Origin of the sequence: Paractinoplanes tereljensis (assembly GCF_016862435.1) — a bacterium.
In the GTDB taxonomy this organism is placed as follows: domain Bacteria; phylum Actinomycetota; class Actinomycetes; order Mycobacteriales; family Micromonosporaceae; genus Actinoplanes; species Actinoplanes tereljensis.
Genome location: NZ_BOMY01000060.1, coordinates 1 through 55385, shown reverse-complemented (window position 1 = coordinate 55385; position 55385 = coordinate 1). Strand labels below are relative to the sequence as shown.

At 69.7% G+C, this 55385-nt stretch carries 54 protein-coding genes, 2 tRNA genes and 1 pseudogene (1 of these 57 running past the window's edge); 29 read left to right on the top strand and 28 right to left on the bottom strand.

What is annotated here, in order from left to right:
• The 6 genes in view from urtC to Ate02nite_RS44880 are tightly spaced (at most 6 nt apart) and all read left to right on the top strand, a layout consistent with a single transcriptional unit that may run on beyond the window.
• On the top strand, nucleotides 1-236 hold the end of the coding sequence (urtC, locus tag Ate02nite_RS44905; protein WP_203814104.1) for an urea ABC transporter permease subunit UrtC. It extends 877 nt beyond the left edge of the window; 236 of the gene's 1113 nt are visible here — the last part of the coding sequence; its start codon lies off the left edge, out of view; its stop codon occupies nucleotides 234-236.
• Nucleotides 233-1036 (top strand): urea ABC transporter ATP-binding protein UrtD, encoded by an 804-nt coding sequence (gene urtD, locus Ate02nite_RS44900; protein WP_203814103.1) that lies wholly within the window; start codon nucleotides 233-235, stop codon nucleotides 1034-1036. Before urtC ends, urtD begins: the two co-directional genes overlap by 4 nt.
• Nucleotides 1037-1038: 2 nt before the next feature.
• Nucleotides 1039-1722, top strand: a complete 684-nt coding sequence (locus tag Ate02nite_RS44895) for an ATP-binding cassette domain-containing protein (protein ID WP_203814102.1) — start codon at nucleotides 1039-1041, stop codon at nucleotides 1720-1722.
• A gap of 6 nt (nucleotides 1723-1728) precedes the next feature.
• Complete coding sequence (locus Ate02nite_RS44890; protein WP_239148169.1) at nucleotides 1729-3483, top strand: purine-cytosine permease family protein; 1755 nt, start codon at nucleotides 1729-1731, stop codon at nucleotides 3481-3483.
• Complete coding sequence (locus Ate02nite_RS44885; protein ID WP_239148199.1) at nucleotides 3483-4049, top strand: TetR/AcrR family transcriptional regulator; 567 nt, start codon at nucleotides 3483-3485, stop codon at nucleotides 4047-4049. The genes Ate02nite_RS44890 and Ate02nite_RS44885 overlap by 1 nt, the downstream gene beginning before the upstream one ends.
• Nucleotides 4046-4621 carry a TetR/AcrR family transcriptional regulator gene (locus Ate02nite_RS44880; protein WP_203814100.1) on the top strand — a complete coding sequence of 192 codons (576 nt, stop codon included), beginning with the start codon at nucleotides 4046-4048 and terminating at the stop codon, nucleotides 4619-4621. Before Ate02nite_RS44885 ends, Ate02nite_RS44880 begins: the two co-directional genes overlap by 4 nt.
• Before the next feature lie 196 nt (nucleotides 4622-4817).
• On the opposite strand, the gene Ate02nite_RS44875 is transcribed toward Ate02nite_RS44880, so the two are convergent.
• Entirely contained in the window at nucleotides 4818-6086 is a 1269-nt protein-coding gene (locus Ate02nite_RS44875) for an ATP-binding protein (protein ID WP_203814099.1), read from the bottom strand.
• A gap of 302 nt (nucleotides 6087-6388) precedes the next feature.
• Between Ate02nite_RS44875 and Ate02nite_RS44870 the strand changes: the two genes are divergently transcribed.
• Entirely contained in the window at nucleotides 6389-7249 is an 861-nt protein-coding gene (locus Ate02nite_RS44870; protein WP_203814098.1) for a hypothetical protein, read from the top strand.
• Between the two features lie 1020 nt (nucleotides 7250-8269).
• Here Ate02nite_RS44870 and Ate02nite_RS44865 read toward each other — a convergent pair.
• The 3 genes and pseudogenes from Ate02nite_RS44865 to Ate02nite_RS50085 form a co-directional block, all read right to left on the bottom strand.
• Complete coding sequence (locus tag Ate02nite_RS44865; RefSeq protein ID WP_239148168.1) at nucleotides 8270-8749, bottom strand: hypothetical protein; 480 nt, start codon at nucleotides 8747-8749, stop codon at nucleotides 8270-8272.
• 268 nt (nucleotides 8750-9017) lie between these two features.
• A complete protein-coding gene (locus Ate02nite_RS44860; RefSeq protein ID WP_203814097.1) occupies nucleotides 9018-9227 on the bottom strand; it encodes a hypothetical protein in 210 nt (69 codons plus the stop codon).
• Nucleotides 9228-9253: 26 nt separating this feature from the next.
• Nucleotides 9254-9751: pseudogene (locus Ate02nite_RS50085) on the bottom strand (hypothetical protein); the annotation flags it as partial.
• Nucleotides 9752-9816: 65 nt separating this feature from the next.
• Between Ate02nite_RS50085 and Ate02nite_RS44855 the strand changes: the two are divergent.
• The 3 genes from Ate02nite_RS44855 (at nucleotide 9817) to Ate02nite_RS44845 (ending at nucleotide 13026) form a co-directional block, all read left to right on the top strand.
• Complete coding sequence (locus tag Ate02nite_RS44855) at nucleotides 9817-10260, top strand: hypothetical protein (protein WP_203814096.1); 444 nt, start codon at nucleotides 9817-9819, stop codon at nucleotides 10258-10260.
• Entirely contained in the window at nucleotides 10257-10559 is a 303-nt protein-coding gene (locus tag Ate02nite_RS44850; protein ID WP_203814095.1) for a putative type II toxin-antitoxin system PemK/MazF family toxin, read from the top strand. Before Ate02nite_RS44855 ends, Ate02nite_RS44850 begins: the two co-directional genes overlap by 4 nt.
• A gap of 1285 nt (nucleotides 10560-11844) precedes the next feature.
• Nucleotides 11845-13026: a hypothetical protein gene (locus Ate02nite_RS44845; RefSeq protein WP_203814094.1), complete on the top strand. Its 1182-nt coding sequence runs from the start codon at nucleotides 11845-11847 to the stop codon at nucleotides 13024-13026.
• Nucleotides 13027-13050: 24 nt separating this feature from the next.
• Here Ate02nite_RS44845 and Ate02nite_RS49295 read toward each other — a convergent pair whose 3' ends face one another.
• The 4 genes from Ate02nite_RS49295 to Ate02nite_RS44825 form a co-directional block, all read right to left on the bottom strand.
• Nucleotides 13051-13431 (bottom strand): helix-turn-helix domain-containing protein, encoded by a 381-nt coding sequence (locus Ate02nite_RS49295; protein ID WP_239148198.1) that lies wholly within the window; start codon nucleotides 13429-13431, stop codon nucleotides 13051-13053.
• A 136-nt stretch (nucleotides 13432-13567) separates the two neighbouring features.
• Nucleotides 13568-13641, bottom strand: a tRNA-Ile gene (locus Ate02nite_RS44835).
• Nucleotides 13642-13688: 47 nt separating this feature from the next.
• Nucleotides 13689-14951, bottom strand: coding sequence for an NAD(P)/FAD-dependent oxidoreductase (locus tag Ate02nite_RS44830; RefSeq protein ID WP_203814093.1), 1263 nt, complete (start codon nucleotides 14949-14951; stop codon nucleotides 13689-13691).
• 436 nt (nucleotides 14952-15387) lie between these two features.
• A tRNA-Asn gene (locus Ate02nite_RS44825) sits at nucleotides 15388-15460 on the bottom strand.
• A 182-nt stretch (nucleotides 15461-15642) separates the two neighbouring features.
• Here Ate02nite_RS44825 and Ate02nite_RS44820 point away from each other — a divergent pair.
• Nucleotides 15643-15930: a hypothetical protein gene (locus tag Ate02nite_RS44820; protein ID WP_203814092.1), complete on the top strand. Its 288-nt coding sequence runs from the start codon at nucleotides 15643-15645 to the stop codon at nucleotides 15928-15930.
• A gap of 48 nt (nucleotides 15931-15978) precedes the next feature.
• On the opposite strand, the gene Ate02nite_RS44815 is transcribed toward Ate02nite_RS44820, so the two are convergent.
• The 3 genes from Ate02nite_RS44815 to Ate02nite_RS44805 all read right to left on the bottom strand — a co-directional run bounded on the left by Ate02nite_RS44815 (nucleotide 15979) and on the right by Ate02nite_RS44805 (nucleotide 20347).
• Nucleotides 15979-17316 carry an Lsr2 family DNA-binding protein gene (locus Ate02nite_RS44815; RefSeq protein ID WP_203814091.1) on the bottom strand — a complete coding sequence of 446 codons (1338 nt, stop codon included), beginning with the start codon at nucleotides 17314-17316 and terminating at the stop codon, nucleotides 15979-15981.
• Nucleotides 17317-17452: 136 nt separating this feature from the next.
• Nucleotides 17453-17932, bottom strand: a complete 480-nt coding sequence (locus Ate02nite_RS44810) for a hypothetical protein (RefSeq protein WP_203814090.1) — start codon at nucleotides 17930-17932, stop codon at nucleotides 17453-17455.
• Between the two features lie 90 nt (nucleotides 17933-18022).
• Nucleotides 18023-20347, bottom strand: coding sequence for an NPCBM/NEW2 domain-containing protein (locus Ate02nite_RS44805; protein WP_203814089.1), 2325 nt, complete (start codon nucleotides 20345-20347; stop codon nucleotides 18023-18025).
• 113 nt (nucleotides 20348-20460) lie between these two features.
• Here Ate02nite_RS44805 and Ate02nite_RS44800 point away from each other — a divergent pair, with 113 nt between their 5' ends.
• The 3 genes from Ate02nite_RS44800 (at nucleotide 20461) to Ate02nite_RS44790 (ending at nucleotide 23743) form a co-directional block, all read left to right on the top strand.
• On the top strand, nucleotides 20461-21471 hold the full coding sequence (locus Ate02nite_RS44800) for a LacI family DNA-binding transcriptional regulator (protein WP_203814088.1): 1011 nt from the start codon (nucleotides 20461-20463) through the stop codon (nucleotides 21469-21471).
• Between the two features lie 137 nt (nucleotides 21472-21608).
• Nucleotides 21609-22988 carry a cellulase family glycosylhydrolase gene (locus Ate02nite_RS44795; protein WP_203814087.1) on the top strand — a complete coding sequence of 460 codons (1380 nt, stop codon included), beginning with the start codon at nucleotides 21609-21611 and terminating at the stop codon, nucleotides 22986-22988.
• Nucleotides 22989-23089: 101 nt separating this feature from the next.
• A complete protein-coding gene (locus Ate02nite_RS44790) occupies nucleotides 23090-23743 on the top strand; it encodes a hypothetical protein (RefSeq protein ID WP_203814086.1) in 654 nt (217 codons plus the stop codon).
• On the opposite strand, the gene Ate02nite_RS44785 is transcribed toward Ate02nite_RS44790, so the two are convergent.
• Nucleotides 23734-25041, bottom strand: a complete 1308-nt coding sequence (locus tag Ate02nite_RS44785) for a serine/threonine-protein kinase (protein ID WP_203814085.1) — start codon at nucleotides 25039-25041, stop codon at nucleotides 23734-23736. The genes Ate02nite_RS44790 and Ate02nite_RS44785 overlap by 10 nt on opposite strands.
• 53 nt (nucleotides 25042-25094) lie before the next feature.
• Here Ate02nite_RS44785 and Ate02nite_RS44780 point away from each other — a divergent pair, with 53 nt between their 5' ends.
• Nucleotides 25095-25643, top strand: coding sequence for an RNA polymerase sigma factor (locus Ate02nite_RS44780; protein WP_203814084.1), 549 nt, complete (start codon nucleotides 25095-25097; stop codon nucleotides 25641-25643).
• On the opposite strand, the gene Ate02nite_RS44775 is transcribed toward Ate02nite_RS44780, so the two are convergent.
• Nucleotides 25636-26766: a DUF1996 domain-containing protein gene (locus Ate02nite_RS44775; RefSeq protein WP_203814083.1), complete on the bottom strand. Its 1131-nt coding sequence runs from the start codon at nucleotides 26764-26766 to the stop codon at nucleotides 25636-25638. The two genes, Ate02nite_RS44780 and Ate02nite_RS44775, sit on opposite strands and share 8 nt — an antisense overlap.
• A 116-nt stretch (nucleotides 26767-26882) precedes the next feature.
• Here Ate02nite_RS44775 and Ate02nite_RS44770 point away from each other — a divergent pair, with 116 nt between their 5' ends.
• On the top strand, nucleotides 26883-28880 hold the full coding sequence (locus tag Ate02nite_RS44770; RefSeq protein WP_203814082.1) for a prolyl oligopeptidase family serine peptidase: 1998 nt from the start codon (nucleotides 26883-26885) through the stop codon (nucleotides 28878-28880).
• A 46-nt stretch (nucleotides 28881-28926) separates the two neighbouring features.
• Here Ate02nite_RS44770 and Ate02nite_RS44765 read toward each other — a convergent pair whose 3' ends face one another.
• A complete protein-coding gene (locus Ate02nite_RS44765) occupies nucleotides 28927-29772 on the bottom strand; it encodes a Tat pathway signal sequence domain protein (protein ID WP_203814081.1) in 846 nt (281 codons plus the stop codon).
• A 246-nt stretch (nucleotides 29773-30018) separates the two neighbouring features.
• Between Ate02nite_RS44765 and Ate02nite_RS44760 the strand changes: the two genes are divergently transcribed.
• A complete protein-coding gene (locus Ate02nite_RS44760) occupies nucleotides 30019-30300 on the top strand; it encodes a DUF1905 domain-containing protein (protein ID WP_203814080.1) in 282 nt (93 codons plus the stop codon).
• Nucleotides 30301-30358: 58 nt separating this feature from the next.
• Here Ate02nite_RS44760 and Ate02nite_RS44755 read toward each other — a convergent pair whose 3' ends face one another.
• Complete coding sequence (locus tag Ate02nite_RS44755) at nucleotides 30359-30751, bottom strand: hypothetical protein (RefSeq protein WP_203814079.1); 393 nt, start codon at nucleotides 30749-30751, stop codon at nucleotides 30359-30361.
• 133 nt (nucleotides 30752-30884) lie between these two features.
• Between Ate02nite_RS44755 and Ate02nite_RS44750 the strand changes: the two genes are divergently transcribed.
• Nucleotides 30885-31310 carry a hypothetical protein gene (locus Ate02nite_RS44750; RefSeq protein ID WP_203814078.1) on the top strand — a complete coding sequence of 142 codons (426 nt, stop codon included), beginning with the start codon at nucleotides 30885-30887 and terminating at the stop codon, nucleotides 31308-31310.
• Between the two features lie 34 nt (nucleotides 31311-31344).
• On the opposite strand, the gene Ate02nite_RS44745 is transcribed toward Ate02nite_RS44750, so the two are convergent.
• Complete coding sequence (locus Ate02nite_RS44745; protein ID WP_203814077.1) at nucleotides 31345-32280, bottom strand: alpha/beta hydrolase family protein; 936 nt, start codon at nucleotides 32278-32280, stop codon at nucleotides 31345-31347.
• A gap of 153 nt (nucleotides 32281-32433) precedes the next feature.
• Here Ate02nite_RS44745 and Ate02nite_RS44740 point away from each other — a divergent pair, with 153 nt between their 5' ends.
• Genes Ate02nite_RS44740 through Ate02nite_RS44725 form a run of 4 tightly spaced genes read left to right on the top strand, consistent with a single transcriptional unit; the run spans nucleotide 32434 to nucleotide 36910 of the window.
• A complete protein-coding gene (locus Ate02nite_RS44740) occupies nucleotides 32434-32847 on the top strand; it encodes a MarR family winged helix-turn-helix transcriptional regulator (RefSeq protein ID WP_203814076.1) in 414 nt (137 codons plus the stop codon).
• Nucleotides 32848-32882: 35 nt separating this feature from the next.
• Nucleotides 32883-33455: a flavoprotein gene (locus tag Ate02nite_RS44735; RefSeq protein ID WP_203814075.1), complete on the top strand. Its 573-nt coding sequence runs from the start codon at nucleotides 32883-32885 to the stop codon at nucleotides 33453-33455.
• A gap of 37 nt (nucleotides 33456-33492) precedes the next feature.
• A complete protein-coding gene (locus Ate02nite_RS44730) occupies nucleotides 33493-36096 on the top strand; it encodes an ATP-binding protein (RefSeq protein WP_203814074.1) in 2604 nt (867 codons plus the stop codon).
• 10 nt (nucleotides 36097-36106) lie between these two features.
• A complete protein-coding gene (locus tag Ate02nite_RS44725; protein WP_203814073.1) occupies nucleotides 36107-36910 on the top strand; it encodes a class I SAM-dependent methyltransferase in 804 nt (267 codons plus the stop codon).
• A 2-nt stretch (nucleotides 36911-36912) separates the two neighbouring features.
• Here Ate02nite_RS44725 and Ate02nite_RS44720 read toward each other — a convergent pair whose 3' ends face one another.
• Together Ate02nite_RS44720 and Ate02nite_RS44715 are read right to left on the bottom strand one after the other, a co-directional pair.
• A complete protein-coding gene (locus tag Ate02nite_RS44720; RefSeq protein ID WP_203814072.1) occupies nucleotides 36913-37413 on the bottom strand; it encodes an SRPBCC family protein in 501 nt (166 codons plus the stop codon).
• Nucleotides 37414-37463: 50 nt separating this feature from the next.
• A complete protein-coding gene (locus Ate02nite_RS44715) occupies nucleotides 37464-37910 on the bottom strand; it encodes a protein-tyrosine phosphatase family protein (RefSeq protein ID WP_203814071.1) in 447 nt (148 codons plus the stop codon).
• A gap of 149 nt (nucleotides 37911-38059) precedes the next feature.
• Here Ate02nite_RS44715 and argS point away from each other — a divergent pair, with 149 nt between their 5' ends.
• The gene (argS, locus tag Ate02nite_RS44710) at nucleotides 38060-39679 is read left to right on the top strand and encodes an arginine--tRNA ligase (protein WP_203814070.1); all 1620 of its coding nucleotides are present in this window, start codon (nucleotides 38060-38062) and stop codon (nucleotides 39677-39679) included.
• Nucleotides 39680-39799: 120 nt separating this feature from the next.
• Nucleotides 39800-41608 (top strand): bifunctional metallophosphatase/5'-nucleotidase, encoded by a 1809-nt coding sequence (locus Ate02nite_RS44705; RefSeq protein WP_203814069.1) that lies wholly within the window; start codon nucleotides 39800-39802, stop codon nucleotides 41606-41608.
• A 42-nt stretch (nucleotides 41609-41650) separates the two neighbouring features.
• Here the strand turns inward: Ate02nite_RS44705 and Ate02nite_RS44700 are convergent, their stop codons facing one another.
• The 4 genes from Ate02nite_RS44700 to Ate02nite_RS44685 all read right to left on the bottom strand — a co-directional run bounded on the left by Ate02nite_RS44700 (nucleotide 41651) and on the right by Ate02nite_RS44685 (nucleotide 44983).
• The gene (locus Ate02nite_RS44700; protein WP_203814068.1) at nucleotides 41651-42493 is read right to left on the bottom strand and encodes a MerR family transcriptional regulator; all 843 of its coding nucleotides are present in this window, start codon (nucleotides 42491-42493) and stop codon (nucleotides 41651-41653) included.
• A gap of 40 nt (nucleotides 42494-42533) precedes the next feature.
• The gene (locus Ate02nite_RS44695; RefSeq protein ID WP_203814067.1) at nucleotides 42534-43913 is read right to left on the bottom strand and encodes a serine/threonine-protein kinase; all 1380 of its coding nucleotides are present in this window, start codon (nucleotides 43911-43913) and stop codon (nucleotides 42534-42536) included.
• Between the two features lie 73 nt (nucleotides 43914-43986).
• Nucleotides 43987-44559 (bottom strand): YdeI/OmpD-associated family protein, encoded by a 573-nt coding sequence (locus tag Ate02nite_RS44690; protein ID WP_239148167.1) that lies wholly within the window; start codon nucleotides 44557-44559, stop codon nucleotides 43987-43989.
• A gap of 64 nt (nucleotides 44560-44623) precedes the next feature.
• Entirely contained in the window at nucleotides 44624-44983 is a 360-nt protein-coding gene (locus Ate02nite_RS44685; RefSeq protein ID WP_203814065.1) for a hypothetical protein, read from the bottom strand.
• A gap of 318 nt (nucleotides 44984-45301) precedes the next feature.
• On the opposite strand from Ate02nite_RS44685, the gene Ate02nite_RS44680 reads away from it, so the two are divergent.
• On the top strand, nucleotides 45302-45661 hold the full coding sequence (locus tag Ate02nite_RS44680) for an STAS domain-containing protein (RefSeq protein WP_203814064.1): 360 nt from the start codon (nucleotides 45302-45304) through the stop codon (nucleotides 45659-45661).
• A gap of 24 nt (nucleotides 45662-45685) precedes the next feature.
• Here the strand turns inward: Ate02nite_RS44680 and surE are convergent, their stop codons facing one another.
• From surE to Ate02nite_RS44660, 4 genes are all read right to left on the bottom strand, one after another.
• Complete coding sequence (gene surE / locus Ate02nite_RS44675) at nucleotides 45686-46537, bottom strand: 5'/3'-nucleotidase SurE (RefSeq protein ID WP_203814063.1); 852 nt, start codon at nucleotides 46535-46537, stop codon at nucleotides 45686-45688.
• Nucleotides 46534-47466, bottom strand: coding sequence for a 1-phosphofructokinase family hexose kinase (locus tag Ate02nite_RS44670; protein WP_239148166.1), 933 nt, complete (start codon nucleotides 47464-47466; stop codon nucleotides 46534-46536). Before Ate02nite_RS44670 ends, surE begins: the two co-directional genes overlap by 4 nt.
• Before the next feature lie 54 nt (nucleotides 47467-47520).
• On the bottom strand, nucleotides 47521-47832 hold the full coding sequence (locus Ate02nite_RS44665; protein WP_203814062.1) for a hypothetical protein: 312 nt from the start codon (nucleotides 47830-47832) through the stop codon (nucleotides 47521-47523).
• Between the two features lie 116 nt (nucleotides 47833-47948).
• Nucleotides 47949-48863, bottom strand: a complete 915-nt coding sequence (locus Ate02nite_RS44660; protein ID WP_203814061.1) for a cation diffusion facilitator family transporter — start codon at nucleotides 48861-48863, stop codon at nucleotides 47949-47951.
• Nucleotides 48864-49005: 142 nt separating this feature from the next.
• Here Ate02nite_RS44660 and Ate02nite_RS44655 point away from each other — a divergent pair, with 142 nt between their 5' ends.
• Nucleotides 49006-49914, top strand: a complete 909-nt coding sequence (locus tag Ate02nite_RS44655) for an NHL repeat-containing protein (protein ID WP_203814060.1) — start codon at nucleotides 49006-49008, stop codon at nucleotides 49912-49914.
• Here Ate02nite_RS44655 and Ate02nite_RS44650 read toward each other — a convergent pair.
• Nucleotides 49911-52052: a HelD family protein gene (locus Ate02nite_RS44650; RefSeq protein WP_203814059.1), complete on the bottom strand. Its 2142-nt coding sequence runs from the start codon at nucleotides 52050-52052 to the stop codon at nucleotides 49911-49913. The two genes, Ate02nite_RS44655 and Ate02nite_RS44650, sit on opposite strands and share 4 nt — an antisense overlap.
• A gap of 107 nt (nucleotides 52053-52159) precedes the next feature.
• On the opposite strand from Ate02nite_RS44650, the gene Ate02nite_RS44645 reads away from it, so the two are divergent.
• Nucleotides 52160-52483, top strand: a complete 324-nt coding sequence (locus Ate02nite_RS44645) for an ArsR/SmtB family transcription factor (RefSeq protein ID WP_239148165.1) — start codon at nucleotides 52160-52162, stop codon at nucleotides 52481-52483.
• Nucleotides 52480-52935 (top strand): SRPBCC family protein, encoded by a 456-nt coding sequence (locus tag Ate02nite_RS44640; protein WP_203814058.1) that lies wholly within the window; start codon nucleotides 52480-52482, stop codon nucleotides 52933-52935. The genes Ate02nite_RS44645 and Ate02nite_RS44640 overlap by 4 nt, the downstream gene beginning before the upstream one ends.
• Here the strand turns inward: Ate02nite_RS44640 and Ate02nite_RS44635 are convergent.
• Nucleotides 52932-53858 carry an alpha/beta fold hydrolase gene (locus tag Ate02nite_RS44635; RefSeq protein ID WP_203814057.1) on the bottom strand — a complete coding sequence of 309 codons (927 nt, stop codon included), beginning with the start codon at nucleotides 53856-53858 and terminating at the stop codon, nucleotides 52932-52934. The two genes, Ate02nite_RS44640 and Ate02nite_RS44635, sit on opposite strands and share 4 nt — an antisense overlap.
• A 169-nt stretch (nucleotides 53859-54027) precedes the next feature.
• On the opposite strand from Ate02nite_RS44635, the gene Ate02nite_RS44630 reads away from it, so the two are divergent.
• Nucleotides 54028-54648: a carbonic anhydrase gene (locus Ate02nite_RS44630; protein WP_203814056.1), complete on the top strand. Its 621-nt coding sequence runs from the start codon at nucleotides 54028-54030 to the stop codon at nucleotides 54646-54648.
• The last annotated feature ends 737 nt before the right edge of the window (nucleotides 54649-55385 follow it).

Genomic DNA, 55385 nt, shown 5'->3' with positions numbered 1-55385 from the left:
CACTCTTCGGCCCCGCGCTCGGCGCGATGGCGGTCGGATGGGGGCAGTCGAGCCTCGGTTCGACCTGGCCCGACGGCTGGACGTACATCCTCGGTCTGCTCTTCGTAGTTGTCATTCTCTTCCTCCCGAGCGGGTTGTCGTCGCTGCCGGCCAGGTTCGCGGCGATCCGCCGGCGCCCGGCCGAACAGCCCACCCCGCCGATCACGGCCGCAGAGCTTGAAGAGGTACGGGCATGACCGGCGCTTCGCTCGTTGTCACGGATCTCCACGTCGAGTTCTCGGGTTTCGTCGCGGTCGGCGGCGTCTCCTTCGACGCGCACCCCGGCGAGGTCCGGTTCCTGATCGGCCCGAACGGAGCCGGCAAGACCACCTGCATCGACGCCATCACGGGGCTGACCAGGGGCACCGGGTCGGCGAGGCTCGGCGAGACCGAGCTGCTCGGCAAGCAGGTGCACAAGATCGTCCGCCTCGGGGTCGGCCGCACGTTCCAGACCGCGAGCGTCTTCGACGAGCTCACCGTGCTGCAGAACCTCGACATCGCCGCCGGGCTGCACCGCTCCTCGGTCTCGCTGCTGCGGGCCCGGCGCGGCGTCGACCCGTCGATCGAGCAGGCGCTGGAGGAGACCGGCCTCGCCGGCGAGCTGGCCACGCCGGCCGGCATCCTGTCGCATGGCCAGAAGCAGTGGCTGGAGATCGCGATGCTGCTCGTGCAGGACGCGAAGGTGCTGCTGCTCGACGAGCCCGTCGCCGGCATGAGCCACGACGAGCGCACCGCCACCGGCGACCTTCTGCAACGCATCGCGGTGAAGCGGATCGTGCTCGTGGTCGAGCACGACATGGACTTCATGCGCCGCTTCGCCACCCGCGTGACAGTGCTGCACCAGGGCAAGGTGCTCTCGCAGGGCACGGTGGCCGAGGTTCAGGCCGATCCCAAGGTGCAGGAGGTCTACCTCGGCACCGCGGGCGCCGCCACCGCTGCCGCCATGGCGGTCGTGCCCGAAGCAGTGGCCGAGACGCTGAAGCTGACGGAGGACTGAACATGCTCGAGATCACCGACATCGAGGCCGGCTACGGGCGTACGCGGGTGCTGCACGGCGTGACGGTGCCGGCCGGCAAGGTGGTGGCCGTGCTCGGCCACAACGGCGCCGGCAAGACGACCCTGCTGCGCCTCGCGATCGGCCTCCTCAAGCCGACGAAGGGCCGCGTGCTGTTCGACGGCGAGGACATCTCGTCGCTCGCCCCCAACAAGCGCGTTGCCCGCGGTATGGCGTACGTACCGCAGGGTCAGCAGGCGTTCGGCCAGCTCACAACGCTGGAGAATCTGCAGCTCGTCGCCGACGGGCGCCGGCGCGGCAAGGCCCTCATCGAAGCCCAGATGGCCCGCTTCCCCGCGCTGGAGAAGTTCGCCACCCGGAAGGCGGGCCTGCTCTCGGGCGGGCAGCGCCAGCAGCTCGCGATCGCCCGCGCCCTCATCACCGAGCCGAAGCTGCTCATCCTGGACGAGCCGACCGAGGGCATCCAGCCCACGATCGTCGCCGAGATCGAGCAGACCATCATGCAGCTGGCCGGCGAGGGCATCCATGTGCTGCTCGTCGAGCAGCACATCGGCTTCGCCCTCGAGGCCGCCGAGCGTTACGTCGTGCTCGCGTCGGGCTTCGTCACACAGACCGGTGATGGTGGTTTGGCCGCAGCCTCCACCGTGCGAGCCGCCATGGCGATCTGAGGCGATGTGACCCACGTCGGCAATGCCGTCGTAACACCTGACGGTAATGCTTCCCCAACGCAAGGTGCCTTAGGGGATGCCACTGTGTCGACGTACAACGCGCGCGCGGCCGCAGAGGACAGCCTGGAGGACTACGCCTTCCGCTATGTGCCGCGGACCTTCCGGCGCTGGAGCGCGGCCTCCGTCGGCGCGACCGCCCTCGGGTCCATCGCGTTCCTCGCCGACTTCTCGATCGGCGCGAGCATCGGCATCGACCACGGCACCCCCAACGCCGTACTCGGCATCGTGTTCGCGTCGGTCATCATCCTCATCGTCGGTGTGCCCGTCGCCTACTACGCCGCCCGCTACAACCTCGACCTCGACCTCATCGCCCGCGGCTCCGGATTCGGCTACTACGGCTCCATCATCACGACTGTGGTCTTCGCGGGTTTCACCTGCATCTTCTTCGCCCTGGAGGGCGCCATCATGGCGCAGGGGCTGCAACTGGCGACGGGGATGCCGCTGTGGATCGGCTATCTCATCTCGACCGTCGTCGTGATCCCGATCGTCATCTACGGCATGCGCGCGCTGGAGCGCCTGCAGTTCTGGACCACGCCCCTGTGGCTCGCCCTGGCCCTGCTGCCGCTGCTGTGGATCGTCGTCTCCGACCCCGAGGCTGTCCGCGCCTTCACGTCGTTCACCGGCAACTCCGACGGCTCGATCAGCTTCGGCGCCATCGTCTCGAGTGCCGCCGTGTGCTTCGCCCTCACCCCGCAGCTGGCGGAGCAGATCGACTACCTCCGCGCCATGCCGCCGCGTACGCCGTCGAACGCCCGCTCGTGGTGGACGTCGTTCGCGTTCGCCGGCCCGGGCTGGGTCGTCTTCAGCGGCACCAAGCAGGTGATCGGGGTGTTTCTCGCCGTCTACCTCCTGGTGCGGGTCGAACCCGATCTCGGGCACCAGGCGACCGAACCGGTCAAGCAATTCGTCGAGATGTACCAGACCCTTATCCCCGACTGGCTCGCGATCGTTCTCGCCCTGGTGCTCATCGTGGTCGCGCAGGTGAAGATCAACGTGACCAACGCCTACTCGGGCTCACTCGCGTGGTCGAACGTCTTCACCCGGGTGGCGAAGCACTACCCAGGCCGTACGATCTTCGTGCTGTTCAATCTTGTGATCGCCTACACGTTCATGATGTTGGACGTCTTCACCCTCATCTCCTTCGTGCTGAGCCTCTACGCGAACGTCGTCATGGCGTGGCTCGTGACGATCGCCACCGATATCGCGATCAACAAGTGGTTGTTGCGCATCTCGCCGCGCTTCCCCGAGTTCCGCCGCGGCATGCTGCACGACTGGAACCCGGTGGGGCTCGTGTCGGTGGGGCTCGCCTCGGTGCTGTCGCTGCTCGCGTTCGCCGGGTTGCTCGGCGCCGCGGTCAAGCCGTTCTCCGTGCTCATCGCGATCGGCGTCGCGTTCGTGGCCACGCCGGTCATGGCCGTCGCCACGCGGGGCCGCTACTACCTGCGCCGCCAATCCGACGGCATCGACTCCCCCCGGTTCGACGAGCACGGCAACCCCTCCGGTGAGCGGCTCCGCTGCCATGTCACCGGCTATACGTTCGAGCGGCCGGATATGCTGGCCTCGGCCGAGAGGGGACCGCGCGGCGAGGTGCAGTACGTCTCGTCGCTGGCGCTCACGCTCGACAATTCCGATCGCTACGTGCTCCCGCCGGAGGTCGTCAGGCCCACGCACTGGGCGACCACCCGAGGGAGGGGGACGTGATGGAGGAGCCGGTCGACACCGCGACCGCGATTCTCGCGAGTGCCGCGGTGCTGCTGCGCGAGCGCACCTTCGACGACATCTCCTATCGTGCCCTCGCCGACGAGGTCGGCATCTCGGAACGCACGATCTACCGTCAGTACCCCACGCGCGCGCACCTGCTCGCCGCACTCTCGAACTGGATCGAGCAGGCCTTCTTCCCGCTGCCGCCGTTCGTGACCGTGTCCGATTTCCGCGCCGCCGTGCACGAGCGCTTCCGGGCCTTCGACGCGTTGCCCGCGTACGCGTACGTCGGCGCCCGGGCGTCCGCGATCTCGCCGACGCTCGACATCGAGCCGGCCTACATCACCCGTGCGATCGAGGCGATGCTCGACGTAGCGGCGCCGACGCTCAACCGACGTGATCGGCGCCGGATCGCGGCATCCCTGCGGTACTTCTCGTCGGCGATGTTCTGGGCGCGCCTGCGCACGAGCTTCGACCTGGACGCCGCCGAGATCTGCGACGCGTTCGACCGCGCCGTCGACACCGTGCTCGCCAAGCTGCCCGACGCGACGCGGGTGGAGCCGTGACCGAGCCGGCGGCCGACCCGGCGCTGAGCGGCACGCAGGTGGCGATCCTCGACGCCTACGCCGGCCTGATCGAGGAACTGGGCAGCGACGACGTGTCGAACCGGGTCATCGCGCGCCGGGCCGGCATCGCCGAGCGCACGGTGTTCCGCAACTACCCCACGCGGGTCGACCTGCTGCTGGCAACCGCAGCGTGGATCGAGGCTACGGTGTTCGCCCGCGAGGAGTCGCACTCGATCTTCGACATCCCCCTAGCGATCCGCGAAGCGATGCAACGGTACGACGCCCGGCCGGAACTAGCGCACGTCGTCGCCGAGACAGCGATGCGAGGCGTGAGCGGCGCCGCGCCGTCTCCCGGCCGGGCGCAGCTGGAGCGGCTGCTGGATGCCGAGGTGCCGTCCCTGGACGCGGCGCAGCGCACGGCGGTTATCGCGGCGCTGTCACACCTCGACTCCGTCGGCGCCTGGGTGACGTTCCGCCGCGAGTTCGCCATGGACCGGCGCGACATAGCCGACGCCGCCGCGTGGGCGGCAGAGGCGGTGCTGGACAGCATCCGCAACCGAGTCGCCCCGTAGGGCGCTATTGCCGCGGCGGTCGCTCCGGGCGTGCCAGCCGTTGTACTGACGGGTATGTCGGCCGTTATCAAGAACGCCGTTAACGCAGCCGCCAACGCCTTGTCAGGATGCTTGATCAGTTCAAAAACGGCATCATCGGCTTCAGAACGAACTCGGAAGCTGTCCGGAATAACGTTCGACGGGCGGCAACCAGTCGTCAGGGGCCGAGCAATGCCAAAGGGACGACGGCTACGCCGTCGCGGCGGCGGTAAGCGCGCTCACCCGCATAGATGACGACGGAGTCAATCAGGTCTTCGCCGATCCGGTCGCGCAGCCAATGCAGATGCTTGGTGTCCGCGTCTTCGACGCGGTCGGCCAGCTTGACCTCGACGGCCAGCACCCTTCCACCGGCGTGCTGAACTATGAGATCCACTTCGTGGAGGTTGTTGCGCGTCCGTAGGTGGCTTACCCGGCCCTCGGCTGCCTCGGCATAAGTGTGGACGCTGAGCGCCACGAGGTGCTCGAAAAGAGCGCCGAGGATCGTGCCTTCGGACAGGTTGGTACTGCCCTGTTCGGCCCGTAGCAGTGCAGCGGCGTCGAGTCCCAGCAGCCGAGCGGCAAGCGCCGGGTCGGCCAGGTGATGCCGGGCGGACTGCCCGAGCCGATCAAGATGGTTGTGGCCGGGAATCCACGGTGGCAGGTCGTCGAGCAACCACAGCGAGGACAGGGCGTCGCGGTAGGCGAGTGTGGTCTCCTTGGCCGGTTTGTTCGCCAACCCGGCGGTGGCCGCGTCGAGAATTTTCGAGTAGGTCGCCGTCGTCGATGTCGCGGCGGCGTATGCGGCAAGCCAGGCGCGTAGCACAGCCGGACGGCGGACCGGATAGCCCTGCTCAGGGAACTCCCGCTCGACGACGTTGTCCAGGTATGCGTCCAACTCGGCCCGGCGGACCCGGGACGGAAGTCCCCGGATGGCGGGGAATCCGGACGCGGTGATCTCCTCGACGTAGTCGGCCAGCCCGAGCTTGGTGCCCCCATCGACGTCGCGGTCGCCGGCCAGCAGCGCGGACAGGCTGACCGTCGAAGTTTCGATATCCCGTTCCGCCACGCTGAGTGGGCGCATCCGCATCGGGACGATCCGTCCAGCACCTGAGTGGATCACCGTGCCCCGAGGTGCCGAACTGCCGGCGATGATGAAGTGCCCAGGCGGAGAACCGGCATCGACCGCGCGGCGCACCTGGTCCCAAACCTCGGGGAACCGCTGCCATTCATCCACCAGGACCGGCCCGGCCAGGCGAGACAAGACGGACGGATCCGCACTGAGGATCTCTCGCTGGGCAGGAAGGCTGAGATCGACGATTGACACGGCGCGCTGCGTCGCTGTCGCTGTCTTTCCCACGCCCTTCGGCCCATGGATCGACAGGGCACGTAGATGAGGCTGAAGCTCATCCAGCGCGTCATCCAGGACACGCCGCCGGTACTCGACCACAAAGCCACTCTACCCGAAGCGCACCTCCTACACGTCCAAATGCACAGCTCTTAGTCTTCCAAACGCACATGCTCTAGTCTGCCGAAGTTTCTCGGCATGCCCGGGCGTCCCTGAACAAGGACGCTACTGCTCATGCAAACCTCGATCGCGCACCTCGCCACGGCCCAAGCCTTTGAGTCGAAGCCGCCCAGGAGTGGTCCGCGAACGGCCCAACCAAGGCGGACGGATCGTCGACTCCTGCCAGCCTGCCTTGATTCCGACACAACCGCCATGCCAAGAAAAGGTCGGTATTGTGCCCTTCCATGAGTCGATGGAAGGCGATCTTCTGGATTGTCGTCGGTTTGAACGCATTCACCGTGGCAGTCATCTTTTACCTGCAGGTTCGATCGGGATCATGGAGCAAAGCCGACCAAATCGGTGGCGCATTGGGTTTTTATGCAGCCTGGTTCATCCTGATCGACACACTTTTTATCGCAGAGTTGTGGCGACGGGCATATGCGTCTCCGGCTCATATCCCAGACGCCTCCAACACGCCCAGCATTGAGAAGGCCGGCCGAACAGGATCTTCGATTGCAAGATGTTTCCTCCCGACTATGCGTCGCCACTTGAACAACGGGTACGCATTCGCTGCCGTAGCTGCTGCACTCTTAGTGCTCTATGGGATCGTACTGTGGGATAACTTCGCTCCGCAGGCGCCGCGCCCTTACTTCGGGGCAACGTTTATGAGTGGCGAGGACACGCTTCACTTCGGGCCGGCCGAAGCCATATTTGTCAGCACAGAGACTCGGAGGAAATACTCGTCGAAAAGCCCCGTTGCCCCAATCTGGGAAGAGTTTGCTCGACAGGCAGTTCCCGACATGGCCGTCACTGATCAGAAGGGACCAGGAAGAGGTCCGGAACTTTGGTTTCTCATGCCTTCGGCCATACTTCAGAGCAACGACGGAATCTCCGGGAAGGAAGAGTGTAAAGTGGCATTGGAGAAGGCGGCCAAGCAAACCAACGGGGCTTACGTGACGGTCAATCTAAATTCAGATGCCATCGTTTGCGTGTCACCCCATCAATCCGGTATAGCCCAGGTCAAAGTGCATTCCGGCCCGGTGGAGTTCCGGGTTGCCTACAGGTTTTACCCGCTAGACCACGAACTTGAGGACAGGATCTGGTGAGAAAAGGTGCCATTAACAGTCGGGAGGTCGTCAGCCGCTTACCCGGGCTGGGAGCGACGAAAAACCTCCGCCTGCTGGGTCGGCTTATCCGCCGACCGAGCGCCTAGCAGACTCTTTACGGATCCTGGCGCGCAAACCCACCCTGCATTCGCCCTAGATCACGAGTGTTTGCAGACACCCGGAATAGCCAGTCACCCAGATCGTCGAGGTCACGCTCGCGTTGCTGCGCTAGGGCCAGCGTGTATCTACGCGCGGCTGGCTCGTGTCCACGGTAGGACGCGCACCATGGTCGAGCGAGCGGCCGGGCGCCGACAAGACGCCGCAGTGCCGGACGCATGGGCTACCGATGCTGGGTTACGCCTGCTCGCGCTGGGAGGCTCGCTCATACGCACTAAGAACGCGCCTCGCGGCAGCCGGCGCCGGACCGTCCGGCGTGACCACCGCACCGTGGGGTGTCCGAGGGGTCGCCCCCGGAGAAGATGTGGTGGGCCGAACGTTGCACCATGCGAACCGCCCGACCACCGTTCCCGGGCATCCGCTGCCAGAACGTTTGACCTGCTCACGCCACAGTCGGGGCCCCGCTGAGCACTCCTAGCGGTCCCACAGATGCGCGGTTTCGCCGGTTCTTAGCGGCTTACCGTCAGGACCCTTTCTCCGCACCACGAAGATCATCGATTTCAGTGGGGCGATGCCCGGCGGCTGGTTGCCGGGCCGCCGCCGCGGCGCCGCTGTGGCGCTGCGGGAATGCGGTCGCTCGGTCGGCTCATGGGCGACAAAATGGCTGCGATCATGGCGATCGGCGGTGGGGACGGGGGCGTCGGTGGGCGCGATGTCACTGGGACAGTGTTGCGGCGGTGGCTGCGAAATATGAAGTAGCCGAAGATCACCGCACGCATGGCCCCCACACGGACGCGCCTGAGACCCCCGTGGTGCGAGGGCCTCCGGCGAGGTGGTTCCGTGCGGTGGATCAGGACCGCTTGTTTCGCTGGCGCGTTTTACGGTGCCGCATTCCCCGTGGCTTTATCCCGCTGGCGTTTCGTTCAAACCCAATCCACGCAGGATGTTGTCGCGGTTCGCGTTTCCGCGCAGTGCGGTCAAGGAATTCAAGCGGCCCAGCAAAGTCGTGGAAGATGCGGGGCATTTCAAGTCTTGAATCGCCGACAAGGTTTTTTCAAAACGTTGGATGCGGCTTTCGAGGTCCGTTCCACTCGGAAGGTTCGCATTCTTGAGCGCTACCTGCGCGTTTACTTGGGCTTGAGTGGGTGGGCAGCGACCGGGAACGTTTACCCCGGTAGGGCCCACGCGGTCGGCCGTCGCGTTCGGATTGCCCGGGCTGAAACCCAGCGCCGGCACCAAAGCGTTGATGTTACCGGCGCTGGCTCCGGTCTCGGCGGCCTGGCCCATCCCCGTACCGACCGCGAGCGCCGAGCCGAGCAGCGCTGCGGCGGCACCTCCAATCACCAGCTTGCGCGTCCGGCTGCTGACTCCGCGTCGATACATGCACGGCTCCTCTTCGTCTCGGTACTGCTTGTGCCGAGATATACGAGCCACGATGTGGCGGCAGTTCATGACGCCGAGCAAGCGTTCCTTAAAGTTTCTTTAACGAAACGCTCGGGGCCACTCACCTGGACCGTCACCGTGCCCTGGCGGGTCCGATGAGCCAGGCGCGTCATGCAGGGGTGGCTACGAGTGCTCAGGCGAACTGGCCACGCCGTGCCCGCTCTCTGGCGGATGACAGAGGGCCGGAGTGCTCCGATTGCCAGAAGTGTCAGATGCCCAGACCGGTGGCTGCCGCGGCCGCCGCCACCAGGTCGGTGAACTCACGGCCGTCAGGTAGTCGGACTCGTCCCTCTGCGGTCAGGTGGGCCTCGGCCGGAAACTGAAGGGGGAATCCGCCGATCGAGAGGGCCACATCAGGTCCGGCCGGGCTGGAGTCCAGGAAGGTCGCGGTCGGCTGGGCGAGGTCGGCCGCAGCCATGAACGGGCGAAGGCGATCCAGCGCATCTCGGACTTCGTGGTCTTCGCCATCGGCCCGGAAGCTGAAAGCTTGAGTCCGGAGATCAACAGGCGCAGTCCCTCGGTGTAGACGGGTATCCCCGCTCGACCGCGTGCAGCAGTCGCTCGCGGGCCTGCTCCTGACGAACCAGTGACGGACTCGGTGACTCCTGCTCCTGCTGGATCGGAGGCGCCAGGCGTGAATGACGGCCACGTCCGGTTCCACAGCCGGTCCAGCGCACTCAACCGCAGCAGGAGATAACCCGCCACCGCGGCCGAGGCCGGATCCGTCGCGGTCTCGAGGAACAGGCCCTTGGCCCAACCACAAGGCCGCTCAGCAAGCTTTGACCTGGCTCGCCGCAAGAAGCCACTAGATAGCCCGGTGAGTGGATCGGCCGAAGGACGCAACCCCGACGAAGGCGTGATCGGACCACCGACCGCGCCCACCGTAACGTGGGGCCTGGGGGTCGCCCCCAGGCAAATAGAGTGGGCCGGACGATGCACCATGCGAACCGCCTGACCGTCGTTCCTGTAAATCCCTTGCCGAGATGTTCGACCAGGTCGCGAGGTAAATGGAAGGCGGCTGGAACGCGCTGACGACCGATCCTGATCGCGCCAAGGTGTCGGCGTGCCCAATATCGCACCGTTACTGTGCCGGTTGCGACTCGGCAGTCCGGCGCTATGGCGAAGCAGGCAAGGGCAAGGTGCGACAAACTCCGCGACCTTCCACGACAGCCGTACCCCATACCGTCGGCGGCATGTTTAGCGGTATGTTCAGCGGTATGCGAACGAAAACGTCACTGACGCTCGATGAGGACAGCATCCCCCTTGCCCGGTCCCGCGCCGAGGCCGAAGGGCTCGACGTCGGCCGCTGGCTGGACCGAGCGATTCGCCACGAGGCAGCACGAGGCGACATCGACGTCATCGTCGATTGGGAGGCCTCCCTACCGCCAGACGACCAAGTCGTCCTCGCCGCACTCGACGCCGCCGACCGACACGACCTTGATGCTGCGTGACCCGCGGCGACGTCTATGAGTACACGATTGGCAACGCTCGCGCCCGCATCGCGATCGTTTCCGCAGCGCCGTACAACCCGCGCCGCGCCACCTTCGTAGTCATCCTCGGCGCCGACACCCCGACACCGCCATCACCTTCGCTGGTTCCCGCAGCACCGGCCGACCCGGTACGCGGAACCATCGACGTCACCCGACTGCGCCCGGTCATTCCCGACAACGTCGGCGCGCGCGTGGGCCGACTGTCCCGGACCACTCTGTCGCGCGTCGATGATGCGTTGCGCAACTACTTGGGACTCTGAAGAGAATCGCGCCGGCCTCGACGCAGGCCACCGCGGACTGCGCCACGCTGCCGGGCCACCGAATAGTTCACAACGCGTATCGGAACAGGCCGCCAAGGACCATCAGACGAGCCATGGTCCGCACAATGCCGCATCCACCGGGCAAAAACCCGCAGGTCGTCCATTGCCGGGCCGAACGTTGCGCCGTGCGAACCGCCACGCACTCGTTCAGGGCAACCGGTTCTCGGCCGATCCGCAACGCAGCCGCCATGGATAAGTGCTAGCGCTTGCGGCGATTCCTCCGTTTGGCCTTGGATCTTCGCCCACGAGGTGGCAGCACCATCGCGTCGCCGACAATCGTCGCCGATGTCATATGGCTGGCCCTCTCCGCGTTGGCACGCGCGAGCTGCGGCGCCAGTCCCGGATCTTGTTTCACTCGAGTCAGACGACGCTGGATTGCGGGCCAGAGATTTCTGTGCGGAAGGATGTGTACACCTCGCCGATGCACGCGACTCCGCCAGCGAGAAAGGCGGCCCCGAGTAAAGTCTTGGTGGCCGCGATTGCGGACATAGCAAGTGCGATGCCGATCAAGCCGATCCCGAATGCACCAAGTGCACGTCGATCAGCGAACCGACGCAGAGAGGTCACCAGCTCGATCGTCGCCAGCCACCACGAACTCGCTCGGTGGCGGCGTGGTTCGCGCACTGCCTCCACCGTGGGTGTCTGGGTCGCCCCCAGGTAGGTGGAGCGGCCGAACGTTGCACCATGCGGACCGCCCAGGCGTTGTCTCGGCAATCCGCTGCCCGGACTTTCGGCTCGATGTATGGCAGCCGGCGCGCAGCGTCGGTGTGGTGGTCTGGCGTCGGTTGGCCGCGACCGACTCGCGGAGCGCGACCATCGCAGACGAGCGTTGTCGCATTCGAAGGCGGACGCATCCCAAGACGTCCTCGTCCGCGCACGCCCCGTTCTGGCTCGCAATGAATCGCGATCAGCGTGCCACCCCGGCTAAGGTCGCCCACGTTGGGCGTGGGTCAAACCCAGAGCAGACGCTGGGCATCACTGCGCAGCGCGCATGCCCTCGGATGCCGCCGCCCCGTCGTCGTCGCGGATGTGGCCGACGCTTTGAGGTCGACGTGGATGAGGTCCCCCAGATTGTCGTATTTCAGACGGCGGACACCGCCCCGCGACAAACGCTGCGGTCAATACAATCTGCGCGGGTTTGCCTGAGGCGGACGGGTCGGATTCACCTGGCATCGCATATTGGCCGCACCCGGTGAATCGCCGTATCTCCAATCTGAGGATATTCATGGGCATAAGTTCGCCGCACGTCCGGCATCTGAAGCGCGCGGCAGCATCGCCCACGTGGCTGCCGTCTCCACTGGAGGAAGCCAGAAGCCACTGGGCGGTGTACCGTCTCGCCCTGGCAACCCTGAGCCTGCGGGATCACCAGCGCCGCGCGGTGGTCTCTGCCGCTCGCAAGGCGGTCGTCTTTCAGGCTCTCCGGATCATCGTCGAAGCAAGATTCCGCGGGGTCGGCGGATCAGCCACTGCACTGCTGGCCGGGGCCGCACTCATCTATCTCACCACTCGAGCCAATCGGGGCAGCTCTGACCAACCCTCCGCCTCAATCGGCATGTTCCAGACGACATTGCTCGGTGCGGTGGCCGCAATTATCGCCTTGAACCTCCTTTCACGCAGGATTATTTTGGCCTGGGGCTGGGTGCACAGACGGCGCCCTTGGTTACAACAAGTGATGAGAGCTGCTGGCACGACGGTTCTGATCATCATTGCCACGCTGTGCGGGTGGTACGCGACTGAGCACCCGCTTGGTCTTCTCGCCGGGCTCGCCTGGGGAATCCTGGTGTGCCTGGCGACGACCGTTGCGTTGATCGGGTGCCACCTTGTCATTGGTCGACATTGGCGGGATCGCTACGGCGATCCCCCGTGGTCTTCCGTCGCCACCGTCGTTGTCCTGACCGTGGCACTTCTGCTGGCCCGGGACCGGCGAGCTTGGTCCCGGCCAGCTGGCCGGAAGGATCTCGCTGATCAGATCCATCGTCACTCCGTGCACACGATCCAGACTTACCGGCGACTGGCCCGCGCGACGAGTCGGTCTACCGGCGACCGGACGGAAATTCTCTCCCGTGGTGACCGTCTGCAAGAGGCGCTCCGTCAGTATCGGCACGCCCTTCTGGACATCACCAGCCAACGGGATTACGACGTGCTGCTGGAACGGGTCAAACGTCAAACCGTGGCGTTGGCTAACAAGGAATGGGATGGTCTGCCGGCAGCTCAGACGAGTCGAACCGCGCACCTCGCGGCGGGGGCCCTCTACGGCGCCACCCTGGGCGTTTTGAGTGGCCTTGCGGTGAACGCCGCTTCCGAGCACCTGCCAGGCCCACTGAACGACGCCAAACCGGCCTGGATCAGTCTGGTGATCTTCGTGATCCTCATGGGGATATCCGCATGGCGGACGTCCCGGTCGTAATCCGCGTTACAGTTCGCCGCGGCCTCAAGCGGCCTCGAAACCCACTCTCAGCCGTACGTCCAATGCCGTGGCCAGTCGTTCCAGCACCGACAAGGTTGGAACCGTTCCGCCGGCCTCGAACCGGGCGACCGTGGACTGCGTCATTCCCGACGCCTTCGCCAGTTGCGTCTGGCTCCAGCCCCGGCGTTCACGAAGCTCTCGAACAGAACGGCCGAGTTCAAAGGCCAGGTACGTCTCGCCGACTATAGGACCTGCAATATGAAGGGCTGGCCACTGCCAACATGCGGGCGTGCCTTCGAGGTAGCCGGTGGATGCGCCCCCGACACCGCTGCGTAGATGCGCGAAGTGCCGTGTCCGACCCTGACGATGACGCGGGACGCGTGCGGAGTGGGCCGAACAGTGCACCACGTGTTACCACCTCTACGGCGGCGTCTGGCTATCCGTACGCAATAAGAGCGAGGCCAGCGATCGCCCGGCAGCGGACTGCCCGGCGCACCCACCGCACCGTGGGGTCTGGGGGTCGCTCCCAGGTAAGTACGAGTGGGGCGGACGGGACTCGAACCCGTGACCGATCGATTATGAGTCGACTGCTCTAACCCGCTGAGCTACCGCCCCTTACCGGCGGCGATCCTAACCCGGCACATATCTCGCAGGCCACCGATCTACGCCGGTACCCGCGCCCCCAGCCAAGCCAGCACCGCCCCCGCGGTTCGCCAGCCCCCCGCCAAAGCCCCCTGGATCGATGGGCTGTCGCGGTGGTCGCCGGCCACGAACAGGCCGTCGCCCAGGTTTACCGGCTTGCGCAGGTTGGCCTGTGGGCCCCGGGCCGACGGTAGCGCCTGGGGGATGCTCACCACGTCCAGGAGCTCCCACGGCTCCGCCGAGACGCCGTACATCCGGGACAATTCCACCCGTATCACCGTCTCGGAGGCCGCGGACGGGGCCGAAACCCCTACCACCGACGCGGCTATCAGCGACTTTCCGGTCGGGGCGTACTCGGGGGCCGCGTTGCTCACCACCACCGTATTCGCGATGATCTCGCGTCGGTCGCCGTCCAGGACCAGGGTGGGCTCGTCCAGGGGAGCCCGGTCGGCGCCGAAGTAGAAAGTCGTCAGGCCGTGCATGTCCGGCATGGGCAACTGCGGTAGAAGTTCGGCGGCGGCACCCGGGTCAGTGGCCACCACCACAGCTTTGCAGTGGATTTCGCCGGCCTCGGTGACCACCAGGCCGGGGCCCAGCGACAGGGTTCGCGCGCCGATCAGCAGCTGCGGATAGGGGAGTGGGCCGGCTATCGCGGCGGGCAGCGCGGCCATGCCGGCCGCAGGGACGCCGATGCGGCCGCGGGTGAACGACCGCAGCACCATCGAGAAGACGTGGCTCGAGGTTTCCAGGGACCGGTCGGCGAAGACCCCGGACAGGAACGGCCGCAGGACCTCCTCGATCATCCGGTGCGACAGGCCGGCCCGGCGCAGCATCTCCTGCGTGGTGGTCTCGCGGGCCTGGAGGAGTTTGGCCGGGGGCGTGGTGGCGCAGCGGGTGGCCAGGGCCGCGAACTTCAGGCGGTCGCTCAGCGTGCCCACCCCCGAAGTGAGGGTGGCGGCCGCCGCGAGCGGTTCGCTCATCGGGTTGACCAGGCGATGCAGGTCGGCGCCGCGCCGGACGAGCACGCCGGAGGTGAAGAAGCGCAGGTCGAGCGCGTCGATGTCGATCAGCGCGGGGATCCGCGGATACGCCGTGTTGACCACCTGGAAGCCCCGGTCGAGATGCCAGCCGTCGACGATGTCGGTGGTGACCCGCCCGCCGATCCGGTCGGACCCCTCCACCAGCAGCCATTCGACGCCGGCGCGGTCGAGCCGCCGGGCGGCGGCGAGACCGGCGAGTCCGCCGCCGACGATGACGACGTCCACCTCCACGGGTTGCGACACGGGCACCTCACAAGGGGACGAAACAGGCAACCCTCAGCCTAACGGCGCCGGAACGGCAAGGCAGGCAATTCGCCCACCCTCAAGATGAGGTACGCAACACCCCGTCCCACCCCAAAATGACCGCCCCGAACCTACAGGCCACCGCCCACCCGGCCCCCGTGCGAAGCGCACGTCCCCACCGCACAAGGCAAGCCCCAACCACAACCACGCCCCGGCCGCAACCACGGCATAGGTCTGACCGCAACCACGGCCCGCCCCAACCGCAAGGACGCCATGCTCTGACCGCAACCACGGCATGCTCTGACCGCAACCACGGCATGCTCTGACCGCAACCACGGCACCGCGGGGCTTCCGGGGGCTCGGCCCCCGGAGTAGAAATAAGAAGGTCCCACCGGCCCGCGCTGTCTGCGGGCGGAGGGACCTCGGGAGCTTCTCGCTCCCCGAATAGGACTCGAACCTATAACCTGCCGGTTAACAGCCGGCTGCTCTGCCAATTGAGCTATCGGGGATCGTGCAGCGCCGCTGTTGCTCGGTGCCGGGGAACAGACTACATGACGGTGCGGCTGGTGCGCGAAGGGGTTACCCGGGCGCGCCGCTGCGCGAAACGCATGGTGCGTGAGTACAGAACGGGCAGGATGGGTATGGACCCAGCAGAGACGCACAAGCGTCACGTTCGGAAGGAGCCGCCAACATGCGCGGAAAGCTGTTGTTCCTCACCGGCCTAGCGGCGGGCTTCGTCCTCGGCAGCCGGGCCGGCCGGGAGAAGTACGAGGAAATCCGGGAAAACGCCAAGAAGCTGTGGGAGAGCCCGTCGGTCCAGGAGGCCGCCGGTGTCGCCCAGGCGCAGGCCAACAAGCTCTACACCGAGGGCAAGGACAAGCTTCAGTCCTCGAAGCTCGGCGAGAAGGTCGGCGAGAAACTCCACGCCACCACTGATTCGCTCGCGGGCTCGAACAGCAACACCCCCGGAACGCTCTGAGATCAAGCGCTCTCCGACGGCCGCTCCTGATAGGGGGCGGCCGTCGTGTCATTCCCGCCGGTTCGCGGTCCGGAACGCCTCGTGCACGTGGTGCGGTAGCCGCCCGCGCGGTCCCACCACGTGCCCGTGGGCGTTCGCCCAGGCCCGGATGGTCGCCGCGGTGACCGCCTGGCGGGCCGGGCCGGCCGGCTGCACGTAACCGGCCAGATTTTCGAACACCTTCGGCGTGACGATCCGGATGCCCGCCCGCTGGGCCGCGAGTCCCTTCGTCGAGCGTGGCCGGGAGTGCCCGCTGACCAGCACCGCGGTGTGCGCGGACACGCTGTTGACCACCCGTAGCCCGGCCAGTTCGGCGGCCAGCTCGAGGCGGGACCGGCGATAGGGCTCGCCGCCGGTGAACGCCACGGCTTGCCCGGCGCGCAGCGGCTCGCCGTACGCCCAATCGTGCGGAAGTGGCCGCGGGCCGCGGCCGAACGCCGGGATCAGGTCGCCGCCGGCCTCGGCCAGGATGGCCTGCACCCCGCCCGCCGGCACGCCCAGCACCTCGGCCGCGTCCACCAGTTCCTGCCGCACCGCGGCGGTCGCCGCGCCGGCCACGACGGCCGCCCGGGCCAGGGCCGGCACGAACCCGCGGTGCAGTTCGTCGAGGTCGTCCCGGCTGAGCCCGACCGCCCGGCCGTGCTCGACGAGCCCCTCGACCGCGGCTTCGCCGAGCGCGCCTTCCTCGGTGACCTGGGCGACCAGTTCGAGATAGCTGCCTGCGGCCACCGGCATGTCGCTGGACAGGGTGTCGCCGAGCGGCAGGTCGTCGAGCAGCGCGGCCAGCACCCCGCGGGGCGCCGGGTCGGCGGCCACCGCCCGTCGCCGCGGCCGCACCCGGGTGCGTGCGATCTCCGGCCACGGCACCGCGGCGGCGAGCGCCGGCAGATGGCGATGAGCTGACCCGGTCGCCAGGAAGGACCGCAGCAGCCCGGCGGCGGCGCGGGCCTGCGCGGGCACCCCGGACCGGACCGCCGGACAGCAGTCCCGCAGCCGCCGCCGGGCCAGCCCGGGCAGGTGGATCCGGCTGGCGTCGCAGGTGCAGAGGATCGGCACGGCGGGCATCGCCAGCCGGGCCCGGCCGAATTCGGCGGCCAGGAACCGCTGCCCGAGGGCGGCCTGGTGGCCGGCGATCACCCGGCCGGCCAGCAGGCCGGCAAGTTCGCCGGCGAGGTCGGGGAACCGGGGCGCGTCGGCCGAGATGTCGGGGTCGAGGATGGTTGTCCACTCGCCACTCGTTCGGCCTCGGGGATCGGTGGAGACGACCGCGATCTCGACTATCCGATCGCTGTCCACGGACAGTCCCGTGGTCCGAACGCTCACCACCGCGAACCCGACCTCCACCACCCAGCCCACCCCCCAGCGAGAACGCCGATGGTGGCCGAGCGGTGGGTACCGGGGACTCCCCTGAATGGGCAGGAAAATACGGATTTCGCCGGTCGGCGGCGGCGATCCGGCCGCTGCCGCCGACCCGGTAGGCCGCCTAGGCGGTCGTGCCGCTGACGGTGCCCTGCTGGGTGGTGGTCCCCGACCCGTCCTGGGTGGTCCCGGTGCCGCCCTGCTGCTGAGTGGTGCCGCCCTGCTGAGTGGTCCCGTCCTGCGTGGTGCCGTCCTGCGTAGTCCCGGTGCCGGTGCCGCCCTGCTGGTTACCGAAGCCGCCACCGCCCATGCCCCCGCCGCCCGGCCCGCCGCTGCCGCCGCCCGGGAACTGCCCCTGCTGGGTGGTGCTGCTGCCGCCCGACTCGACGGCCATGCCGATGCCGAAGCCGGCGCCTCCGGCCAGCGCGGCGGTGAGGGCCACCGCCGCCGCGACCTTCTTCCCGGTCCACCGGCCGGCGCTGCCCTGCGCCGGTCCGGTGGTGGCCGGGACGGAGGCCCACCCCTCGGTGGGCGGAACCCACTCCGATTCACCAGAAGGGGAGGGGGTGGTGTTGACGGCCTGCGTCACCTGGTCAGTGCTCATCGTGCGGATCCCTTCGACGGAAGTTCGGGCTCATTCGTCGAAGGTGCGTGACCTCCCTGTCGACGGGCTGTGACCGCCGTACTTGTTTGCTTATTCGGCCCGGATGTTGTCGATCGAGACGTCCCCGCCGGTGTTCAGGAAGACCCAGACGGCCCGGATGTCGGCCGGGTCGAGGGTGACCCCGGCCGGGCAACTGATGTCGCCGAACGAGCGGCTGACGGTGCGGCTGCCGCCCGGGTTGGTCCACGTCCACTGCCCGCCCTGGCACCAGGTGAACGCGTCGCCGACCTGCACCGCGATCTCGCCGACGCTGCCGGCCGTCTCGACCCGCATGTCGAACTTCAGGTGCGAGAAGCCGGTCAGGTCGAGCGGCGCGTCGAGCGCCTTGCCGAACCAGTTGCCGTTGACCGGGGTGTGCACGAGGAGCCCGGCGGTGCCGTCGGTGTGGAAGGCGGTGGCCGGTTCGACGCTGCCCCCGCCACCGGCGTTGGCGATGCCGAAGCCGTCGGTGCCGCCCTCGAACGAGAACAGGGTGCGTTCGGCGGGCTGCACCGGGCCGGGTTCCCCGCAGGTGAGGACCGGTTCGGCCCAGTCAGCGGGCCCGGTGCCGGTGGTCGTCAGGCGCAGCCACGCGGCGCCGGTCAGATCGGCGGTCAGCGACTGCGCGGCCGTCGAGGAGGCGGCCACCGTGTCGTCGGCGTACACGGTGAAGCCGGAGCCGCCGACGTCGGTGGTCAGCGAGCTGCACTCGCCGCCCACGTAGTAGCGGATCGAGGTGGGCGGGGTGGTGCCGATCCCGCGGGTGTAGACGTGGTCGCCGATGGTGATCAGGTTGCCGGCGACGGTCTGATCGAGCGCGATCGACCCGGTGAAGTCGGCGGCGCGCACCGTGCTCAGGTGCCGGCTGCCGCCGGCCGGCGGCGTCACCACCGCCGCCACCAGGGTGCTTGCGCTGCTGCTCCGGTGTCTGCCACCCCAGGTGTACGCGGTGGAGAGGGTCAACGGATACGACCCGGCCGTGACCGTCGCCGGTGCGGTGACCGTCCACGTGGTGACAAGTGATTCGTCACTGCCCAGCGACCGGTCACGGGCCGTGGTGTTCGCCGTGACGGTCCACCCGGCCGGGCCGGCCACGGTGACCCGCACGTCGGCCAGCGAGCCGACCCCCCGGTTGGTGACCGTGGTGGCCAGCGGGGTCCCGGCAGCCGGCGTGACGGTCTCGATGGCGCCGCCGACGGTGACCGCGGGCGCGATCGGCCCGGTGTCCCGGATCGGCTTGACCTTGTAGACCACGGTCCCGTGCGCGGGCACGGCGGCTTCGATCCGGGAGCGGGCCTGGGTGACCGCCCCGGTCCACACGTCGGTGAGCCGATGCGGCCGGGACACCGGGGTCCCGATCGTGGCCAGCACGTCGGTGGAGTTGTAGAGCGCGATCGCGTGCTCCCCGCCGGCGAGCGGCTTGTCCAGCACCATCAGCCCGTTCGCGTCGGACACCACCCGCCCGGCCACGCCGAGCCGGTCCTGGTCGATGCCGATGATCTCGCGGTTGGTGAGGATGCCGAGGGTCTCGGCCGAGGCCGAGCGCAGGTCGGTGCCGATGATCAGCGGGGCGGCCATCATCGCCCACATGCTCATGTGGGTGCGGTACTCGGTGGCGGTCATCCCGCCGTTGCCGATCTCCAGCATGTCCGGGTCGTTCCAGTGCCCGGGCCCGGCAAATTCCGCCAGCGGCGCGTTGGCCGCGATGATCGACTTCAGCGACGGCCAGTTGTCGCTGATGTCGCCGGTGGTCCGCCACAGGTGCCCGACGTCGGCACCCCAGGTCCACGGCTGCGACGACCCCCACTCGCAGATGGACAGCACGATCGGCCGCCCGGTGGCGGCGAGCGCGTCCCGCATCGCGGTGTACCGGCGGATGTAGTCGGCCTGCGACCCGTCCGACTGGTTGTAGCAGTTGTCGTACTTGAGGTAGTCGACACCCCAGTCGGCGAAGGTCTGCGCGTCGAGCGTCTCCCGGCCGAGGCTGCCCGGGTAACCGGCGCACGTGTTGGTGCCGGCGTCGGAGTAGATACCGAGCTTGAGCCCCTTGCTGTGCACGTAGGCGGCGGTACCGGCGATGCCGGACGGGAACTTGACCGGGTCGGGGACGAGCCGCCCGGCGCTGTCGCGGTCCTTCAGCGACCAGCAGTCGTCGATGTTGAGGTAGGTGTAGCCGGCGTCGCGCAGGCCCTCGGTGATGAACAGGTCGGCGGTCTGCTTGATCAGGTCCTCGGTGACGTCGCAGCCGAACGCGTTCCAGTCGTTGAAGCCCATCGGCGGGGTGCGGGCGAGTCCGTCGTCGAGCGCGAGGGCGGGGGACGCCGGTGCCACGGCGACGGCCGTAGCGACAAGTAACGCGGACAGAAGTCGGTGCATGTGAACTCCTCGGTGGGAGGGAGTCGATTGCAACGTTTGTAATTCCGCCCGCACGCTACGCCAGCGCATCCATGAGAATCAATGAAGTAAGAATCAATGAGTAGGCTGATCATGTGGGGGACAGCAACGGGATGCGCGAGGTGGCCCGGGCGGCCGGTGTCTCGGTGTCCACCGTGGCCAACGTGCTCAGCCGCCCGTCGATCGTGGCGCCGGAGACCCGCCGCCGGGTGCAGCAGGCGATCGACCACCTCGGTTACGTGCCGAGCGGCCCGGCCCGGCAACTGCGCGGCCTGCCCAGCCCGATCGTCGGCAGCGTCACCCTCGATCTGGCCAACCCGTTCCACGCCGAGGTCAACCGCGGCATCGAGGACGGCCTGGCCGAGGCCGGCTGCCTGGTGCTGGCCTGCAGCACCGACCTGCGCCCGGCCACCGAGAGCCGGCTGCTGCACCTGCTCCAGCAGCAGAACGTGCGCGGCATCATCATCTCGCCGGCCGGCCCCGATCCGGCCCAGCTGCTCGAGGTGAGCCGCCGCGGCACCCCGGTCGTGCTCCTCGACCACCCGAAGGGCGAGCTCGACCTGTGCTCGGTCGCGGTCGACGACCTCCTCGGCGGCCGGCTGGCCGGCGAGCACCTGCGGGAACTGGGTCACCGCCGGATCGCCTACCTCGGGGCCACCGTCGACCCGGGCCCGGTGGCCCGGCGCCGGCAGGGCCTGCGGGAGGCGGTCGGAACGATCCTGGACGTACGGATGGACGTGCACCCGCCGTCCCTGGGGGAGGCCGCCGCCGCGGCCGCCGAGCGGGTGGTCGCTCTGGCGCCGACCGCGGTGGTCTGCATCAACGACACCGCGGCACTGGGCCTGCTGGACGGGCTGGAGGCTCTCGGCGTACGCGTGCCTGATGATCTTTCGGTCGTCGGCTACGACGATCTGCCGTTCGCGCGCCGCCTGGCGCCGCCGCTGACCACCGTGCGCCAACCGGCCTACCGGCTGGGTTTCGCGGCGGCCGGCCTGCTGCTGGAGGAGGGGCAGCCCGGGCACACCCATCGCGAGGTGTGGTTCCAGCCGGAACTGGTGATCCGCGCGTCCACGGCACGCATTGACGGACATCGCATCGACGGGTAACTTTCTCAGCACGTCTGTTACAGACGTTACAACGGTGTCTTTCAGACATCCCGAGAGGGCGAGCACACGTTGCCGGGACGGCGACGGGCTGGGGTGCGCACTTTTCCCCCATCCCGATCCCCGTTCAGAGGCAGGTCATGAAGAAACATCTCATCGCCCTCAGCGCCGTGCTCCTCGCCGTCGCCGCCACCATCGTCGGCTTCGGCAGCCCCGCCTTCGCGGCCACCGGGCTGCACATCTCCGGCACCAACATCGTCGAGGCCAACGGCAACACCTTCGTGATGCGCGGCATCAACCACGCGCACACCTGGTACACCAGCCAGACCAGCTCGTTCGCCAACATCAAGGCGACCGGCGCCAACACGGTCCGGGTCGTGCTCAGCGGCGGCCGCTGGACGGCCAACTCGGCCGCCGACGTCACCAACGTCATCGCGCTGTGCAAGGCGAACAAGCTGATCTGCGTCCTCGAGGACCACGACACCACCGGGTACGGCGAGGACAGCGCGGCCTACACCCTCGACCAGGCCGTGAACTACTGGATCGGCCTGAAGAGCGTGCTGGTCGGCCAGGAGGACTACGTCGTCATCAACATCGGCAACGAGCCGATCGGCAACACCAACCCGAGCCAGTGGACGGCCGCCACGGTCGCCGCGATCCAGAAGATGCGCAGCAACGGCTTCCAGCACCTGCTGATGGTCGACGCGCCCAACTGGGGCCAGGACTGGCAGTACACGATGCGCGACAACGGCCAGACCGTGCTGAACGCCGACACCCAGAAGAACACCATCCTGTCCATCCACATGTACGCCGTCTTCAACACCGCCGCCTCGATCGTGTCCTACCTGGACACCTTCAAGAACAACGGCTGGCCGCTGCTGATCGGCGAGTTCGGCTGGCAGTTCTCGTCCAGCGAGGTGGACGACCAGACCGTGCTGTCCGAGGCGGTCAAGCGCAACCTCGGCTACATCGGCTGGTCGTGGTCGGGCAACACCGACCCGATCCTGGACATGACCACCAGCTTCAACCCGGCCGCGCTGACCACCTGGGGCCAGCGGATCGTCAACGGCGTCAACGGCCTGAAGACCAACAGCAAGGAGGCCACGATCTTCGGCGGCAGCACGCCGACGACCACGCCGACCACCACCCCCACCACGACCCCGACCACGACGCCCACCACCACGCCGACGACCGCCCCGACCACCACGCCGCCGAGCGGCGCGGGTTGCTCGGCCGCGTACTCGGTGGTCGGCTCGTGGCAGGGCGGTTTCCAGGGTGAGGTCAAGGTGACCGCGGGCAGCGCGGCCATCAACGGCTGGACGGTGAACTGGACGTACGCCAACGGCCAGACCGTCACCCAGTCCTGGAACGCCACGGTGACCAGCAGCGGCTCGGTGGTGACCGCCAAGAACGTCAGCTACAACGGCAAGCTGTCGGCCGGCGGCACCGCGAACTTCGGCTTCCTCGGCTCGTGGACCGGCACCAACAGCGTTCCGGCGGTGACCTGCACGGCCAGCTGACCGTTATCGCTTCGTTATGGAGAAGATCCGAACTGGTGCCCGGATGATTGCATCGCACTGAAGGACATGCGAATCACGCGTATCCGAAAGGCGATCAACCCATGCGAAGCACCCTGACCGGCTCGGTCCTTCTGTCCGCTGCCCTCCTGCTCGGCGCCTGTGGCAACGGCGTCGAGCAGGTCGGCGGCGCGGCCGGCCCGGTAACCCCGAGCCCGGCCGCGAGCTCGGCCACGGCCACGGAGCCGGCCACCCCGTCCACCCCGCCGTCGGTTTCGGCCAGCCCGGCCACCCCCAAGGCGCCGTCCACCCCGAGCACGCCGGCCGGGATCGTGCTCGGGCCGCAGGGTTTCGGCGCGCTCAAGCTCGGCATGACCGCCGAGGAGGCCACCGCCACCGGCATGATCAAATCCTGGAAGAGCATGGGCGTCGCCGACGGCTGCACGAAACAGTCGACGCTGAAGCTCGCCAGTGGCGATCACGGATTCGTCTACTTCTCCACCGCCCTCGGCCTGGAGATCATCGACGCCTACCCGGGGGTGTCCACTCCCGAGGGCGTCAAGATCGGCACCACCCACGCCGCGATGCTCAAGGCGTACCCCGGCTGGGCCAACGCCGAGGAGGAGGACCAGCACGCGGAGGGCCGCGGTTACGTCCGGGTGCCCGGCAACGGCCAGGCCAATTACCGCATCCTGACCCGGGACGGGAAGGTCGCCGAGATCACCCTGCAGTCCACGACGCAGGACTGCTACGAGTAAACGGCGCGGACGATCTCCTCGGTCCGGTCGGCCTCGCCGACCTGCTTGATCTGCAGGTAGACGCCGCCGGCCACGACCTCGCTGTAGGAGATGCCGGTGTCGGCGCAGCCGGCCCAGTGGGTGATCTGGCCGCCGGGGATCGGCCGGACCGACCAGCGGGTGCAGCGGCTGTGCGTCGGCAGGACCGCCCGATCGAGGCCGTCGGCGAGACCGGCGAAGATCCCCGGGCCGCCGGTGTACTCCTCGCCCCACGAGGTCAGGTCGCCGGCGACGGCCAGTCCCGGCCGGTTGGCCGGCGGCAGCCCGACGGCGGCCGGGTCCCAGCCGGACCGGCGGGCCTGCCCGGCCCACGCCGACGGCACCGCGATCGAGAACGACCCGGTCGCGTCGGCCACCCGCACCCAGCCGGCCGGCGTGCCCCGGGCCGGCAGCGCGCCGCCGAGCAGCACCAGCCCGGCCGCCGCGACCAGGGCGCCGATCGTCCGGCCGGCGAGATGCAGGGCCCGGTTGCGGCGCCGGGCCGGGGCGCCGGCCACCTCGTCGAGGGCGTCGGCCAGGGCCGCGGCGGTCGGCCAGCGGCGGTCCCGGTCGGCGGCCAGGGCGCGCAGCACGATCCGGTCCACGGTGGGGGAGACGCCGGCCCGCAGTTTGGAGGGGGCGACGGTGGTGCCGCGCGGGGGCGCGGCGGTGAGCATCTGGAAGGTCATCGCGCCGATCGCGTGCACGTCGGCGCGCACGTCCAGGCCGCCGCCCGGCTGGGCCTGCTCGGGGGCCATGTAACCGGGGGTGCCGGCCACCACGGTGAAGCCGGAGGCGAACGCGATCGACTTGGCCAGCCCGAGGTCGGCGACCAGCACCCGCTCGACCCCGCGCACGGTGCCGAACAGCACGTTCGACGGTTTCAGGTCGCGGTGCAGCACCCCCGCGTCGTGCAGGTCGGCGGTGGCACGGGCGATGTCGGCGGCGGTGCGCAGCGCCGAGCGCACCGGCATCGGCCCGGTCTCCAGGCGCTCGGCCAGGGTGCCACCGTCCGCATAGGTCATCACCTGGTACGGCCGGCCGTCCGGCAGCTCGCCGTAGTCGTGGATGCGGACCAGCCGTTCCGAGTCGGCCCGGCGCAGCACCTGGGCCTCCTGCTCGAACCGGGCGCGCACGTCGGCCTGGTGGGCCCAGTTGTCGGCGAGCACCTTGATGGCCACCCAGGACTCGAGCACGTCGTCCTCGGCCAGCCAGACGGTCGCGAACGCACCCGCGCCGAGACGCCGTTCCACCCGGTAGCGACCAATCTTGGCGGGCATTGACACACTGCCATTGTGCGGACACCGCACCGGGGCGCAGCGGGGGGATCGGCATGGGTGACGAACGGCAGGAAGAGCTGGCCGCAAAGGCCGCGCGAGGGGACCGGGCGGCGCTGGAGGCGCTGCTGACGCTGATCCGGCCGCAGGTGCTGCGCCGGTGCGCGCGGTTCCTGCCCTGCTTCCAGGACGCCGAGGAGGCCTGCCAGGACGCGCTGTTGCAGGTGGCCCGCACGATCGAGCGGTTCGAGGGCCGGTCGCTGTTCTCCACCTGGCTGTACGTGGTGGTCGCGAACAGCGCCCGGCAGACCTACCGGACACTCAAGCGCCGGGCGGTCGAGGAAGCGCACGAGGTGACCCCGATCGACCGGGCCGACCCGCGCACGACGAGCGTCATCGCCGGCTCCCGGCTCGACTTCCTGGACGCCCTGGAACGCCTGGAGACCCGCCGCCCCGACCTGGTCGCCCCGATCGTGCTGCGCGACGTCTGCCAGCTCGACTACGCCGAGATCGCCGAACACCTCGGCATCCCGGTCGGCACCGTCAAGTCCCGCATCCACCAGGGCCGGGCCGACCTGCGCGAGTCGCTGCTGACCACTAACTGAGGTAACCGTTGTTGTCGCAGGTGCGGCGCTGGACCACGCAGTCCTTGGTGCGCTTGTTCATGGCGTCGGCGTCCCACACCAGGAACGCGTCGCCGTGCATCGAGGAGGCGCTCCTGCCGGTCGGGTCGGAGGACAGGTAGTAGCCCTGCTGGGTGCCCTTCACGCCGTACTGGATGTCGAAGGTCAGCGCCGGGATCCGCACCGGGTGTCCGGCCGGGCAGGCACTGTCCGACCCGTACGCCAGATGGTCTTTGTGGTTGGGGCTGTCCAGGTTTTTGCCGTCCCAGCAGTCCGGGAACTGCAGCATGAAATGCAGGGTGGCGGGCTCGCCGCAGATCGGCCAGTTGCCGTTGGTGCTGCGGGCGACCCCGTCGAGGTCGCCCGGACCGTAGAAGGCGCAGTAGAACTGGCCCTGCGCCCCGCGCGGCGTGGGCACCTTCTTCTTGGCGTCGCCGGCGATCATCCGCAGCCCGGTGGGGATCGGCATGACGCCGGCCGAGTTGTTCCGGATCGACCGGTAGTAGACCCGGAATCCGGTGGTCTCCACCGGCTTCTTGGTCGCCGCGTCGTAGAGCGTCGGCACCCAGTAGGACGAGTGGTCCACCACCGGCTTGCAGGTGGTGGCGGTGAACTTGGTCAGATCTTCGGCGGTGGTGTCCGCGTCGACCGCCTTGTTACCGACGAACGAGTGCATGTGCGAGGCGCCCGGCAGCCCCGGGAAGACGATCGGGTCGTCGGCCCGACGATGGCTGTAGGTGCAGTCGGCCCGGAACTCCGGGAGGTTGCCCACCCCGGCCGGCACCGGGTCGATCTTCCGAGCCTTGAACGCGGCGACCTGCTTCTGCCAGGCCGCCGGGTCGACCGGGATCCAGCCGCCCTTGGCGACCGGCGCGGCCTTGCTGGTGGCGCTCTTGGTCGCGGCGGCGGGGCTCGCCGGCTTCGCCGCCGACGATGTCAAAACCGGAACAGAAGGGCTGGGCGCAACGATCTGAGCTGCCTTTGCCTGCGGTTCGGGAGAAGACGAGCCACCCAGGCGTACGGCGAGAGCCGTAACGACAAGCGCGGCTACCGCCGCGCCGCCCAGCACAGCAGCCGCCCGCCGCTTCGGTTTGGTGATCGACACGGGCAGGAGCATAGGAACCGCACAGCATCAGCTCCTAAGCCCTTAAGACGCTGCTAAGAAGGTGTGCCCGTTCGTTCGCCCTTGGCAGCGGTTCCGGTTGGTGCGATCGTCTGGGCGTGGACGACGACATCTACCTCTGGCTGGAAGAGCTGGACGATCCCGGAGTCATGCGGTGGGTGGCGGATCGCAACGCCGAGACGCTGACCGCGTTCGCGGGGGCGAACTTCACCCAGACCCGGGACGCGATCCGGGAGGTGCTCGACAGCAAGGACCGCATCCCGTACCCGGACTGGATCGGCGACGGTCTCTACTACAACTTCTGGCGGGACGCCGACCATCCGCGCGGGCTGTGGCGGCGCACCGGCGCCGAGCAGTTCCAGCGCGACGAGCCGGACTGGGACGTGCTGCTGGACGTCGACGCCCTGAACCGGGCCGAGGGCGAGAACTGGACCTGGGCCGGCGCCACGGTGCTGGACCCGGGCTTCCACCTGGCCCTGGTCAGCCTCTCCCGGGGCGGCGCCGACGCGGTGGTGGTCCGCGAGTTCGACCTGCGGACCCGGGAGTTCGTCGCGGACGGGTTCACCCTGCCGGAGGCCAAGAGCGACGTCGCCTGGATCGACGCCGACCGCCTCTTCGTGGGCACCGACTTCGGGCCCGGGTCGCTGACCTCCTCGGGCTATCCGCGGATCGCCAAGCGGTGGCGGCGCGGCACGCCGCTGGCCGAGGCGGAGACGATCTTCGAGGGCCAGGCCGACGACGTCGCGGTGAGTGCCGGGCACGACTCGACGCCCGGGTACGAACGGGACATCGTGAGCCGGTACCGGGACTTCTACCACGCCGAGCACTATGTGCTGACGCCGAGCGGTGAGCTGGACCGGATCGACGTACCGGATGACGCCTTCTGCGACGTACACCGGGATTGGCTTGTGGTTCGGTTGCGGTCCGGATGGACCGTCGGTGGGGTCGGTTATCCGGCCGGGGCCCTGATCGCCACGAAGTTCGGCCGGCGTGACTTCACCGTGCTGTTCCAGCCGGACGAGCACACCTCGTTCAGGTCCTACGCCTGGACCCGCAACCACCTGCTGCTGGCCACCATGACCGACGTCAAGACCCGGCTGCACCTGCTCACCCCGGACACCCCGCAGTGGCGGCGGGAACCGTTGCCGGACACCGCCGAGTTCGACCGGACCTGGATCGCCGACACCGACCCGGACCACGACGACTCCTACCTGATCGCCACCGAGGGTTTCCTGCGCCCGGCGACCCTCGGCCTGGCGAAGGCCGGCGATGGCGGCGGCGAGGTCACCGTGCTCAAGCACGAGCCCGAGTTCTTCGACCCGGCCGGGCTGACCGTGCGCCAGTTCTTCGCGGTCTCCGCCGACGGCACCCGGGTGCCCTACTTCGTCGTTGGTGCCGACGCCGCCGGGCCGACGCTGCTCACCGGGTACGGCGGCTTCGAGATCTCCTGGACGCCGGGCTACGACGGGGTCACCGGGCGGGGGTGGCTCGCCCGCGGCGGCACCTACGTGGTGGCGAACATCCGTGGCGGTGGCGAATACGGTCCGGACTGGCACCGGGCCGCGCAGCGGGAAAATCGGCCCCGGGCGTTCGAGGACTTCGCGGCGGTCGCCGAAGACCTGGTGGCCCGGGGGATCACCACGCCGGGTCAGCTCGGGATCGAGGGCGGCAGCAACGGCGGGCTGCTGATGGGGGTCATGCTGACCCGCTACCCGGAGCTGTTCGGGGCGGTCGTCGCCACCGTGCCGCTGCTCGACATGCGCCGCTACACCGAGCTGCTGGCCGGCCGGTCCTGGATCGCCGAGTACGGGGATCCCGGCGTCGAGGCCGACTGGGCGTACCTTCGCGAGTTCTCGCCGTACCAGAACGTCCGTCCCGGCCGGTCCTACCCGCCGGTCCTGCTGATCACCTCGACCCGCGACGACCGGGTGCATCCCGGGCATGCCCGCAAGATGCTCGCCCGGCTGCGCGAACACGGCTACGACGCCGCCTACTACGAGAACGTCGAGGGTGGCCACGGCGCGGCCGCCGACAACGAGCAGGCCGCCACCATCTCGGCGCTGACCCTGGAGTTCCTGCGGCGCAAGCTGAGTTGAGAACCGGCCGGGCCGCGCGTCCGCGACCCGGCCGGGGGACCGGCGATCAGGCGATGGGGGTTTCGCCCGGCGTCGGGTCCGTGGTGGGGGTGGGATCGGTCGGCTCCGGGGTGTCGGTCGGCTCCGGGGTGGCCGTGTCGGTGGGCTCCGGGGTGGCCGTGTCGGTGGGCTCCGGCGTCGCCGTGTCGGTGGGCTCCGGGGTCGCGGTCTCGGTCGGCACCGGGGCGGTCGCGTTCACGAAGACCGAGCCGCCCTGGGTGGTGTCGGTGACCGGGGCGTAGCCCGCCGTCCAGTACGCGGTCGACAGGCACAGCACCGAGCCGGTGATCTTGTTGAACTGCTGGTTGGCGAACTTGATGGAGTTGGCCGTGTTGTCGGCGGCACCGGCGAGCGAACCGGCGACCGGCTGGTAGACGCAGGTGATCGTGCCGAGGATGGTGCTGATCACCACGGTGGCCTGGATCGGGCCGGCGCTGCCCGGGGCGACCGCCACCGCGCCGGTGGCGCCGTTCACGCTGACCGAGTAGGGCAGGTTGTTCAGCGTCACGCTGCGCACCCCGGTGGTCCCGACGACGTTGCTGGTGCAGGTGCTGAAGCTCTGCGCGTCGAGGGTCTCGGTGGCCACCCCGGGAGCGGGCGGGTTCGCTGTGATGGTCGACGACAGGCTGGAGGCCGCACAGGTGACGCCGCTGGTGCCGGTGGTCGTCGAGTAGAAGGTGGCGGTGGTGCCGGTCGCCAGCGACGCGGTGACGGTGTCGCCGACCGCGACGTTGGTGCCGCCCACCGCGCCGACCGTGAGCACGGCCCCGCTGTCGGCGAACGCGGTGGACGCGAGGAGGGTCGCGCACAGCGCGCCGCCCGCCACACTCGCCAGGTACAGGTATTTACGCATTACTGCTCCTACTCCGCTACTTGCTTTTGTCGGTGGACTACAAAGCGGTGCCCCTAAATTGGAATTCGCATCCAATCGGGAGTGGGAAAAGCGCGGCGGGGGAGCGCAAACCCGCAGGTGGGCGCAGTCTTCCCAGGTGGACGGTAAACGGATCATATTGATACCGGTCAGTAACAAGTGGATTTATATGCCGTGTATGGCCGGCTAGTCAAGACTGTATTTGTGTACGCGAACTACGCTGGCCCGATGGATCTCGAGTTCAGCGGCGAGGTGTGGTTCTGGCGGGGCCCGGCGCCGTGGCACTTCGTCACCGTGCCCGAGCCGGAGTGCGAGGCCATCGCCGACGCGGCATCGATGGTCACCTACGGCTGGGGGATGATCCCGGTGACCGCCCGGATCGGGCGCACCGACTGGACCACCTCGCTCTGGCCCAAGGACGGCCGCTACATCGTGCCGGTCAAGACCAAGGTGCGAACGGCCGAGAAGATCGACCTGGGCGACACGGTCACGGTCCGCCTGACGCTCTGACAGCAAAAGGCACCGCGCGAACGCGGTGCCTTTTGCCTCGGGCTGGACCGGAAAACGCTTAGGAGAACACCACCGGGACCCAGGCGGTGCCGCACAGCTGCACGACCGCGACCGACTTGGTGACCTGCCGGGTCTTGCCCATCCAGATCTCGCTCGTGGTGCGGGTCCGGAAGATCGCGGCCAGCTGGCCGGCCAGCAGGGTGGCCGGCATGAATTCGGCGCCGACATAGCGGGAATCCAGCCACACCCGGATGAATTCCCGACTGTTCTGGATGCCCTTCTGCAGGTGCAACGTGTGTTTACCGTCGCTGGACCGCAGCACGAAATAGGAAGTCTGTGGAATCGACGAGGATTCCCGGCAGGCGGCCGCCTCGGCGGGTGTCGCCATCGCGACCGCCCCGCCCAGCGTCATGACCGCGGCCAGCGCGGCAGCTCGTAATCGGAGAAGCATGCGCAGAGCTGACCACACCGGGCCGACCTGCGGCTACGTGAGTACTCCGAAGGTGTGAGGCGCCTTTCGGTATCCCGGTAAATGATGCACAAATTGACTGGCAGCAAGCAAATTAAGAGGGGCGGATTAGGGTATGAGCGCTAAATTTACCGGCCGAATGGTCACCATTCTCATCCTGATGGTGGGGGTGTTCTCGTGGGCGCCGGCCGCGGCTCAGGCGGCGCCGCCGGGCACCCGGATCTGGTTCCATCAGGGGGAGGATCAGTACACGCCGTCGAACATCTGGTCCTTCGAGTCGACGACCGGCACCGGGTTCCGCCGGGGCTTCATCCCGAGCCGCACGGCCTGGCCGGTGCAGAGTCAGTACCCGTTCACCTATCGGACCTCCGGGGCGAGTGTCGTCCTGACTTGGACGGCCTCCGGCAGTCTCGGCCGGGTCACTCCGCTCAATTACTCGTCCGCCTCGGACGTGATGCTGGTCAACGTCGACGGGCGCCGCGAGTACTGGTACGGCTGCCGATCGGCGGGCCGGCCGGCGTACGCCCAGGCGGCCTGCTGACGAACGGGGGCGCGGGTCGGCGCGCCCCCACCGCTTACTTCCAGTACTTGGTCTCGACGTTGGTGTCGGCCGGGTCGCCGCCGCCGTAGACGTACGCCTTGGCGGCGCTGTCACCCAGTTGGGCCAGCAGGAACTGGGCCGTCCACCGGCCGATCGTCTCGACCGCGGTGGCCTGGGCCAGGGTCTGCGCCGAGCCGTCGGGGATGGCCCCGGCCGGGTTCTGCGCGTTGGTGATGCCGTAGTGGTTGGCGCCGGTGACGCTGACGAACAGCTTCGGGGTTCCGGCCAGCAGGTAGTAGGTGGTGAGGCTGTCCTGCGGGCTGCCGATGCCGTCGACGCTGCCCTGAATGAGGGCGACCGGCACGTTGTTCAGCACCGGCAGCACGATCGAGGTGTCCGGGATGGCGTTGTTGGTGCCGTAGAACGCGGCCGCCTTGAGTTCCGACGGGGCGATCGCGATCGAGCTGGTGAACGGGGTGATCGACAGGCCGGTGGTGACGCCGAGGCCGGCCGCACCGCCGAACGAGTGCCCGGCCAGCAGCAGCTTGCCGGAGTCGATCTGGCCCTTCAGCGGCGAGCCACTCCGGCTGTCTTCCGAGGAAGCCCAGTCGACGGTCCAGTTGGCCTCGAGCGCGTCGGCGAACAGGCCGGTCGCGTCGGAGACGGTGCGGGTGTGGTTGGGCACGGCCACGACGAAGCCGTACGACGCGACCTTCTGGGCGAAGCCCGAGTAGAAGCCCTTGTCCACATCGGCGCCTTGCAGCAGCAGGACGACCGGCCAGTCCTTGTGCGACGCGGACGTCACCGGGTAGTAGATGTCGGCCGGATCACCGTTGATCGTCGAGCCGTATGAGGTGGTGGCGGTGTAGACGGTAGCGGCCGAAGCCGGCGCGGGGCTGACGAGGACGCCTGCGAGGAGGGTGCCGACGGCGGCGGCAACCGCTCCCCGGCGACTGAGACGAAGGACCATACGAGAGCCTCGGTTTCCCTAGACGTAACGACGTTTCCTTTTGGGAGAGCGTCGTGCATCGGGCACCTCGCGGTCAAGAACATCAATGCAAAAAGAAAGCCCGCCCGCATCGGCTCGGTAGCATGGCGGCACGCGCGGGGATCAAGGAGAGCCATGCGTCGATCCGCGGACCTGATGCAGTTGCTGACCCGAGCCGAACGCCTGATGGCCCGCCGCCTCGCCGCGATCCTGGCCGAGGAGGGGCAGAGCCTCGACGCCTGGCGGGTGATCTCCCTGCTGGCCGACGGCCAAGGTCACTTCATGACCGAGCTGGCCGACGGTGCCTTCCTGCCTCCCGGCAGCCTCACCCGCCTGGTCGACCACCTGGTAGACGGCAACCTGCTCCACCGCCGCACCGACGACGCCGACCGCCGCCGCGTCCGCGCCTACCTCACACCCCGGGGCCACCGCCTGCACCAGCGCATCTCCGACGCCGTCCAGGCCGGCCTGCCGGCCGATGAGGAGCTGGAACGCCATTTGGCGACCTTCGTCGACGACCTGAGCGGAAGTTTGTCGCCGCGTAAGTGACCATGGGGCTGTGCTGTGCGTCACAATCGGAAGCTATGGGTGACTTGCGGATCGTGGTTTGTGGCGGCGGAGCGGCCAATGGCGTTGTCGGGCTCATCCAGGAGGCCACCCGCCGCGGGTGGTCGGTGGATGTGACGGCTACCCAGAGCGGGCTCGATTTCTTCGAGAAGTCCGAGGTCGCCCGGGCCAGCGGGAAACCGGTGCGCACCACCTACAAGTTCGCGCCGGACGGGCGGCGGATCTCGCCGCCGGCCGACGGGCTGATCGTGGCGCCGGCGACGTTCAACACGATCAACAAGCTGGCCGCGGGGATCGCGGACACCTACCCGCTCTCCTCGGTGGCCGAGGTCATCGGGCGCGGGGTGCCGACCGTGGTGGTGCCGGCGGTCAACTCGGCGCTCGCCGCGCGGCTGCCGTTCCGGCGGGCGATCGACGACCTGCGGTCGGAGGGGGTGCGGGTGCTGTTCGGTCCGGAGGACGGCTGGGAGCCGCTGCCGCCGGGCCAGAACGATCCCCGTAAATTTCCCTGGCTCCGGGCCCTTGACCTGGTCGAGGAAGCATTCGGGTTGACCACCGTCGATCAGGTCGGAGTTCCGCTGCGAGCGTGATTCCGCCGTCGGCCGGCAGCGCCTAACCTGGCCCTCGATGGACCTGCTGGAACGCGACGACGAACTGGCCGCCCTCGGCCGCCTGCTGGCCGAGAGCGCCGCCGGTGGCCGGGTCGCGGTCGTCAGCGGCGAGGCCGGCGCCGGCAAGTCGGCCCTGGCGGCCGCGTTCGCCGAGGCGGCCGGCCCGCGCGCGCACGTGGTGTGGGGCGCCTGCGATCCGCTGCTCACGCCGCGGGCGCTGGGCCCGCTGCACGACATCGCCCGCGCGCTCGGCGGGCGCCTGCGCGACCGGATCGCCGACGCACCCCGGGGCGAGGTGTTCGACCTGTTCCTCACCGCGCTCGACCGCCCGCCGCAGGCCGCCCGCCCGGTCGTGGTGCTGGAGGACCTGCACTGGGCCGACGAGGCGACCCTCGACATGGTCGCGTTCCTCGGCCGCCGGCTCGCGCTGTGCCGGGCACTGCTGTTCATCACCTACCGGGACGACGAGATCGCCCCCGACCACCGGCTACGGACCGTCCTCGCCGGACTTCCGCGCGACCGCACCCGGCGGGTGAGCCTGCCGCCGCTCTCCGCGGCGGCGGTGGCCGAGCTGACCCGCCGGGCGGGCCGGGACGCCACCGACGTGCACGCCGTGACCGGCGGTAACCCACTGCTGGTCACCGAGGTGCTGGCGGCCCGCACCGAGGGTGTCCCGCCCACCGTCCGCGACCTGGTGCTGTCCCGGCTGGCCACACTGGACGAACCGGCCCGGGACGTGGCCCGCCTGGTCTCGGTGGTCCCGGCGTACACGTCGGCGGAGCTGCTGGCCGGCCGGGCCGCCGCCGTCGACGCGTGCCTGGCCGGCGGGATCCTCGGCGCGAAAGGCGACGGCGTCGCCTTCCGGCACGAGTTGCTGCGGCGGGCGGTGGAGGAATCGCTTTCCCCGGTACGCCGGATGGCCCTGCACGCCGAGGTCCTCGCCGCGCTGACCGCCCGCCCCGGCGTCGACCCGGCCCGTCTCGTGCACCACGCCCATCACGCCGCCGACGCCGAGGCCGTCCGGCGCTGGGCGCCGGTGGCCGCCCGCCGGGCCGCCGCGGTCGGCGCCTACCGGCAGGCCGCCGCCCACTACGCGACCGCGTTGCCGCTGCTGGCCGGCCATCCGCCGGCCGACCGCGCCGACCTGCTGGAGGAGTACGCGTCGGCCAGCTACCACGGTGGTCTCAGCGCCGAGTCGATCGAGGCCTGGCGGCAGGCCCTGGCCCTGCGCGAACAACTGGCCGATCCGCTGGGGGTGGGCGGCGACCTGCGCTGGGTGTCCCGGCTGCTCTGGTGGAACGGGCGCCCGGACGAGGCCCGCGCGGCGGCCTGGCGAGCGGTCCAGGTGCTCGAGGCGGTGCCGCCCGGCCGGGAGCTGGCCGCCGCGTACAGCAATCTGTCGCAGCTTTTCATGCTGGCCGGTGAGCTGCCGGAGGCGATCTCCTGGGGCCGCCGGGCGCTGGAGCTGGCCCTGCTGACCGGCGACCGGGACACCGAGCTGCACGCCATGGTCAACATCGGTTCGGCCCGGTGGAACGCCGGCGACCGGGCCGGGATCGCCGAGCTGGAACGCGCCCACGAACTGGCCGCCGCGGCCGGGCTCGACGACCACGCCGGCCGGGCCCTGGTCAACCTCGCCACCAGTGCGGTGGACGCCTGCGACTTCGCCACCGCCGAGTCGACGTTCGACCGGATGGTCGCGTTCCTGGCCGCCCGCGACCTGGACGGTTACACCCGGCACGTGCTCGGGCACCGGGCCCGCCTGGAGTTGTTCCGCGGTGACTGGCGGGCCGCCCTCGACGACGCCGAGCAGGCCCTGGCCGGGCCGCCGGTGCCGGGCCCGTCGCTGGTCCCGGCGACCGCCGTCCGCCTCACCGTGCGGGCCCGGCTGGGCGAATCGGGATTGCTCGACGAGGCGCGGGACGCGGCCGACCGGGCCTACCGGGGCGGCGAGATCCAGTTCGTCGGGCCGGCCGCGGTCCTGCTCGCCGAGCTGTACTGGCTGGCCGGCGACGACGAGCGGGCCGCCGCCGAGGCGCGCCGCGGCCTGGCCGTGGCCGAACGGGGCGGGCGGCAGGCCGGGCAGGCGTGGTTCCTCGGCGAGCTGGCGTTCTGGCTGTGGCGGTGCGGCGTCCTGGACGCGCCGCCGCCGGGTGCGGCCGAGCCGTACCGGCTGGTCATCGCGGGGGAGTGGCAGCGGGCGGCGGCCTGGTGGCGGGAGCGGGGTTGCCCGTACCCGGAGGCCGAGGCGCTGTCGGCCGGGGACCCGGCCGCGGCGCTGCGGATCTATGACCGGCTCGGTGCGGTGCCGGCCGCCCGGCGGTTGCGGGCCACCCTGCGCGAGCGGGGACTGCCGGTGCCGCGCGGTCCGCGCCCGGCCACCGCGGCCGACCCGACCGGGCTGACCGGCCGCCAGCGGGAGGTCCTCGCCCTGCTGGCCGAGGGGCTGAGCAACGCCGGCATCGCGGCCCGGCTGACCCTGTCGGCCAAGACCGTCGACCATCACGTCTCGGCGGTGCTGGCGAAGCTCGGGGTGTCGACGCGCGGCCAGGCGGCAGCTGCGGCCCACCGCCTCAACATAGGGAGCTCTCCCCATGTGCCGGGGACCGGGGATTCCTAGCGTCGAAGGCATGACGGAACTCGTACTGGACGGACTCAAGGCCAAGCAGCAGAAGACCTGGGCCAGCGGCGACTACGGCGCCGTGGCCGCACTCATCCAGCCGATCGCCGAGGAACTCGTGCAGGCCGCCGACCTGTCGGCCGGTAGCCGGGTGCTGGACGTCGCGGCCGGCACCGGCAACGCGGCGATCGCGGCCGCCCGCTGCGGCTGCCGGGTGGTCGCCACCGACTACGTGCCCGAGCTGCTCGCCCGGGGCCGGGACCGGGCCGCCGCCGAGCACCTGGCGATCGACTTCAAGGTGGCCGACGCCGAGAACCTGCCCTGCGACGACGGCGAGCACGACGCGGTGCTCTCGGTCGTCGGCGCCATGTTCGCGCCCGACCAGGAGAAGGTCGCGGCCGAACTGGTGCGGGTGTGCCGGCCGGGCGGCACGATCGCGATGGCGAACTGGACCCCGGACGGCTTCATCGGCGAGATGTTCCGGACGGTGGGCCGCCGGGTGCCGCCGCCGGCCGGCATCCGCGGCCCGGTCGAGTGGGGCAGCGAGGCCCGGGTCCGGGAGCTGCTCGGCGGCCGGGTGCGCGAGTTGCACCTGATCCCGAGGGTCTTCGTCTTCCGCTTCGAGTCGGCCGAGCACTTCGCCGATTACTTCCGCGCGCACTACGGCCCGACCCTGAAGGCGTTCGAGGCGCTCGGCGCGGACAGTAAGCCGCTCTACGACGACCTGGTCGAGCTGGCCGCCCGGTACAACTCGGCGACTGACGGCACCTGCAAGATCCCGTCGGCGTACCTGCAGGTCCTGGCGGTCCGCTGAAGCTAAAGGCCGGTCTCTTCGGCGGGGGTGGGCATCCGGCTCGGCGTGGCGGCGCCGAGCCGGCGGCGGGCCGCGGCCGGTTCGAGGGCCGCGGTCACCGCGCCGACACCGGCGGTGGCGAGTTTCTCGAACTCGCCCCGCAGCAGCGGGGTGGCCAGTTTGGCCAGGCCGTGCAGCTCCAGGTCGACCCGGTAGGTCACCTCGGTGCCGCCCGGCACCGGGTGCAGCACGACCGTCTCGACGCAGGTGGCGTTCTCGCTGCGGCCGTGGAAGACGAGCCGGCCCGGCTCGGCGGTGATCAGCGTGTAGAGCAGCTCGGTGGTCACCCCGAACAGCTTGCGGATGTGCCGCCAGTGCGTGCCCCGGGTGATCGGCCCGGCGTCGACCCGGCTGGTGCGCCGGGCCGACGGATCCCATTCCTGCGCGTTCGCGTAGTCCTGCAGGTAGCCCAGCACGACGCCCGGGGCGGCTGTCACGGTGAACGTGCGCTCCACGACGATCATCGGTCCCCCAGGGCGTCGGCGTGCGGTCCCAGCGTAATGGCAGCTTCTGATCAGTGCCTGTGTTTCGTCCAGGGGTTGAAATGCCGCACGAATCGGCGCTGCCAGGGGGTCTCCACGGCCTTCGGGTGGTAGTGCTCGCGGACGAACGCGACGGCCTCGCCGGCCGGCACGCCGTCCAGCACGGCCAGGCAGGCCAGGGCGGTTCCGGTGCGCCCACGACCGCCGAAACAGGCGAGCTCGACCCGGTCACTCTCGGCGCGGGCCAGGGCTTCGGTCAAAACCTTCCGGGCGTACGCCGGGTCGGCCGGTAACCGGAAGTCCGGCCAGCGCACCCAGCGCGACTCCCAGCCGAACTCCGGTGGCTCCGAGCCGAGCAGGTAGACCCCGAACGTCGGCGGGTGCCCGGACGGCATCGGATGGCCCAGCCCACGGCCGCGGACCAGCCGCCCCGATGGCAACGACAGCACGCCCTTCTCGCGCGCGTCCCACAGATTCATCCTGTTACAGTGCCTGACATGTACAGCTTCAGCGAGCGACGCCGGCGATCTGACGACCGCCGCTGAAGTCTGCTTTTCCGCCGGCGGGTCGAACCCGCCGGTGATCTCTGTTCATCCGGCCGACCCGCGTGTTCCCCGATGGGTTGCCGATGAATCTCGAAGCTCTCCTTACCGACCGGCTGGCGGCGGCGTTCGCCGTGGTGGCCGGCACGACCGTCGACCCGGTCGTGCGCGCGTCGCAGCACGCCGATTTCCAGTCCGGGGCCGCCCTGGCGCTGGCCCGGCACCTCGGCCGCCCGCCGCGTGACATCGCGGCCGAGGTGGTCGCGGCCGCCGACCTGGCCGGCCTGGCCGACGTCGAACTGTCCGGCCCCGGCTTCCTCAACCTGACCGTCCGCGACGAGGTGCTGGCGGCCGCGGTCGAGGCGCTCGACGACCGGCTCGGCGTCCCACCCGCCGCCGCGCCCGAGCGGGTGGTCATCGACTACTCCGGCCCCAACGTGGCCAAGGAACTGCAGATCGGCCACCTGCGGTCGACCGTCATCGGCGACGCCCTCGCCCGGCTGTTCACCTTCGCCGGGCACGACGTGGTGCGGGTCAACCACCTGGGCGACTGGGGCACCCAGTTCGGCATGCTCATCGAGCACCTGCTGGAGGTCGGCGGGGACGGGTACTCGCTGGGCGACCTGACCGATTTCTACCGGGTGGCCCGGGCCAAGTTCGACGGCGACGAGGAGTTCCAGACCCGGGCTCGGCTGCGGGTGGTGGCGCTGCAATCCGGTGACCCGGCAACGCGGACGATGTGGCAGCGGCTGGTCGGGCAGTCCGAGGTGGACTTCATGGCCGTTTATGACCGGCTCGGCGTGACCCTCGCGCCGGACGACTTCGTCGGCGAGAGCTTCTACCAGGACCAGCTGGCGTCGGTGCTGGCCGAGCTGGAGGAGAAGGGCCTGCTGGTGGAGAGCCAGGGCGCGCTCTGCGCCTTCCCGCCCGGCTTCACCGGACGGGACGGCGAACCGCTGCCGCTCATCGTGCGCAAGAGCGACGGCGGATTCGGGTACGCCGCGACCGACCTCGCCGCGCTCCGGCACCGGGTCCGGGAGATCAAGGCCAACCGGCTGCTGTACGTGGTGGGCGCGCCGCAGCGGACCCATTTCCGGATGGTGTTCGCGATGGCCGAGCTGGCCGGCTGGCTGCCCGACGGGGTCACCGCCGAGCACATCGAGTTCGGCGCGATCCTCGGCACCGACGGCAAGATGTTCAAGACCCGGTCCGGCGCCAACGTCCGGCTCTCCGCCCTGCTCGACGAGGCCGACCAGCGGACCAGCACGCCCGAGGTCGGGATCGGCGCGATCAAGTACGCCGACCTGTCCTCCGACCGGCGCTCGGACTACGTCTTCGACTGGGACCGGATGCTGGCCTCCACCGGCAACACCGGCCCCTACCTGCAATACGCGTACGCCCGGATCCGGTCGATCTTCCGGCGGTCCGCCGAACCCGGCGGGCCGGTCTTCCTCACCGAACCGGCCGAGCGGCGGCTGGCCCTGGCGCTGCTCGGTTTCGAGTCCGTCGTGGACGCCGCCGTCGCGCAGCGCGAACCGCACCGGCTCGCCGGTTACCTGCACGACCTCGCGGTGGCGTTCTCCGGCTTCTACGAGACCTGCCGGGTGACCGGCTCGCCGAGCCGGATCACCCTGGCCGACCGCACCGCGACCACCCTGCGTGTCGGTCTGGATCTTCTCGGCATCGATATGCCGGATGAGATGTGAGAAGCGGGATGGTAGCTGTGACATGAACGCATCACGATGTCCTCGCACGTGGAAGCATCGGTGGTTATCGTGCCAGAGGCGCGCCCACCAGGCGCGTGTTCCGATTCTGAAAGGTTCGTGATGACTTCTCCCGCCGGTGTATCACGGCGCACTGTTGTCGCCGCCTCGGCCGCCGCCGCCGTCGCGGCGCCGTTCGTCGCCTCCGAGGCCGCCTCGGCCCACGGCAAGGGCCACGGCCACCCCGCGCCGAAGCCGCCCGCGACGTACCACCTCACCGTGCTGGGTACGTCCGACACCCACGGCAACGTCTACAACTGGGACTACTACAAGGACGCCGAGTACGACGACAGCGCCCACAACGACATCGGGGTGGCCAAGCTCGCCGCCCTGGTGAACAAGCTGCGCGCCGAGGCGACCGGCGGCACGCTGGTGCTCGACGCCGGCGACACCATCCAGGGGACGCCGCTCGCGACGTACTACGCGAAGCAGGAGCCGATCACCACGACCGGCGAGAAGCACCCGATGGCCCGCGCGATGAACGTGCTGCACTACGACGCCGTGACCCTGGGCAACCACGAGTTCAACTACGGCCTGCCGCTGCTGAACCTGTGGATCCGCCAGCTCGGCTTCCCGGCGCTCGCCGCCAACGCGGTCAGCGCCAAGACCGGCAAGCCGGCCTTCACGCCGTACGTCATCAAGCAGGTCTCCCTCGGCAAGCACGCGCCGACCCTGCGGGTCGGGATTTTGGGTCTTACCAACCCGGGCGTGGCCATCTGGGACAAGGGGAACGTCGAGGGCAAGCTCGAGTTCCTGGACATGGTGACCACCGCGGCGAAGTGGGTGCCGGAGATCCGCCGGCGCGGCGCCGACATCGTGATCATCTCGGCGCACGGCGGCGACAGCGGCACCTCCAGCTACGGCCCGGAGCTGCCGAACGAGAACCCGGTCGCGCTGATCGCGCAGAACGTGCCGGGCATCGACGCGATCCTGTTCGGGCACGCCCACCTGGAGATCCCGCAGCGGTTCGTGACCAACACCCAGACCGGCAAGCAGGTGCTCACCTCGGAGCCGTCGAAGTGGGGCCAGCGGCTCACCAAGATGGACTTCGACCTGGTCCGCGAGCACGGCAAGTGGAAGATCACCACCGCGGCCGCGACCACGCTGAACACCAACACGGTCGAGGCCGACCCGAAGGTCCTCGCGGTGGTCAAGTCGCAGCACGACAAGACCGTGGCGTACGTCAACCAGATCGTGGCCACGTCCACCGAGACGCTGTCCGCGGCCACCTCGCGGTACGAGGACACCCCGATCCTCGACTACATCAACAAGGTGCAGACCGACACGGTCGCCGCGGCCCTGGTGGGTACGGCGTACGCGGCGCTGCCGGTGCTGTCGATCGCCGCGCCGTTCAGCCGCACCGCGGTGTTCCCGCAGGGCGACGTCAAGATCAAGGACGTGGCCGGACTCTACATCTACGACAACACCCTGGAAGCGGTCGTGCTGACCGGCGCCGAGGTGAAGGCGTACCTGGAGTACTCGGCGAAGTTCTTCGTCACGCTCGCGCCGGACGCCCCGGTGGTGGCCGCCTCGATCAGCGACCCGGCCGTGCCGGACTACAACTACGACGTGCTCTCCGGCGTCGACTACGACATCGACATCAGCAAGCCGATCGGCTCGCGGATCACCCGCCTGCAGATCGCCGGGGCCGACGTCGACCCGGCCGCGCAGTTCGTGGTGGCGGTGAACAACTACCGGCGCTCCGGCGGCGGTAACTTCCCCGGCATCGTGAAGACCCAGGTCTACAACGCGCAGCAGGAGATCCGTCAGCTGCTGATCGAGTGGGCCCAGGCCAAGGGCTCGATCAACCCGGCCGACTTCTACGTCAAGAACTGGCAGCTCGTCCGCAACGGCGTACCCGTCGTCTTCTGATCCTGATGGTGAAAGGGGCGCCCATCCGGGCGCCCCTTTCGTCTATCGAACGACCGCTACCTGCAATTCGGTGACCCACTTGTCGAAGTCGTCGGGTGGGCAGTCCAGGTAGACCTCGCGGGCGTAGCCCGGCGGCACCGTGCGGTAGCCGTTGTCGTCGATCCAGGTGGCGAGCTTCTGCCCGGTGCGGAACGCCTCGCTCATCGAACCCTGGTGCAGCGCGGTCGCCGCCTGCTCGATCGCCGGCAGCACCACCACCGCGAAGCCCGCTTCCCCGCCCACCTCGGCGTCGCCGATCGGGAAGGCCGCGTGCACGGTGATCGTCTCGTCCTCCGGCCCGGTCGGCGCGGCCTGGTAGTAGGCGATCGGCGACCCGGTGATCGCCACCCCGGCCTTCGCCAGCAGCTCCATCAGCCGTGGATAGAGCGGACTCAGATTTTCGGTGATCGACGACGGGTCGTCGTAACTGGTCGCGACGGCGGACAGTTCCGCCACCCGCAGCGGCGCGATGGTCTTGACGACGACGTCTCCGGTGTCCATATGGCCCTCGATCTCGATCATGCGGAGACGTGCGTCGACCTGGGCCAGGCGCAGATTGTCGCGTTTCACCTGGGCGGCCAGCTCGGCCCGGCGCAGCCGCAGCATGCCGCGCATCTCGCCGGAGTCGACCTTCTCCTCGATCAGCGTCTGCACCTGCAGCAGCGTGAAACCGAGGTCCTTGAGGGCGACGATCCGGTTGAGCGTGCGCAGTTGGCTCGCCGCGTAGTAGCGGTAGCCGCTGTGCCGGTCGACGTGGGCGGGGCGGAGCAGGCCGATGGCGTCGTAGTGGCGCAGCATGCGCACCGACACCCGGCCCAGGCCGGCGAAGTCTCCGATACTGAACATGGTCCTCGTAGCCTCCGGCCTGACACGGTGTCAGGGTCAATTACCCGGTGCCGGCGCCTGCCCCCGTGCCCGGCGGCGTCGTGGTGGGCTCGGTGGTCGGCGGGGTGGTGGTGGGCTCGGTGGTCGGTGCGGTCGTCGGTGCCGTGGTCGGCGGGGTCGTCGGCGCCGTGGTGGTCGGCGTCGCGCTGACCGACGGCGTCGCGCTTGTCGACACCGAGGCGCTGGGCGCGCTCGACGAGGAGCGCGGGACCGCGTTCGGCTTGACGCTCGGCCGGGTGCTCGACGCGCCGGGCGCCGGCAGCAGGGGGTCCTCGGTCTGATCGTCGACCTCGGCCGAGGGCACCGTGATCGGATCTTGCACGCGGTTGTTGTCGCTGGTGTTGTGGAACAGGATCGCCATGGTGAGGCCGACCGCCAGCACCGCCATCACCACGATCGCCGCCAGCAGCGCGGTCTGGCTGCGCTGCGGGCGCTTGACCGGCCGGGGCACCGCGAGCGGCATGTCGCGGGGGACCGGCACCGTGCGGGTCGGCGCGGCCGGGCTGAGCGGGGCGACCAGAGACGTGCCGGTCATCCGTTTCCAGTCGAGCGGGCCGGCCGCCTCGTAGGCCGCGGCGGCGAACTCCGCGGCCGTCTCGAACCGGTCGGCCGGCTGCTTGGCCATCGCCCGGGCGATCAGGTCGCGGACCGCCGGCGGCACGTGCGCGGGCAGCGGCTCGGGCTCGTCCTCCAGGTGGCGCAGCGCCACCTGCAGGGCGTTGTCGCCGTCGAACGGCGGGTTGCCGGCGATGCAGTGGTAGGCCACCGCGCCCAGCGCGTAGATATCGGTGGCCGCCGTGACCTTGCCCTTGGCCACCTGCTCGGGCGCCATGTAGAGGGCGGTGCCGACGATCGCGTTGAGCTGGGTGACGCTCGTCACGGCGGCCGAGCGGGCCACGCCGAAGTCGACGAGCACGACCGCGCCGGTCGGTTTTACGATCAGATTGCCCGGTTTGACGTCCCGGTGGACGACGCCGACCTCGTGCGCGGCATGCAGCGCGTCGGCCGCCTGCGCCACGATCGACATGGTCTCCTCGACCGGGAGCGTGCCCTGCCGGACCCGGGCCGAGAGCGGTTCGCCCTCCACATAAGCCATCACCAGATAGGCGACCTGGTCGGCGTCGGAGTCACCGTCGCCGGCCCCGGCGTAGTCGTAGACCTCGACGACACCGGGGTGCCGGAACGAGGCCATCATCCGGGCCTCGCCGTAGAAACGCGCGGCGAACTCCGGGTCGGCGAGCATGGCCGTCTTCAACACCTTGACCGCGATGACCCGGCCGAGGATGACGTCGGTGCCGCGCCAGACCTCGCCCATCCCTCCGGTGGCGATGCGCTCGTCCAACCGATAACGGTTGCCCAGGACGTTCCCCGCTGACAGCACCGACGGACCTTATCTGATCAGGTGGCCATGCCACAGCAGTCGAATGTCGCCCAACTCTACAGACGCATGGCCGTCAACGGGGGGCGAGCGGAGGCACCCTTCGCCCGGCCGCGGAATCCGCGATGAGCTGGGAAAGGCGCCGTTCCCGGGTCTCCGGGCGCTTGGCGCTGATCACCCAGTGGCTCGCCGCCCGGCGGTAATACGCCGATTGCTTCGCGAACCATTCCCAAGCCGTCGAGTCGGTCTTAAATCGGGCGGTCTGCTCGGCGTCCAGCTCGGCGCCGCCCTGCTCGTACGAGTACGCCGGCGGCGCGTCGATCTTGCGGCTCTCGAACGCCCGGGTGCCGGCCGGTCGCATCAGCCCGCGCTCGGTCAGCTCGGCGATCTTGGCCACGTTGACCTCGCTCCACACGCTGCCCTTGCGACGCGGGGTGAACCGGACCCGGTAGCTCGCCTCGTCGATCCGGCGCGACACGCTGTCGATCCAGCCGAAGCAGAGGGCCTGCTCGATGGCCTCGGGATGGGTCACCCCGGTGCGGCCGGAGCCCTTCTTCCAATAGCCGACGAACAGCTCGGGTGCGGTCGCGTGGTGCTGCTCGAACCAGGCCCGCAGGTCGTCGGCGGTGTCGAAGAACTGTGCCTCCACCGGCACAGCGTAGGGCCGCCGGGCGGCAAAGGGCTCCGCCCGGCGGCCACGACTTTCGCGTCGCTCAGACCTCGGTGACGATCACCGCGGTCTCGCTGAGCTCACGCTCCTCGGCCTCGGCCTGCTTGGCCAGGGCCACCCGGGTGTACGTCGCCGCCGCGAAGCCCACCGCCGCACCGATCAGGCCGGCCGCGATCACCAGGCCCCATGGGGTGCTCTGCTTGCGGCCGGACAGCGCGGCCGCGGCCGCGTTGGCCCGGGCCCAGGCCTCGTCGGCCTTGCCGCCGGCCAGACCGGCCAGCTCGTGGCCCTTGTCGCCGGCGACCGACGCCGCCTTGGAGGCGGTGTCCGCCATGGCGGACGACAGGTAGTCCCACGCCTGGGCCGCGGTGCGCTCGGCCTTGCTCAAGGTGCTGGAAGACATGGTCGTTTCCCCTCCTGCGTTGGCCTACCCAGTCTCACCTGCCCATGTGCGTCATCCGGCAAACGTGTCCGCTGTGGACGACATCACGTTTTGGAAACGGCTGGACAGGCCCCGGTAGTCTTGACCCGGTTCACACGAGCCACTCAGGTGGCTAACAGGTTCGGAGCCTAACCTTTCGGTCAGTCTCACCGAACCTTTCAGGGGTAGTCTCGACTCCCCCTGAGGTGGGCAGGCTTGTAGCGAAGCACTACGCTCCGTTGCGGCCCGCGCACAGAGGAGCTGACGCCCGGAGAAGCCGGGCGGGTGGAGGGAATTGGCGTGACGCTGTCGATAATGACGTCGACGCTTGCCGACGGTGTGGTGGAGATCTCGCCCAGCGGCGAGATCGACGTGGAGAACGCTTACGAGATCCGGGAGACCGTCGCGGGCTTGCTCGCCGAGGGCCGCCCCACCCGCATCGAGCTCAACATGCAGCACGTGACCTTCATCGACTCGGTGGGCATCAGCGCGCTCGTCGCCGCCTTCCAGCTCGCCGGGGTCAGTGAGGTCAAGCTGGTTGTCACGCGACCCAGCCGCTTCGCCCACCGCCAGTTGTGGGTGACGGGGCTGCTCGGCCTCTTCGGCAATCCGCAACCGTTCGGCGGCGCCGAGTCGGAGCAGCCGACCGTCTCCGCCTAGGCCCCAGCCGTCAGGCCCCAGCCGTCAGGCCAGTGCCGACGAGTGCACCGGCACCGTCTCCAGGTTGAATCGCACGTCCGCGGCCTCTACCGGGGCGCGCAGCGGCGTGACCACGGCGAAGTGCTCGGCCAGGGCCGCGAGGTCGGTCTGCGGCTCGAGCAGGTCGTCAGCGGCCTGCACGGCGGTGCGCACGAACCCCTCGCCGGCCTCGGCGATGCTCATCTGCACCTGGCCGAATTGAGCGAGCGCGGCCCGGCGCAGTCCGCGGATCCCGTCCAGGTGCAGGTCCGGCACGTTGAGGTTGAAGACCGTGCCGGGCGGCGTGTGCAGCAGCGTCGGGATCAGCCGGGCGGCCAGGTCGGCGGCGCTGCTCCAGTGCCGCTTCTCGTCGTCGGCCTCGGTGATCACGTCGATCGCGGCGCCCCCGCTGCGCGAGGACGCGGTGCGCGGCGACAGCACGTCCAGCGAGACGGCCATCCCGTGCAGACCCGCGTACGAGCCGGTGAGGGTGGCGCCGACCGTCCCGGAGTGCACGACCGCCGAGCCGGCGTTGGCGCCCCGATTGATCCCGGACAGGATCATCGTGGGGGTCTCGCCGAACGCCTCGCGCAGCGCCAGCAGCACGATGTACGCCGGGGAGGCGGCCACCGCGTACGCCGGGATGTGCTTGGCCTGGGGCAGTTCCCGCTTGTGCAGGATGATCTTGCCGTGTTCCTCGACCGCGGTCATCGAGGCGCTGCTGCCGCTCGACTCGGTGATCGGCGCCGCGACGACCACGTCGTGGCCCTCGCGTGCGGCGGCCCGGGCCAGGTACCGCAGGCCCGGAGCATCGATGCCGTCGTCGTTGGTGACCAGAATTCTCGTACGGGTTGTCATCGCGCCTTCTTGATCGGGGTGAGCTGGACCCGCTCGGTGAGCACCTGGACCGCGTCCAGGTGTCCGGTTCCGAGACCGTGCCGGGTGACGTTCAACGCGCCCGCGGCCGCCCCGGTGCGGACCGCTTCGCTCATCTCGCCGCCGCGGGCGAGCACGGCGGCCACACCGGCCGTCATCGAGTCGCCGGCGCCACGGCCGTCGGTGAGGGTCAGCTTGGGGGTGCCGACCCGGTAGATCTGTTCGTTGATCAGGGCGAGCGCACCGGCGTCGGCGCGCGAGACGAGAGCCGCCTCGGCCCCGTCGTCGTGCAGCTTGAGCAGTGCGTCGGTGAGGTTCTTCTCGGAGTCGTCCTTGGAGAGCCCGTCCGCGATCAGCTCCTCGTGGCTGACCTTCACGACGTTGAGCCCGGCGCCCAGAACCGCCTTCAGGTGATCACCGCACAGGTCGGCGATGACCTTGCAGCCGTTTGCCCGGAGGTCGGCGGCGAGCCGCCCGTACACCTCCGGCTTGATCACCGACGGGTGCGCCGGGCCGCTGAGGATGGCGATGCCGGCCCGCAGGCCCTCGGCCAGGGCGAGGTTGTAGAGCTCGTCGAGTTCGTGCCGGGTGAACGGGGAACCGGCGATCTCGGCCAGCGAGCGGCGCTGGCCGTCCCGGCGGTCGTGGACGTACCAGCCGCTGCCGCTCTCCCGCGGGATGGTGCGCAGGGTGACGCCCTTGAAGTCGAGCAGCGGTTTGAGAACCCGCCCGACCTCACCGCCGACCGCGGCGCAGAGGATCACCTCGGCGCCGAGCGAGGTGATCATGCGGGTTTGCCAGATGCCCTGACCGCCCGGATGAACGTGCAGTTCGGGCTGATCGTGCTGCTGTTCGATGGTCACCGTGAGTTGAGGTGCAGGCGCGAAGACCATGACCCGAGCGTCGCTCATATCCGACATTTTGCACTTCTGTAGGCACCCGGACCGGGAAAAGACGATTAAAACTCAGAGTTCGAGCGCCTCATCGGTCAACTCGCGTACCGCGCCGGCCAACTCCGGGCTGGTGCGCAGGAGGTCCTCCAGTCGCACCCGCCACTTGCCGGCCTCCACGTCACTCGCGTGCCGGTCGCCGCCGGTCTCGACCAGCGCCGTCAGCAGGAGCTGCCGGGTGTCGGCGAACTGGCCGTAGATCTCACTTCCGAGGCGGCTCAGCACCCGGGACGCGAAGGTCTCCGAGTGCGGGCTGCCGGCGGCCCGGACGAACGCCCGGGCACCGTCCCAGGCGATTCGGGGATGGTGGATGACGGACTGGGTCATGGCTGTGTCCCTCCGTGATGGCATGGCCACCAAGCGTAGAGACGACGCCGGGAACCGGACGGTGGTTGGCGGACGCGGTGGCCAGTGTGACGATCGTGCACCCTCAGGTGTGATGATCACCACCCTGCGGGCGCACACCGTCCGCTGGAACCGACCGGCTCGACCTGCAGCGTGGCGTGCTCGATGTCGAACTCGTCGTGCAGCGCCTCGCGGGCCGTGTCGAGCACCGCCGCCAACTCGGCCGCGGGCTCCAGGCTCAGATGCGCCGAGGCCACGTCCATGCCCGAGGTCAGCGTCCAGACGTGCAGGTCGTGGACGTCGCAGACGCCGGGGACGGCGGCCAGCCGGGCGCGCACCGCGGTGATGTCCAGGTGCTCCGGGGCGGCCTGCACCAGGATGCGCACGGCCGAGCGGCCCAGCGCGAAGGTGCGCGGCAGGATCATCAGGGCCACGATCACGGCGACGATCGGGTCGGCGTAGGACCAGCCGGTCAACCCGATGATCACGGCGGCCACGATCACCCCGGCCGAGCCGAGCAGGTCGCCGACCACCTCGAGGTATGCCCCGCGGACGTTGATGCTCTCCTTGGCGCCCGACCGCAGCAGCGCGAAGGCGATCAGGTTGATGATCAGGCCGCCGATCGCCACCACCAGCATCGAGCCGGCCGGCACGTCGGGTGGGTCGGTGAACCGGCGCACCGCCTGCACCAGCACGAACCCGGCCACCGCGGTGAGCAGGACGGCGTTGGCCAGCGCGGCCAGCACCTCGAGCCGGTAGAGCCCGAACGTGCGGTGCGAATCGGCCCCGGCCCGGCCGGCCGCGGTGATCGCGGCCAGCGCCATCGCGATGCCGAGCACGTCGGTGAACATGTGGCCGGCGTCCGAGAGCAGGGCCAGCGAGCCGGTCATCAGCGCGGCGGCCGCCTCGACGACCATGAACGCGGCCAGCATGCCGGCCGCCCACCAGAGCCGGGCGCGGTGCTTCGCGCCGGCGTGCAACGCCTGCGTCCCGTGGTCGTGCCCGGCACCCATGCCTCAACCCTCCGTCGGCGCCTCGCGCTCCGGCCAATGTATGCGTACATCGCTATATGTGCAACCCGAACCGATCGCCCGAAACGGGGGTATGCACTGACTGACAACACAAAAGCACCGCCTGGAAAGGAACCCAATCTCCGTGTCCAGACGTACTCTCGCGATTGTCGTCTCCACCCTGCTGGCCGTGGCGCTCGGCGCGTCGCCGGCCGCCGCACATTCCCCCATCCGGACGCTTTCGCTGCCGGCCGGCTTCCAGCCGGAGGGCATCGCCATCGGCGACCGCCCGTACGCCTACTTCGGCTCCCGCCGCGACGGCGACATCTACCGGGTCAGCCTCAAGACCGGCGAGGGCAGAGTCCTCAGCGAGGGACCGGGCACCCCGTCGCTCGGCCTCAAGATCGACGACCGCGGCCGGCTCTTCGTGGCCGGCGGCAGCGGCGGCGACGCCCGGGTGATCGACACCCGGTCCGGTGCCGTGCTGAAGTCCTACCCGCTGCAGACCGTGCCGTCGTTCATCAACGACGTCGTGCTCACCGGCGGTGCCGCCTGGTACACCGACTCGACCAACCCGGTGCTGTTCAAGCTCTCCCTGGCCAAGGGCAAGCTGCCCGACGCCGCGACCAGGGTGCCGCTGACCGGCCAGATCGCCTACACCACCGGCAACAACGCCAACGGCATCGCCGCGACCCCGGACGGCCGCGCCCTGATCGTCGTGCAGTCCAACACCGGCAAGCTGTTCCGCACCACCTACGCCGGGGTGACCACCGAGATCGACCTGGGCGGCGAGCTGGTCCCGAACGGTGACGGCCTCTGGCTGCGCGGCCGCGATCTGTACGTGGTGCAGAACCGGCTCAACCTGATCGCCAAGATCCACCTGAACCGGGCCGGGACGGCCGGCGAGGTAATCGGAAGGACGACCGACCCCTCGTTCGACGTCCCGACCACCATCGCCGAGTACGGCAACCGCCTCTACCTGCCCAACGCCCGGTTCACCACCCCGGCCGAGCCCACCACCACCTACGACGCGGTCAGCGTACCCATCCCCTAAGAGACACTGCCCGTAGCCGGCATCCAGTTGGCGTCCGTCCCCACCGTGGTCAGGCGCTGGGTGGCCCGGGACAGGGCGACGTAGAGCGTGCGGATCCCGGCGGCGTCCTTGGTGAGCGCCGCCGGCTCGACGAGCACGACCGCGTCGTACTCCATGCCCTTGGCCTCCAGCGCCGTGACCACCTGGACCCGCTCCGGCAGCCCGGTCAGCCAGCCGGCGATCTCCTCCTGGCGCGGCACCGGGGTGATCACGCCGATCGTCCCGTCCACGTCGGTGAGCTGCTTCTCGGCCAGCTCCCGCACCAGCCCGGGCAGCCCGGCCGCGGTGGCCACCAGGTCGACCGGCTCGACCCCGGTGCTGCGCACCGCCGACGGCAGTGGCAGGTCGGGCATGATCGTGCGGATCACCCGCGCGGCCACCTCGAAGATCTCCGACGAGTTCCGGTAGTTGGTGGTCAGCGCGTAGGTGTTGCGCCGGCGCGAGCCGAGTGCCCGTTCCCGGGCCCGGTCCAGCTCCTCCAGGTCGCCCGACCAGGCGGTCTGGGCCGGGTCGCCGACGATGGTCCAGGATGCGTACTGCCCGCGGCGGCCGATCATCCGCCACTGCATCGGCGTCACGTCCTGCGCCTCGTCGACCACCACGTGCGCGTAGTCGCGGTAGTCCTCGTCCCGCTGCACGTTCTGCGAGCGGGCCGCGGCCTGGCGGTCGGAGAAGGTGCTGACCTCCTGGACGCCATCGCGTACATGGAACGGGTTTTTGCTCTTCTGCTGCGGTTTGCGGGGCCGGCCCATCAGCTCGTCCAGCTCGTCCAGCAGCGCCACGTCGGCGATCGTCGGGCCCTGCTCGTCGAGCAGCGCGAACGAGCCCTCCAGCAGCCCGATCTCCTCCCGGGAGAGCAGCCCGTTGGCGTAGTTGCGCAGCCGGGCCGGGTCGGCCAGCCAGCGCAGCACCCGCAACGGGGTGAACCGGGGCCACCACGCCTTCAGGAACTCCCGGAAGTCGTTGCGGTCGGCCAGCTCGGCCTCGAACTCCCGCTTCTCCGGCAGGCCGGCGGGCTTGGACTGGCGGGCCTGCGCCCAGAGCGCGTCGAAGAGCCGGTCGAAGCCGTGGCTGCGGACCTCGTTGCGGCGGGCGCCGCGGGGCAGCGCCTTGCGGCGGATCTGCTCCAGCTCATTGGCGCCCAGCCGCAGCAGCGTGCCCCGGTAGAGCAGGCGCAGCTCGGTGGGGGCGCCCGGCACCGCGTCGTGCGAGGCTCGTTCCAGCACCCGCCGGATGCGCAGCGAGCCCTTGATCGCGGCGACCGGCCCGGAGTCGACCCGGGTGGTGTCGTAGGCGGGCACCAGCGAGCCGAGCGAGCGCAGGGTCGCGGTGTCCTCGCCGAGCGAGGGCAGCACGGTCGCGATGTACTCCACGAAGACGCCGGACGGGCCGACCACCAGGATGCCGCCGCCGGCGAACCGGCTGCGGTCCGAATAGAGCAGGTAGGCCGCCCGGTGCAGGGCCACCGCGGTCTTGCCGGTGCCCGGGCCGCCGGTCACGATCGTCACCCCGCCGGCGGGGGAGCGGATCGCCTCGTCCTGCTCGCGCTGGATGGTGGCGACGATGTCGCGCATGCCGTGCCCGGTCGCCTTGGACAGGCTGGCCAGCAGGGCGCCGTCGCCGACCACCCGCATGTCGTCGGGGGCCGCCTCGGGGTCGAGCAGGTCGTCCTCGATCCCGGTGACCCGTTCCCGGGCCGACTGGATCATCCGGCGGCGCACCACGCCGAGCGGCTCGGCCGCGGTGGCCCGGTAGAACGCGGCGGCCGCGGGCGCCCGCCAGTCGACCACCAGGGGCGCCGAGTTCTCGTCGCGGATGCCCATCCGGCCGACGTAGTGGGTGGCGCCGGTGGCCAGGTCGAGGCGGCCGAAGACCAGCCCTTCGTATTCGGTGTCGAGGGCGTGCCGGCGGCGGGCGGCGTGGAAGACCATCGCGTCGCGCTCGACGAGGGCGCCGAACGTGCCGACGCGGGAGAGCTGGTAGCCCTCCTTCTCGGCGCGCGAGGCGTCCCGGCGCAGGTCGACGAGCCGGGCGTAGACCCGGTCGACGTGCTTCTGCTCGAGCGCGATTTCTTGCTGAAGGACGGTGGGGTCGCTCAAGTCGGTGGATCTCCCTTTTCCAGCCCCGGAGAAAAAGGGGGGCAATCGAATTTACTCCCCGGAGACCTGTCCTTGACAGTCGGGTGCCGGTCTGGATACTTAAGCAAGTGCTTAACCATCAGCTCGACCGGATGTACGCGGCACTCGCCGACGGCAGCCGGCGCACCATGGTCGACCGGCTCAGCCGTGGTCCGGCCACCGTCAAGCAGCTCGCCGAGCCGCTGACCATGTCGCTGCCGGCCGTGCTCCAGCACCTGCGGGTGCTGGAGGAGAGCGGCCTGGTCCGGTCGGAGAAGGTCGGCCGGGTGCGCACCTGCCGCCTCGAGCCGGCCGCGCTGCAACAGGCCGAGCAGTGGATCGCCGACCGCCGGGCCGGCTGGACGGCACGCCTGGACCGTTTGGAAGCATTCCTTGAGGAGGACGAGCAATGACAAACCGGACGACGGTGCACGACACCTTCCGGATCGAGCGCCACTTCGACGCCGTACCGCAAAAGGTCTTCAATGCCTTTGCCGACCCGGCCGCCAAGGCGAAATGGTTCGGCGGGCCGGCCGAGATGAAGCGCGAGGACGAGTCGTTCGACTTCCGTGAGGGCGGCCGGGAGACGCAGGTGTCGGTGTTCGAGAACGGCACCCGGTTCGGCTTCTTCGCCACCTACACCGACATCGTGCCGGGCGAGCGCATCGTCTACACCTACGAGATGTCGATGAACGGCGAGCGCATCTCGGTCTCGGTCGTCACCGTCGAGGTGGCCGCCGGCGCGTCCGGCGGCACCGACTTCGTGGTCACCGAGCAGGGCGTCTACCTGGACGGCCTGGACACCCCGGCGCAGCGCCGGCAGGGCACCGAGGACCTGCTGGACGCGCTCGCCAAGTCCCTTTAGGCGGCCTTCCGGAGCGTGCGGCGGCGCTTGACCGGAATCGCCCGCCGCACGATGTCGGCCAGCACCGCCGAGACGTCCACGTGTCGCTCGAGGATCAGCATGTGCCCGGCACCCGGGTAGACGGTCAGCTCGGTGCCGGGCAACGCCTCGGCGATCGAGTTGGCGCACGGCGGCGGGGTCAGCCGGTCGCGGTCGCCGACCAGCACCGCGGCCGGCACGTTTCCGAGCCGGGCCAGCGTGTCGAGGCGCTGCTGCTCACCGATCGAGGTGCGGAAACCGCCGATCGAGCGCAACGACGTACCCCCCACGCTCTTGATCGTGATCTGGAGGGCCGCGTCCTCGTACTCATCGCCGAAGAGCAACCACCGCAACGCCGGCCGAAGGGCCGGCAGCACCGCGCGATGGGGCCGCCAGGCCCCCGAGCGGGCCAGCAGACCGGCGCCGAGCGTCTCACCCGCCCGCATCAGCAGGGCCAGCCGCGGCGGCAGGCCGTAGCGGGTGTGCGCGTGCCCCTCGGCGGTGGTCGACACGAAGAGCAGCCCCGCCACCCGGCGGGTGAACTCGTCCGGGAACCGGTGCGCGAACTCCATGATCGTCATCCCGCCCATGGAATGCCCCGCCAGCACCACCGGCCCGTCCGGCGCCACGACCCGCAGCACCTCGGCGAGATCCTCACCCAGCTGCCCGAGCGTCGCCGACGCCAGCCGGGTCGACCCCGAACGCCCGTGCCCGCGCGTGTCATAGGCGATCACCCGGGGCGTAGGCCGCATCTCCAGCAGCGCCGCCACCTGGTGATGCCAGGTGCGCCGATCAAGACACCAGCCGTGCAGCAGAACCACGGTGACCTGCGCGTCCGCCGGCCCCCAGGACTCCACGCACAGCGTCGCACCGTCGGCGAGCGTCAATTGCGACCGCTCAGACATGGGCACCTCCGCCAGTAACACGGCCCCGTTGTACCCACGGGTAATAAGCATCACTCGCGATCAGTCAGACCGCCACTGTTACAAACAGATTTCTTGGCAGTTTTGCAAGCGGAACGTGAGTTGTCTCGCACTCCGTGTTCACCTGCCCGATGTCAGCGAGAATCCCTTCATGACGACCGACCCGTCGGCTCCGGCCACCTCTCCCGTGATCACCGCCGAGGAGGCGCTGGCCGAGCTCGTAGCGGGCAACAAACGCTTCGTCAGCGGCCGCCCCGAACACGGCCACCGCGTCTCCTCAGCCGCGGCCGCTTCCGGCGGCCAGCAGCCACACGCCGTCGTGGTCGGCTGCATCGACTCCCGGGTCCCGCTGGAGGCCATCTTCGACCAGACCTTCGGCAGCATCTGCGTGGTCCGCTCCGGCGGCCACGTGGTCGACCGCGCGGTCCTGGGCTCGGTCGGCTTCGCCGTGGCCAAGCTGGGCGTCCCGCTGATCATGGTGCTGGGCCACAAGCGCTGCGGCGCGGTCCAGGCCGCGGTGGAGGCGGTCCGCACCAACGAGTACCCCGAGGGCGACATCGGCTACCTGGTGGATCAGCTGACCCCCGCGGTGCTCGCGGTGGGTGCCGACGACCCGGACGCCCCGGAGAAGGCAATGCGAGCCCACGTGGCCCGCACGGTCCGTCGCATGCGCGACGTAACCGGCGTAACGGACCCGGTGGCTTCCGGCCAGGTAGACATCGTGGGCGCGGTCTACGACCTGGACACCGGCTTGGTGGATCTCCTGCCGTAATTTTTCAGTACGGCGAGCGAGCAGTCCCGCCGAGCAGCGCCCGCTAGCCGCGTTCCCGGCGCCGAAGCGCGCCTTTCGCGCAAGGCGAGGGGTCGCGCTCCCAACCCCGCGCCGCGCCAGGCCGGGCTGGGTACGTCCCGCCGGGCCCTGGCCCGCCGGGGCCGCATCGCCTCGCGCCGCGCCGGGCCGCATCGCCTTGGGCCGGGCAGCCTCGGGCCCGCTTCACGCCGGGCCGGGCCGCGCTGGGTCGCATCGCGCCGCGTCCCGTTGGCACCCCGCCGCCTTGCCGCCGCTGGCGGTGGGTGGTGGGTTGGGCTGGGTTGCCATGCGGCGTGGGTGCCGTCTTGCTCGCCTTGCCGCCGCTGGCGGTGGGTGGTGGGCTGGGCTGGGTTGCCATGCGGCGTAGGTGCCGCCTCGCTCGCCCTGCAGCCGCTGGCGGTGGGTGATTGGCTGGGCCGGTCGCCGCACGGTGTGGGCCGGATCGTCTATCTGCCCTCCGGGCGCGGCGGCCGCAGTTCGCGGCTTTGAAGCGCTTTGTGCGCAGATCTTGAAGAGTTAGGCCGTCGTATGGGGGTGAAACTCACCAAGATCTGCGTTTTTGCCCGGCGGCTCGCTTTCTGACTGGGAGGCCCGCCCCCGCGGTGCCGCGCCGGGCCTCGCGGTGCCCCGCGCCCACTCGTGGCATCCGCGCTCGGCCCCGCGGCGCGGTACCCGCGCTGCCCGCGCGCCCATCGCAG

Coding starts and splice junctions, on each gene's coding strand:
- Ate02nite_RS44790 (WP_203814086.1), top strand. CDS start 23,090: ATGCGAAGCACCCTGACCGGCTCGGTCCTTCTGTCCGCTGCCCTCCTG.
- Ate02nite_RS44845 (WP_203814094.1), top strand. CDS start 11,845: ATGGGCATAAGTTCGCCGCACGTCCGGCATCTGAAGCGCGCGGCAGCA.
- Ate02nite_RS44810 (WP_203814090.1), bottom strand. CDS start 17,932: ATGAGCACTGACCAGGTGACGCAGGCCGTCAACACCACCCCCTCCCCT.
- Ate02nite_RS44725 (WP_203814073.1), top strand. CDS start 36,107: ATGACGGAACTCGTACTGGACGGACTCAAGGCCAAGCAGCAGAAGACC.
- Ate02nite_RS44730 (WP_203814074.1), top strand. CDS start 33,493: ATGGACCTGCTGGAACGCGACGACGAACTGGCCGCCCTCGGCCGCCTG.
- Ate02nite_RS44745 (WP_203814077.1), bottom strand. CDS start 32,280: ATGGTCCTTCGTCTCAGTCGCCGGGGAGCGGTTGCCGCCGCCGTCGGC.
- Ate02nite_RS44755 (WP_203814079.1), bottom strand. CDS start 30,751: ATGCTTCTCCGATTACGAGCTGCCGCGCTGGCCGCGGTCATGACGCTG.
- Ate02nite_RS44895 (WP_203814102.1), top strand. CDS start 1,039: ATGCTCGAGATCACCGACATCGAGGCCGGCTACGGGCGTACGCGGGTG.
- Ate02nite_RS44820 (WP_203814092.1), top strand. CDS start 15,643: ATGCGCGGAAAGCTGTTGTTCCTCACCGGCCTAGCGGCGGGCTTCGTC.
- Ate02nite_RS44885 (WP_239148199.1), top strand. CDS start 3,483: ATGGAGGAGCCGGTCGACACCGCGACCGCGATTCTCGCGAGTGCCGCG.
- surE (WP_203814063.1), bottom strand. CDS start 46,537: ATGACAACCCGTACGAGAATTCTGGTCACCAACGACGACGGCATCGAT.
- Ate02nite_RS44665 (WP_203814062.1), bottom strand. CDS start 47,832: ATGACCCAGTCCGTCATCCACCATCCCCGAATCGCCTGGGACGGTGCC.
- urtD (WP_203814103.1), top strand. CDS start 233: ATGACCGGCGCTTCGCTCGTTGTCACGGATCTCCACGTCGAGTTCTCG.
- Ate02nite_RS44780 (WP_203814084.1), top strand. CDS start 25,095: ATGGGTGACGAACGGCAGGAAGAGCTGGCCGCAAAGGCCGCGCGAGGG.
- Ate02nite_RS44705 (WP_203814069.1), top strand. CDS start 39,800: ATGACTTCTCCCGCCGGTGTATCACGGCGCACTGTTGTCGCCGCCTCG.
- Ate02nite_RS44860 (WP_203814097.1), bottom strand. CDS start 9,227: ATGGCTGCGGCCGACCTCGCCCAGCCGACCGCGACCTTCCTGGACTCC.
- Ate02nite_RS44870 (WP_203814098.1), top strand. CDS start 6,389: ATGAGTCGATGGAAGGCGATCTTCTGGATTGTCGTCGGTTTGAACGCA.
- Ate02nite_RS44635 (WP_203814057.1), bottom strand. CDS start 53,858: ATGTCTGAGCGGTCGCAATTGACGCTCGCCGACGGTGCGACGCTGTGC.
- Ate02nite_RS44865 (WP_239148168.1), bottom strand. CDS start 8,749: ATGTATCGACGCGGAGTCAGCAGCCGGACGCGCAAGCTGGTGATTGGA.
- Ate02nite_RS44805 (WP_203814089.1), bottom strand. CDS start 20,347: ATGCACCGACTTCTGTCCGCGTTACTTGTCGCTACGGCCGTCGCCGTG.
- Ate02nite_RS44670 (WP_239148166.1), bottom strand. CDS start 47,466: ATGAGCGACGCTCGGGTCATGGTCTTCGCGCCTGCACCTCAACTCACG.
- Ate02nite_RS44640 (WP_203814058.1), top strand. CDS start 52,480: ATGACAAACCGGACGACGGTGCACGACACCTTCCGGATCGAGCGCCAC.
- Ate02nite_RS44855 (WP_203814096.1), top strand. CDS start 9,817: ATGGAAGGCGGCTGGAACGCGCTGACGACCGATCCTGATCGCGCCAAG.
- Ate02nite_RS44765 (WP_203814081.1), bottom strand. CDS start 29,772: ATGCGTAAATACCTGTACCTGGCGAGTGTGGCGGGCGGCGCGCTGTGC.
- Ate02nite_RS44720 (WP_203814072.1), bottom strand. CDS start 37,413: ATGATCGTCGTGGAGCGCACGTTCACCGTGACAGCCGCCCCGGGCGTC.
- argS (WP_203814070.1), top strand. CDS start 38,060: ATGAATCTCGAAGCTCTCCTTACCGACCGGCTGGCGGCGGCGTTCGCC.
- Ate02nite_RS44795 (WP_203814087.1), top strand. CDS start 21,609: ATGAAGAAACATCTCATCGCCCTCAGCGCCGTGCTCCTCGCCGTCGCC.
- Ate02nite_RS44760 (WP_203814080.1), top strand. CDS start 30,019: ATGGATCTCGAGTTCAGCGGCGAGGTGTGGTTCTGGCGGGGCCCGGCG.
- Ate02nite_RS44700 (WP_203814068.1), bottom strand. CDS start 42,493: ATGTTCAGTATCGGAGACTTCGCCGGCCTGGGCCGGGTGTCGGTGCGC.
- Ate02nite_RS44785 (WP_203814085.1), bottom strand. CDS start 25,041: ATGCCCGCCAAGATTGGTCGCTACCGGGTGGAACGGCGTCTCGGCGCG.
- Ate02nite_RS44740 (WP_203814076.1), top strand. CDS start 32,434: ATGCGTCGATCCGCGGACCTGATGCAGTTGCTGACCCGAGCCGAACGC.
- Ate02nite_RS44735 (WP_203814075.1), top strand. CDS start 32,883: ATGGGTGACTTGCGGATCGTGGTTTGTGGCGGCGGAGCGGCCAATGGC.
- Ate02nite_RS44630 (WP_203814056.1), top strand. CDS start 54,028: ATGACGACCGACCCGTCGGCTCCGGCCACCTCTCCCGTGATCACCGCC.
- Ate02nite_RS44685 (WP_203814065.1), bottom strand. CDS start 44,983: ATGTCTTCCAGCACCTTGAGCAAGGCCGAGCGCACCGCGGCCCAGGCG.
- Ate02nite_RS44750 (WP_203814078.1), top strand. CDS start 30,885: ATGAGCGCTAAATTTACCGGCCGAATGGTCACCATTCTCATCCTGATG.
- Ate02nite_RS44715 (WP_203814071.1), bottom strand. CDS start 37,910: ATGAATCTGTGGGACGCGCGCGAGAAGGGCGTGCTGTCGTTGCCATCG.
- Ate02nite_RS44660 (WP_203814061.1), bottom strand. CDS start 48,863: ATGGGTGCCGGGCACGACCACGGGACGCAGGCGTTGCACGCCGGCGCG.